This is a genomic window from Streptomyces sp. NPDC002851, from assembly GCF_053591935.1.
Genome location: NZ_JBSFUT010000046.1, coordinates 1 through 57,671, shown reverse-complemented (window position 1 = coordinate 57,671; position 57,671 = coordinate 1). Strand labels below are relative to the sequence as shown.

Genomic DNA, 57,671 nt, shown 5'->3' with positions numbered 1-57,671 from the left:
GCTCTTCGACGACGACTACGCACAGCTCAAGGCGAACGGACAGGACTACCAGCCCGTCATCTACCCGGGTTCGCCTGGTCCAACTGGAAGGAAGGCGCGCCGCGCAACGAAATCCCGCGAAAGGCCGGAGACTTCATGTGGCAGCAGGCCGTCGCCATCGCCAAGTGCGGCACAAACTCCGCCTTCATCGCCATGTTCGACGAGTACGACGAAACCACGGCCATCGCTCCGGCGGCGACCGACAAGTCGATGATCCCCGCCGACCAGTACTTCCTGACCCTCGACGCCGACGGCACCAAGGTGTCGTCGGACTTCTATCTGCGCCTCGCCGGCGCCGCGACCAAGATGATCAACGGCTCCGCCGAGATCAGCCCCACAGTCCCGATCCCGCCCATCCCTTGATCTCAGCTACTCCTGACGGGGCTGAGTGAGGCGGGTGGCGGGCTGAGGGGTCCGCCACCCGCCCAGGCCCAGCGACGGCAAGAGGCACACGAAAAGCCAAAGCCTCGACGGCCCGGCCGCACGTCGAGCAGCTCGGCTCGCCGATCTGCGGAAACCGCACCGGATCGGTGGTGAACAGCGAGACCTTGAATCCCCCTCACCGGAGTGGGGTACGAGTGCACACGCGCATCCACGGCGCCGGGCAGTACAAAGGCGTCACCCACGCCGAGGAACCGAGCCTCCGCCCGGGTCTCCAGATCACCGTTCCTGACCTCCCCATCACGCCGCCGATGATCGCGACCTGGCCTTGCTCGAAAGCTCCATCCAGCGCCTGCAGCACACCCGGGATCAAGGTGTCCGTGGCTTGCCGGGGCGTCTGCCGTCCATGACCTCACGTCCACCGGGTGCACATGCCCTGCGCACGCGTGCGGGGACCCACCATGTGTCTCGGTTCAGAGGAAGACGGCACGGCCAACCAGCTCACAGCCGGTCACCCACGCAATTCCTCCGCGCCGTGGACCGGCTCTCCCGCCAACACGGTCGCCACTACCTCGACCTCCCGGATGCGCTCGGGATCCACCTGGAACACATCCTCCGTCAGGACCACGAAGTCCGCGTACGTGCCCACGCGGAGCGCCCCCTTGTCGGCCTCCCCGCCCTCGGCGTACGCCGAGCCGTAAGTGTAGGCCCGCACCGCCTCCTCCACGGTCAACTCCTCGCCCGGGGCAAGAACCGAGCCAGAAGCGGTCCTCCGGTTCACCATGTCGTGAATACATTCCAGAACCGAGGCATCCGCAACGGGGGAGTCAGTGGACCCGGGCAGCACCATCCCCGCTCGCAGGAGCGACCGCATGCGGTAGCAGAGAGCGGCCCGCTCAGGCCCCAGCACCCGAGCCATGCCGTCCCCGAACTCTGAGATGAACCGGCCCTGCGGCACGGCCACCACGCCGAGCGCCGCGGCCCTTGCCACCTGGCTGTCGTCCGCCACCGCGAAGTGCTCGATGCGATGCCGAGCGTTCGGGCGCTCGTCCGCCCGCACGGCCGCCTCGATCGCGTCCAGCGCATGGTCGATCGCCGCGTCCCCGATCGCGTGCACCGCAAGGCTCCACCCCGCGCGGTGTGCCGCTACCACTTGTCGGCGCAGTTGGTCCGGCTCGATCCGCATGGTGCCCTGGTTGGCGGGCTCGCCGTGGTAGCAACGGTGCATCGCGGCGGACTTGCCGATCAGCGATCCGTCGGCGAACACCTTCACCGGGCCCATTCGCAACCGCCCGTCCCCGAAGCCGGTCCGCAGCCCCAGGTCCAGCCCGACCCACTCGTCCTCTTCGGCGAATCCCGCCAGGGGATGAAGTGTTGTCAGGTACGGCATGACCGTCGTCCGCGGTCCCAGCACACCCCGCTCCCTCGCCACCTGGTAGGCGTGCAGGTCAGCAGGTGAGTTCCCGAGGTTCTTCGGGTCGCCAAGACCAGGATCCGTGACGCTGGTGATCCCGTGCGCGAGGGCGTGCCGGGAAGCGAGATCCAGGTGGTGCACGATCCGCTCGGTCGAGAGTGGCCGCACCAGGTCGTGCGCCAGCGCCATCGCTGTCTCCTGGAGGAGCCCCTCCGCACGCCCGTCCGCGTCGCGGTTCACGATGCCGCCCCCGACGTCCGGTACGCCTTCCCGGCCGGGATGGCCGGCCCGTGCGAACACCTCTGTACTGGCTGTCAGCATGTGTCCGGAGACGTGTTCCAGCAGCACAGGGCGTCCGTCCGCCGCTCTGTCCAGCGCCTCCGCCGTCGGATGCGCTCCCAGAACGTTCTGGTCGTACCCGGCGCCCCGTACCCACGCACCGGGCGCGAGTGTGCGGGCGTGTGCGCGCACTGCCGCGTACAGCTTGTCCAGCGTGTCGACCCTGCCGGGGCGCAGGTCCAGTGTGGCCAACCGCTCACCGGTCGCGGAGAGATGGTGATGCGCGTCGTGGAATCCGGGCAGGACATGCGCTCCACGGAGGTCGACCACCCGCTCGGCAACCACCCCGTCGAGCTCCTCGTCCAGGCCGACGATCCGGCCTTGCACCACTCCGAGCCGTCGGGCGTGCGGCCGATCCGGGTCGAGCGTACGGATGTGGCCGTTGACGTAGACGGCGTCAATGCGCATCGTGCAGCTCCTTGTCCACGCGGGGGCCGGTTGGAACGGCTTCGCCCGCGGTCCTGCTGCGGCGCGCCAGTGCGGTGACCCCGGCGATGGTGGCAAGGATCAGGGCTGCGTAGAAGGCGGCGACGCCCCAGGGCGAGCCGCCGGTGCTGTCCAAGATCCACTGCGCGATCAGCGGGCTCGACCCGCCGATGACGCAGGCGCAGATGCCGTTGGCGAGGGCCGCTCCCGAGTAGCGGACGCGGGCGGGGAAGACGCCCGAGATGAAGCTGGCGAGGATCGCGTAGTAGGCGCAAACACCGATGGTGGTGACGGCCAGGGCCGCCGCGATCAGCACCACGCTGCGGGCCTGGATGGCGAGGAAGAGGGGCAACACCGCCAGGAGGTTCACCACGAGCCCCGAGACCATCACCCGCAGCGCCCCGTACCGCTCGGCGAGCGACGCGGCGAACGGCTGCCACACGAATTGCAGTACGGCCATGAGCAGCAGGATGTTCAGGATGTGCTGCCGGTCCAGGCCCAGGTCCTCGGTCGTCCAGGCCAGCAGGAAGGTGTTGTTGAAGAACGCCGCGGAGATGCCGATGATCGACGATGCCGCGCCGAGCAGCACCAGCGGGGACGAGCTGCGGAAGACCTCGACGACGGGAGCGCGTACCACCTCCTGGCGGGCCTTGGCGGCCTGGAAGTCCAGGGACTCCTCCAGGTTGCGCCGGATCAGTAGGCCCACGACGACGAGCACGGCGGAGAACAGGAACGGCACTCGCCAGCCCCACGCCTCGAACTGGGCGTCCGGGAGCAGGCCCACGAGCAGGAACATGACCGTCGCGAGGATCGACCCGGCCGGTGAACCCTGCTGCACCCAGGAGCCGGCTGTGATCCTCCGGTCCTTGCTGCTGTTCTCGGTGGCCATCAGGACGGCGCCGCTCCACTCGCCGCCCACCGCGAGGCCCTGGCAGGCGCGCAGGACGACCAGGAGGATCGGCGCCGCGATGCCGAGCGTGTCGTAGCCGGGCAGGACACCAATGAGCGTGGTGGAGACTCCCATCAGCAGCAGCGTCGCCACGAGGGTGTTCTTGCGTCCGAGGCGGTCGCCGAGGTGGCCGAACAGCACTCCGCCCAGCGGGCGGGTCAGGAAGCCGACCCAGAACGTCGCGAACGAGGCCAGGAGTGCCGTGCCCGGGGCGGCGGACGGGTAGAACGTGGGGCCGAGGACCAGTGCGGCCGCGGTGCCGAACAGGAAGAAGTCGTACCACTCGATCGCGGTACCGACGAACGCGCCTGTCATCGAGCGACGGCGGCGGCTGTCCGTGGCCACGGGGGTGGGCTGGTTCTGACTCATGCGTGCCTCACAAGGATAGGGGAGGTCGGTCAGCAGGCGCGGTGGATCAGCTTGAAGTTGGCGAACTCGTCCAGGCCCCAGCGGCCCAGCTCCCTTCCGGTGCCTGAGCGTTTGACGCCGCCGAAGGGCAGCTCGGGGGCGGTGCCCGGCGGTTCGTTGAGGTGCACCATGCCGACCTCCAGCTGCTCGGCGACCCGCCGGCACACCTCCGGGTCGTCGCACTGGACGACCGCGCCGAGCCCGTACGGGCTGTCGTTGGCCAGCTCCACGGCTGCGGCTTCGTCGGGCACCCGGTGGACGATCGCCACGGGGCCGAAGAGCTCCTCCCGCCAGGCCCGCATCTTCGGGGTGACGCCGGTCAGCACGGTGGGGGCGAACCAGGCCCCGGGCTGCTCCAGCGGCGCCCCGCCGGTCAGGGCCGTGGCGCCGAGGTCCAGCGCGTCCGTGACCTGGTCGGACAGCGTGTCGAGGGCGGCGCGGGAGGACAGCGGGCCGAGGAAAGTCGACGGGTCGGCGGGGTCACCGGGCTGGATGGCTGCCACAGCGGCCGTGAAGCGCTCGGTGAACTCCTCGTACAGCTCGTCCGTCACCACGATCCGCTTCGCCGCGTTGCAGGCCTGGCCGGCGTTCCCGAACCGGCCGGTGACCGCGTCGCGCACCGCACGCTCCAGGTCCACCGGGCCAAGCACCACGTACGGGTCGCAGCCGCCGAGTTCGAGGACAACCTTCTTCAGGTTCGCGCCCGCGATCTGTGCCACCGCCGCACCGGCCCGCTCGGACCCGGTCAGCGAGACTCCTCGCACCCGGTCGTCCGCGATCAGCCGCGCCACCTGCTGTTCGGTGGCCAGCACCATGGTGTACGCGCCGGGCTCGAACCCCGCGCCCGCGTGCAGCTCCTGGAGGGCCAGCGCGGAGGTGGGGCACTGCGGCGCGGGCTTGAGCAGCACCGTGTTGCCGAGGAGCAAGTTGGGTGCCGCGAACCTGGCTACCTGGTAGTAGGGGTAGTTCCACGGCATCACGCCGAGCAGCGGGCCCACGGGCTCCCGCCGTACGACGGCCCGGCCGCGGGCGGCGACCGGCTGGGGGGCGGCAAGCAGTTCCGCCGCGTGGTCGGCGTAGTAGCGGTAGATGGCCGCGCACAGGTCCACTTCGCCCAGGGCCTGCCATACGGGTTTGCCCATCTCGTGGGTGGCGATGGCTGCCAACGCCTCGCGCTGCCGGTCGAGTTGGTCCGCGACGTGGCGCAGTGCCGCGATCCGTTCGGACATCGGTGTCGCGCGGCCCCGCGTGTAGGCGCGGTACGCCGTGGCCACCGCGTGATCCAGCTCCTCCTCGCTCGCGGCGGCGCGGGCGGGTTCGGCAACGCCGGTGGCCGGGTCGACCACCTGGAAGGGCTGTTCCTGCCGTGCCTCGGTCATGGGTTTCTCCCTGTGCGTGCGGTGCGGCGGGTCGAGGCGTCGCTCACGGGACGAGGATGCGCGGGTCGACGACGAGGTGGAGGAGCGCGGGGCGGCGCGGGCCGTCCGCCCCGAGGACCGCGTCCAGGGCCCTGCGTACGGCGGCCGGCGCGTACGCGTCGTCGGTCACGGTCTCGGCGTACGCGCCGAAAGACCGGGCGAAGGCGGCGAAGTCCGGGTTGCTGAGCTGGGTTCCGGAAACCCGGCCCGGATAGTGCTGCTCCTGGTGGGAGCGGATGGTGCCGTACTGCCCGTTGTCCATGACGAGGACCAGCGGCGCGGCTCCGTACTGCACGGCGGTGGCCAGTTCCTGGCCGTTCATGAGGAACTCGCCGTCGCCCGCGACGGCCACGGCGAGCCGTTCCGGTGCGGCCAGCGAGGCAGCGACGGCGGCGGGCACGCTGTAGCCCATCGAGCCGTTGCGCATGCTGAGTTGGCTGGGGAAGACCGGGGTCGGAAAGTAGCGCTGGGCCCAGCCACAGTGGTTGCCGGCTCCGTAGGTGTGGACCGCGTCGCCCGGCAGCAGCGAGACCAGTTCCTCGACGACACGGGTCATGCGTACGGTGCGGGGTGCGGTCCGTGGCAGGTCCTGCTCGCCGTCGGGGAACGCGGCGAACGCCTCCTGCGCGGCCCGGCCGGACGCGGTCCACTCGGACCAGTCGGCGTGCACCAGGGCTTCCGGGGCGTCCAGCGCGTCCAGGGCCCGCGTGAAGGCGTCCGGGGCGGCGAGCAGGTGCCGGACCAGGCCGCCGCTGTGACCACGCAGATCCGGATCGGGCGAGGCCACGAAGGTGGTGGCGGTGGGTGACTGGCGCAGGGTGTACCCGTCCGTGGCCACGTCTCCGGGGACCGTGCCCACGCACAGCAGCAGGTCCGCGTCGGCGAGCATGCGCGCGACGGAGTCGTGGCGGCCGTGCCCCAGCTGTCCGATGTGGACCGGGGAGGTGCTGGGGACCCGGTCACTTGCCCGCCAGTCCTGGGCGACGGGAATGCGGTGGCGTTCCGCGAACGCGGTCAACCGGTGTGCCGCGGCGGGCGTCCAGCGGGGTCCCCCGGCGAGGATCAGCGGGCGGTGCGCGGACGTCAACGCGGCCCACAGCGCCTGGAGTTCCTCGCCAGCGACGCCGCCGTCGGAGACCGGCCGGGGCGGGGTGTCCTCATCCGGGCCCGGCCCGAGCAACATGTCCTCGGGCAGTCCCACCACGACGGGGCCTGGCCGTCCCGAGCGGGCGGCGAAGAATGCCTCGGCGACGACTTCCCCGGCCCGGTGCGGGGTCTCCAGGGTCAGCACCTTCTTGGCCTGGGTTCCGAACCATGCCTCGGGGGAGAACTCCTGGAACGCTTCACGACCCCGGTGCGCGGTCGGTATCAGGCCCACGAAGAGCACCATCGGCGTGGCATCCTGCCAAGCCGCGTGCACAGCGACCAGGGCGTTGGCGGCGCCGGGCCCACGGGTCACCATGGCGACGCCGGGTTCCCCGGTAAGCTTTCCGTGCGCCTCGGCCATGTACGCTGCGCCGCCCTCGTGACGGCAGACGACGGTGGCGATCTTCGCGTCGTGCAGGCCGTCCAGTACGTCGAGGTAGCTCTCGCCCGGCACCGCGAACACCCGCTCCACTCCGTGGAGGGCGAGCGCGTCGACGAGGGCGTGGCCAGCGCTGCGGTGCTGATGGCTGGACTGCGGCTGGGGTGCCACAGGCGTCTCCTTCCGAAAGGGACGAGGCACGCCGACAGCGCTCACGGCCGCAGAGGGCTGGAGGAAGAAGGGGGAGGGTGCCGCTGTCGGCGTACGTCGCCTTGGGTGCCGCTCGACCCTGAGGGCGGCGGGTTCAGCGTTGCTGCGTCTCAGTATCGAAGCGCAGCTCGGAGGGCGTCCAATGCCTGTTCCGCAGGGTCACCATGTTGCGGCGGCATACTGCTCGTCGGCCGGCCCGGCGGAGTTCAGGAGGGTCGGGATGACGGGGTGACGTGCCCGTTCTGGCCCCGCAGGAAGGACCGCAGCCGGAGGCCGAGTTCCGCGATCGTCTCAGCCGCGACGTGGTCGGGCAGCCAGGCCACGTGCAGCGGTACGGACAGCAGTGCCCCGTCCTCGTCAACCACGGGCAGCGGGCGCGCCTCGAAGCGAGGCAGTTCGGTGGTGATGGCCACGCCGTGCCCGGAGGCGGCAAGCGCCTGGATGGTGGGGCCGTCGTCACACTCGGTCATCCGGGCCGGGGACAGCCGCGAGCGGCCGAGCGCGGTGTCCAGGACGCCGCGGCTGACGCTGGAGCGCGAGTGCACCAGCAGGTGTTCCCCACACAGTTCGGTGAGCCCGACGCGCTGCTGCCCGCCTTCGGCCCAGCGGTGGCCGGGCGCCACGTACGCCTTGAGCGGGCTGTCGCCGAGGTCCACACTCGCCAGCCCTTCGGAACGCGGCGCGGGCGACACGATCAAGTCGGCATCCTGATGGAGCGTGATGTCCAGCTCGAAATGGCTCGCCGTGCGGGTCAGCAGCACGGGATCGGCCGTCGTCGTGGTCGCGATGAATGGTGCAACGAAACTGCGGACCGACGCGGAGGTGGCGGCCACGACCAACTGCGCCACTCGCCCGGACTTGAGGACGTCGACGGCCTCGCGCACGACCCGCGTCCTGGCAACCAGGTCACGCGCCAGCGGCACGAAGGAGCGGCCCGCCGCGGTCAGTTCGAGACGGTTCCCGTGCAGCTCGAAAAGCCGCATGCCCAAGTCCCGTTCCAGCGCCTTGAGCTGGCGGCTCAGTGCGGGTTGGGTCAGGTGCAGGGCGGCCGCGGCCGCGGTGACCGTTCCCAGGTCGACGACGGTGAGGAAGTGCACCATACGCCCGTAGTCCATCGGCGCATCCTAAGGTCTGGCCGGTACGGACCACCCCACGGTGAGGCCGGGGCCGGTCCGGCCGGCCTCACCGTGGGCCTGCGGTGCCGGCCCGTGCCGGCGGTGGTTCAGAGCTGGATCGCCTTCGTCTCAAGGAACTCCTCAAGGCCGAACCTTCCCAGCTCGCGGCCAATTCCGGAGTGCTTGTAGCCGCCGAACGGGGCGAGTGAGTTGAATCGTCCACCGTTGACGTCAACGGCCCCTGTACGTACGCGCCGGGCAAAGGCCAGTGCGCGGTCCTGGTCAGCCGACCACACGGCGCCGGACAGCCCGTACTCCGAGTTGTTTGCGATCTCCAGTGCGTGCCCCTCGTCCGAGTAGCGCAGTATGGAGAGCACAGGACCGAAGATCTCCTGCTGGGCCACGGTGGAATCAGGCGCCACGTCTGCCAGGATTGTGGGTGACACGTAGTGTCCCCGTTCCACGCTTTCGGGCTGATCACAGCCGCCAGCAACGATGCGGGCGCCTTCGTCGACACCCGTGCGAATGAAGCCGCGTACGCGGTCTCGCTGCGCTGCGGAAGCCATAGGGCCGAGCTTTGTCGAGGGGTCCAGTGGGTCTCCGGGCGTGTAGCTGCTGGCTGCAATGGATGCAGCGAGCTCGACGGCGTCGCTGTAGGAGTCCTCGTGCACGAGCATGCGCGTCCACGCAGTGCATGTCTGGCCTCCGTTGAGGAAGGCATTACCCACACCGGCCTTGACCGCAGTGGAGATATCAGCGTCTGGCAGCAGCACGTTGGCGGATTTTCCACCCAGTTCCAGCGTCACTCGGGTGATGTTCCGTGCAGCCAGTTCGGCAACGCGGGATCCTGCACCAACTGAGCCCGTGAATGACACTACGTCGATTCCCGAGTGGCCCGCGATCGCTTCGCCGACAGATGTCCCGTATCCGGGAACCAGGTTGACGACACCGGCGGGCACACCGGCCTCGTGCAGCACGTCGAACAGGAGGTAGGCCACCATGGGCGCTACTTCACTCGGTTTGAGGACGAGGGTGCAGCCTGCCGCCAGGGCTGGCGCCAGCTTGCTGGTGATCTGGTGGAGCGGGTAGTTCCACGGGGTGATGGCGCCAACGACTCCAGCGGCCTCACGGGTGACGATCGTGTTCCCTACGCGTTCGTCGAACTCGTAGGACTCCAGCAGCTCCGCGTAGCTGCCGATCACGGTCAGCGGGAGAGCTGCTTGGATCCGACTTGCGGTCCGGATGGGGCAGCCCATCTCGGCGGAGATCGTTTCCGCGATCTCCTGGGAACGCTTGGCGAGTCCTTCCTGGATCCGCCGCAGGAGGTCAGCCCGCTCGCTGGGCGAGGTCTGCGCCCAGGCAGGAAATGCTGTCTGGGCGGCAGCGACCGCCCGGTTCACGTCAGAGGCGGACCCGGCCGGAACGGTGGCCAGGACCTGCTCCGTCGCAGGGTTCTCGACCTCGATCACTTGCCCGGAATCCGACGGTACCCAGGCACCGCCGATGTAGAGATGCTGTCGGTCCTGCATGGGTTCTCCCCTTGGCTAGACATGTCACGAGAGGCAGGTTGAAGTTGATCCGACGGCCGGGGGACGCCGGCCGTACGGTGGACCACGTGCTGAGTGCGGGGACTCACCCCATTGGGTAAGTGAGCGCACAGTCACTTACGATGTTGGCGATGGCCACATCGATCACGCGCCTGTGCGGCACGGCCGCGCATCAAAGGAGTCAGAATGAAGTCGGCGAAGCGCTCGAGCACAGCGCACGCTGAGGTGCCCCAGGACTCGCGCCTTGAGGACGACTCGCCGAGGCTGTGGGCATTTGGCTTCGGGGAAGTCGCCCAGAGCATGCTCACCTCCGCTGTCCGGTGTTTCGCAGCGAAGGGCTTCCACGCCACGACGACGAGAGACATCACCGCGGGCGCCGAGTTGAGCCCTGCCGCGCTGTACGTCCACTTCGATTCGAAGGAGGACGTGCTCTACACGATCTCGCGCGTGGGACACAAGAGTGCCCTTGCAGCGGTGCAGGGTCCGGAGGAAGACGATCCTTCCGCCCATCTCCGGATGATCTTCTCCCGGTATGTGATCTGGCACGCCCGCCACCATGTAGCGGGGCGGGTCAACCAGAACGAGATGGCGGCCCTGACCCCGGAGCACTACGAGGAGATTCGGCACATTCGGCAGGAGACCACGGACGTGTTCCGCAAAGCGGTGACCCGCGGGGTTTCGGATGGCTCCTTCGTGGAGGTCGACGTGAACCGAGTTGTTCGCGCCATGAACTCCCTCGCGATCGACCTGGTTCGCTGGTACCGCCTCGACGGTTCGGAATCGCCCGAGCAGATCGGCGAGTTCTACGCCGACCTCGCACTGGGGATGGTCACCAACCCTGCCCTGGCGAAGACTTCGCGAAAAACCCGTCCCACTGCCTGACCGCCCGGCGGAGCGGCGGCTATAGGCCGAGGTCACGGCCGATCAGTTCCTTCATGATTTCGTTCGATCCGGCCCAGATCTTCGTCACGCGTGCATCCATCCAGGCGCGCGCGATCCGGTACTCACGCATGTACCCGTATCCGCCAAAGATCTGGACGCAAGCATCGATCACCTCGTTCTGCACTTGTGCCGTCCACCACTTGGCCTTGGCGGCCTGCACCGCATCCAGGCGCCCCTCAGCATGCTCCCCGAGGCACTGGTCGACGAAGGCCTGCGTGACCTCGACCTTGGTGGTCATTTCCGCCAGCACGAACTTGTTGTGCTGGAATGAACCAATGGGGCGGCCGAAGGCCTGACGCTCACGAGCGTAGGCAATCGTCTCCTCCAGGAGCGGGCGCACATGGGCGATGTTGCTGATGGCACCACTGATGCGCTCTTGCGGCAGCCGCTCCATCATGTACACGAAACCGCGCCCGACTTCTCCGAGCAAAGCTGAGTCGTCGAGTTCCAGGTCGTCGAAGAAGAGTTCAGCGGTGTCGGACTCGGGCTGTCCGACCTTGTCCAGCTTGCGCCCACGCCGGAAGCCGGGTTGCGCGGCGCCCACCAGGAACAGACTGATGCCCTTCGACCGCTCACCGGGGCCGGTGCGAGCGGCCACTATGACAAGGTCGGCGCCAGCGCCGTTGGTGATGAACGTCTTGGCCCCATTCAGGACCCACTTGTTGCCGACCCGCTTCGCGGTGGTCTTGAGCGACGCAAGATCAGTGCCGCCCGACGGTTCGGTCATCGCAATCGCACTGATCGTCTCGCCGCTGCAGAATGCCGGGAGCCAACGCTCGCGCTGCTCATCCGTACCGAGCTCCACCAGGTAGGGCGCGACAACGTCGTAGTGAATGCTGAAGCTCGAGGCTACAGCCGCACTGAGGCCGGCCAGCTCCTCGGTCAGCACGGCACTGAACCGGTAGTCCGGCGCTGCGCTTCCCCCGTACTCCTCGGGAACCCCCAGACCGAGGAAACCCTGGCTCCCAGCCTCTCGCCAGAGCTGCCTGGGCAGGCAGCGGTCCTCTGCGGCCTTCTGGTGGGCTGGTTCCAGGTGGCGGCGCACGAACGTTTGGACCGACTCTCGAAACGCCTCGTGATCGCCATCAAAGATGGTACGCATAGATACCTCCACTGACTAAGCGCATAGTCAGTCTCATCTTGACGTCAACGCGCTGTCAAGCGCGGTCAAGAGCCTCAGGTCCACGTCAAAAGCCCAATAGGCGGACGGAGGCGGTACACATGCTTGACATACCCAGAGCCGGAACTGACTATGCGCTTAGTAAGTCTTGACTGGAAGCGCCTGCCGCGACACGGCTCCGGGGGGCGACGGCTTCCCAGCCACACCCGTTTCAGACGAAGGGACTCCGAGGCACATGACAGTCGACCAAGCGCGAGCGGCGCTCCGACCCGCGGCCCTCCCGCCGACCACCGGTGCGGCCATGGCGCCCCTCCCCCAGCGAGAGGTGCGTGCTTCATGATCGAGCAGCGTCAGGACGGATCAGTACTCTGCGAACAGCGAGGCCCTGTCCTTCTCGTCACCTTCAATCGCCCGGAGGCCCTCAATTCCTTGACGGTCGGCATGGATGCCGAGTACCGCGAGATCCTGACCGCTGCTGCCGCTGACGCGGATGTGCGCGCCGTCGTGGTGACAGGCACCGGGCGGGCCTTCTGTGCGGGCGCCGACGTTTCGGCACTCGACGCACTCGTTGCCGAGCCAGACAAGGAGCACTTCGGCTCCTCTTTTCACGCTCCGCTTCTGCTGGACAAGCCCCTCATCGCTGCAGTCAACGGGGGCTGTGCTGGGCTGGGACTGGTCGAGGCGCTCTTCTGCGACGTTCGTTTCGTCGCAGAAGAGGCGAAACTTGTGACCTCATTCGCCCAGCGCGGCGTGGTCGCCGAGCATGGCCTGACGTTCCTGCTCTCGCGCATCGTGGGAGAGGGGCATGCACGAGACCTTCTGCTGTCCAGCCGGGTCATCCGGGGTACGGATGCGGCGCGGATCGGACTGGCCGCACGGGCAGTCCCCCGGGAGCTGGTGGTGGAGACCGCGGTGGAATATGCCACGGAGATGGCCCGCACATGCGCGCCAGGCTCTCTGTCTGTCATGAAGCAGCAGTTCCGCCGTGCATTTCTCCAGCAGTACGTGCATGAGGTGGAACAGGACCAGAGGCTCCTTGCCGAAGCCTTCAGGGGCCCGGACTTCGCCGAGGGGGTCGCCAGTTACCGCGAGAAGCGTGCCGTACAGTTCCGGGGCATCTCCCAGGTCCTGGAGCCGTCCGTCCACGATGGTGAAAGGAGCAACCCATGGGGGTGAGCTACACCCTTTCCTCGGTGCTCGAGCGCAACGCCCTCAACCCGCGCACGGCCGGCAAGAACGCCTTCACCCTGGGCACAGAGGCGCGCAGTTTCGCCGCGCTGCACGACAACAGCGCGCGCCTGGCCCACGCACTCCTGCAGCTGGGAGTGGCCAAGGGCGATCGCGTCGCGATTCTCATGGGGAACCGGATCGAATGGATTGAGTGTCTGTTCGCGGTCACCTCTATCGGTGCTGTGTGTCTGCCGGTCAATGTGCTGCTGACCGGCAATGATGTGAACGCGGTGCTCCGGCACGCCGCGCCACGGGTTCTCATCGTCGACGAGCACGCCCAGGCGGCGCTCTCGGTCATGACCTCAGCCCCGGAGACCGTCATTGCCGTCGGCGCGGTCAAGACGCCGACCGGGATCAAGCGGCACGACTACGACGACCTCTGTGCCCTTGGAACAGACAAGGCACCCCACATCCCTGTCTCGCCGACAGATCCCGCGATGATGTACTACACCTCCGGCACAACGGGCGTACCCAAGGCCGCGGTTCACACCCACCAAGGCATTCTGTGGAACACGCTGCACCAGGTATCTGATCTGGGATTGTCGACGAACGAGAAGTACCTCATCGTGCCCTCGTTCTCATGGAGCGCAGGACTGCACCACATCACCCTGGCGCAAATGTGGGCCGGCGGATGTTCCGAGATTCTCCCCACGGGTGGCCAGGCCCTGCAGCGGATCGTCGACACCGTGGAGCGGGCCGGGACCAGCCGGGCCTTCATCGCCCCTACGCTGCTGAAGCAGTTGCTCGGCTCGCCCCGGCTCCTGGACAGGCTCAGAACCAGCAGGCTGACCCGAGTGATGAGCGGTGCCGAGCCGCTGCCGGCCAGCGTGACAGACCCACTCCACGAAGCGCTGCCGTCATGTGCCATCACTCAGGCCTACGGCATGACCGAGATGCCGCTGATCGCAGCGTTCATCACCCCCTCCGAAGGCAGAACGCACCCCGGTCGGACGGGCCGGGCCAGCAGCATCACAACGCTTGGGGTGATGCGCCCCGACGGCACTGTCGGCTTCGAGGGAGACGGCGAGATCGTGCTGCGCTCACCTGCGACCACGGTCGGCTACTTGGACCGTCCCGAGGAGAACGAGACGGCCTTCAGGGACGGCTGGTTCCACACCGGCGACAGCGGTCACCTCGACGCCGACGGCTATCTCACAGTCACGGGTCGCACCAAAGACATGATCATCACCGGTGGGATCAACATCTACCCCAGCGAGATCGAAGAAGTCATCCACGAGTGCCCAGGCGTGGCCGAGGTCGCCGTCGTGGGGGTAGCCGACGACCGGTGGGGCGAACGGCCGGTGGCCGTCGTCGTCGCGCGTACGGCCGGTGCGGTCACCGAGCAAGAGGTGGCCGACCACTGCGCCACGGCCCTGTCGAAGTTCAAGCGCCCGAACCAGATCCTCATCAGCACCGATCCATTGCCCAAAACCATCACCGGGAAGATCCTCAAGCGCGAACTGCGGGAGTCGCTCAGCGGGAACGCTTCGTCTCCGGCTGCCCCCTCCCCCAGTACGCCGCCGCGCGAGAGCAAAGACAAGGGCTGAGCGGTTACTTCGGGCGCACGCGAACCGTCCCATGGCGTTTCACATGGACAGCTCAACCGAAGTTACTGAGCGCTTAGTAAATACCTGTGTCCACTGCTCATTTGCCCCAAGAAGGAGAACTGGCACGCATGAACGCCCCTCAGCCCCGAGTCGCCATCATCACTGGCGCAGCCCGCGGTCTCGGCGCAGCCACCGCCCTGCGGTTGTCGCAGGACGGTATGGCGGTAGCCGTTGTCGATCTGGAAGAGACCTCCGCCAAGAGCACAGCCGACGCAATCGTAGAAGCAGGCGGCATCGCACTGGCCGTCGGTGCGGACGTCGCTGACGCGGCCCAGGTCGAAGCTGCAGTGACCCGAGTCGCAGACGAACTCGGGAGCCCCACGGTGCTGGTCAACAACGCCGGAATCACCCGCGACAACCTGATCTTCAAGATGTCCGAGTCGGACTGGGACGCGGTGATGGCTGTGCACCTCAGGGGCTCGTTCCTGATGACCAGAGCGGTCCAGAAGCACATGGTCGAGGCGCACTACGGAAGAATCGTCAACCTCTCCTCGACCTCGGCGCTGGGGAACCGCGGCCAGGTCAACTACGCAGCGGCCAAGGCCGGCCTCCAGGGTTTCACCAAGTCCCTTGCCATCGAGCTGGGCAAGTTCGGCATCACCGCCAACTCGGTTGCACCGGGCTTCATCTCCACGGACATGAACAAGGCCGTGGCCGCGCGCCTCAACATCCCCTGGGACGAGTACGTCGCCTCGTGGGCCGAGGAGATTCCCGTACGACGGGCCGGCGTTCCGGAGGACGTCGCCAACACCGTGTCGTTCCTGGTAGCCGAAGGCGCCGGATTCGTGTCCGGCCAGGTCATCTACGTCGCCGGCGGGCCGACCACCTGAGCCCCAAGTCACGGCCCGCGCCAGGCCGCAACCTGCGGATTCGCTCCTGCGCCAACTGATCTGACCGTCCACAACCGAAGTGAGTACCCCATGCGCACCTTCCACGGAATCGATGAGCTGTCCAAGGCAGTTGGAGAACACCTCGGATACAGCGAGTGGCACACGATCACTCAGCACCAGATCGACCAGTTCGCCGAAGCCACTGGAGACCACCAGTGGATCCACGTGAACACCGAGCAGGCAGCGGGGGGACCCTTCGGCCAAACCATTGCGCACGGCTACCTGACGCTGTCCATGCTCCCGATGCTCGTCTGGGAGGTCTACGGCGTTGAAGGCGTGAACATGACTGTGAACTACGGAGTCAACAGGGTGCGTTTCCCCTCGCCAGTCCCCGTCGAATCACAGGTGCGCGCCGGCGTGGAGCTCGTCTCCCTCGACTGTTTCGAATCGCATGCACAGGCAGTCGTTCGCGTCACTGTCGAGCGCCGTGGGCAGAACAAGCCGGTCTGCGTGGCAGAGACCCTCTCTCGCTTCGTCGCCTAACGCGCGCCTTGCCTACCGCTCTCGGCACAGGCTTCCGACCCAGGCGTCTGACCTGACAGCCCAGCTCTCCCCGCATCCCCGCTCCCCCCGCATCCCCCGGAGTGTGCACAAAATGGACACGTCCCCCACCTCAGTCAGCAGCACCACACCAACCTCCACCAAGCACCGCCGCAAGGTGGCCACTGCCGCAGCGATGGCGTCGGCCGTCGAATGGTACGACTATTTCGTCTTCGGTATCGCGGCGGCTCTGGTCATGGGCCCCGCGTTCTATCCCTCCGGAAGCGAGGCCGCCGGGGTGCTCGCCGCATTCGCGACCTTCGCCGTCGGTTTCCTTGCCCGGCCGCTCGGCGGCGTGATCGCCGGACACCTCGGTGACCGGCGCGGACGCAAGCCGATGCTTGTGATGGCACTCACGACCATGGGACTGGCGACGACCGGCATCGGTCTGCTGCCAACGTACGAAACGATCGGGCTCGCCGCCCCGATCCTGCTGGTCCTGCTGCGGATCTGCCAAGGCCTCGCGGTCGGCGCCCAGTGGGGCGGCGCGATGCTGATGGCGACCGAGTTCGCCCCTGAGGGTAAGCGCGGGCTGTACGGCTCACTGGTGCAGCTCGGGGTGCCGATCGGAGTGGTGACCGCCAACTCCGTGTTCCTGCTGGTCGGCGCGGTCACCAGCGACGCGGCATTCGCGGGCTGGGGCTGGCGGTTGCCGTTCATGGTCGGGGTGCTGGTTCTGATCCTCGCCTGGTACATCCACACCCGGGTCGAGGAGACGCCCGAGTTCCAGGCCGCCGAGCGCAAACTGGCCGCCCAGGAGAAGCAGTCCGGACACTCGCCACTGCGCGAGGTCCTCCGTCACCACAAGGGGACGGTGCTGCTGGCGGCCGGTTCCTTCACGGTGAACACCGCGACATTTTACATCATCATCACCGGCGTCCTGGACTACGCCACCCGTGAACTGCACCTGGAGCGCACGGCGGTCCTGGGCGTCTCACTGATCGTCAGCTGCACCCAGCTCGCGCTGATCCCGGCCGCCGCCGCGCTGTCCGACCGGATCGGCCGGCTGCGGATCTACACCTTCGGCGCGGTCGGCATTCTGGTCTGGGCGTTCCCGATGTTCCTGATGATCGACACCGCCTCGCTGCTCTGGCTGGGCGTGAGCACCTTCATCGCCAGCTCCTTCCTGAGCATCATGTACGGGCCGCAGGCCGCGCTGTTCGCCGAGCTTTTCTCGGCCGAGATGCGCTACACGGGCGCCTCGCTGGGCTATCAGCTCTCCGCCGTGCTGGGTGGCGGTCTGGCACCGTTCGTCATGGTGCTGCTGCTGGAGGCCACCGGTACCGCACTGTCGGTGTCCGGCTACATCGTCGCCCTCGCGGTGGTCGCCCTGGCCTCGATCGCGGTCCTGGCCCGGCGCGCCCGGGCACTGGAGACAGCCACGCCCTAGTCCCCCTCACTTCTCCCAGACCGAGTTCCGTGCCACTGCGCCATCGGCTGGGAGCAGACATGCAAGGTTCTCGGCAGGAGTTGATCAAATGCGGGAAGCAGTCGTCGTCTCGACAGCGCGTACCCCCATCGGCAAGGCATATCGAGGCTCGTTCAACGACACACAGGGCCAGCACCTCGCCGCCCACGCCATCACGGCCGCACTCGAGCGGGCCGGGGTCATAGGTGACGAGGTTGAAGACCTCGTACTCGGTTGTGCCATGCCAGAAGGAACAACCGGGTACAACGTGGGACGGCAAGCAGCGCTGCGTGCGGGCCTTCCCTCGTCGGTTCCGGGAATGACGGTCGACCGGCAGTGCGCCTCGGGGCTCATGGCGATCGCCATCGCCGCCAAAGAGATCATCAGCGACGGCATGCAGATCGCCGTCGGCGGAGGTGTCGAATCGATCTCCCTGGTACAGAACAACGCCCGGAACACCCACCGCAGCCGCGACCCGTGGCTGCTGGCGCATGGACAGTCCGTGTACGTCTCGATGCTGGAAACGGCGGAGAACGTGGCCGAACGCTATGGCGTCAGTCGCCAGGACCAGGACCAGTTCGCCTTCGCCTCCCAGCAACGCACGGCGCGGGCCCAGGAACTGGGGCTGTTCGAGGCGGAGATAGTCCCCTTCACTGGCAGCCGTGTGGCGGGTGGGGCCTCCAGTGAAACCTTCACTCTCGCCGCGGATGAGGGAAACAGGCCCACAACCACCCTCGATGGCCTCGCTGGTCTCCGCCCGGTTCTCGAAGACCGCGTGAACCACACCGCCACGATCACGGCAGGTAATGCTTCGCAGCTTTCAGACGGCGCCGCGGCTTCCGTCCTGATGGAGGCGGGCGAGGCGTCCCGACGCGGCCTCGAACCGCTCGGCCTCTATCGAGGCATCGCCGTGGCCGGATGCGCGCCCGACGAAATGGGCATTGGTCCCGTGTTCGCTGTCCCCAAGTTGCTCAAGGAACACGGACTTTCCGTCGATGACATCGGGGTGTGGGAACTCAATGAGGCCTTCGCATCTCAGGTCCTGTACTGCCGCGACCGGCTCGGCATCGACCCGGACAAACTCAACGTCAACGGCGGCGGCATCGCAATCGGTCACCCCTACGGCATGAGTGGAGCCCGACTCGTTGGCCACGCGTTGCTGGAGGCGCGGCGGCGCCACGAGCGCTACGCCGTGGTCACGATGTGCGTAGGCGGGGGCATGGGGGCAGCAGGCCTTTTCGAGGTCTCCTAGCGCTCGTCTCAGCATTCCTCGCCTTGTTTTGATGAGAAACCACTATGGAGAGCTGGCGTGAGCTTGAGGATCGTTGTCACCGTGAAGTACGTGCCGGACGCCACCGGCGACCGGCATTTCGCTAATGACCTGACCGTCGACCGGGATGCCGTGGACGGGCTGCTGTCGGAGCTGGACGAATACGCGGTCGAGCAGGCGCTGCAGATCGCGGGGAACGCGGACGACGCGGAAGTCACCGTGCTGACGGTGGGTCCGGAGGACGCGAAGGACTCACTGCGCAAGGCCTTGTCGATGGGTGCGGGCAAGGCGATCCATGTCGAGGACGAGGACCTGCACGGCACCGACATCATCGGCACCTCGCTGGTGCTGGCGAAAGCAATCGAGAAGGCCGGCTTCGACCTGGTGGTCTCCGGTATGGCCTCCACCGACGGCACCGCCGGTGTGGTTCCGGCCCTGCTCGCGGAGCGTCTGGGGGTGCCGCAGGTGACGCTACTGTCCGAGGTGGCAGTTGTTGAGGGTGTGGTGACGGGCCGTCGGGACGGTGACACGGCCTCCGAGCGGTTGGAGGCTGCGCTGCCGGCGGTGGTGTCGGTGACCGACCAGTCGGGCGAGGCGCGCTACCCCTCGTTCAAGGGGATCATGGCGGCGAAGAAGAAGCCGGTGATCTCCTGGGACCTGTCGGATCTGGGCATCGCGGCCGAGGAAGTGGGCCTGGAGGGCGCCTGGACGGTCGTCGACTCCACGGCGGAGCGTCCGGTCCGCAGCGCGGGCACAGTCGTCAAGGACGAGGGCGAGGGCGGCAAGCAGCTCGCCGAGTTCCTCGCGGGCCAGAGGGTCATCTGACCCTCAGTCATCCCCCTCATTCGCCCCCAAGTCTTTGTCACCGCAGGAGAGAAGACGTTTCATGTCTGAAGTTCTCGTGTATGTCGCCCACGTGGACGGCGCCGTCCGCAAGCCCACCCTGGCGCTTCTCACCCTGGCCCGCCGCATCGGCAAGCCGGTCGCCGTGGCCCTCGGCGCCCATGCGGCCGACACCGCCGCCGTGCTCGCCGAGCACGGCGCGACCCGGGTGCTCACCAACGACGCCGCCGAGTTCGCCGACTACCTCGTCGTGCCCAAGGTCGACGCGCTGCAGGCTGCCCACGCCGCGGTCGGCCCGTCCGCCGTGCTCGTGCCCTCCTCCGCGGAGGGCAAGGAGATTGCCGCGCGCCTCGCGGTGCGCATCGGCTCCGGCATCATCACCGACGCCGTCGACCTTGAGGCCGGCGCCCAGGGCCCGGTCGCGACGCAGTCCGCGTTCGCCGCGTCCTTCACCACCAAGTCCCGCATCGCCAAGGGCATCCCGGTCATCACCGTCAAGCCCAACAGCGCCCCTATCGAAGCCGCCCCCGGCGCGGGCACGGTCGAGCCCCTCGCGGTCTCCTTCTCGGAGCAAGCCACCGGCACCAGGGTCACCGCGTGCACGCCGCGCGAGTCGACCGGCCGCCCCGAGCTGACCGAGGCCGCGATCGTCGTCTCCGGCGGCCGTGGCGTCAACGGCGCCGAGAACTTCCCAATCATCGAGGACCTGGCCGACTCCCTCGGCGCTGCCGTCGGCGCCTCCCGTGCTGCCGTCGACGCCGGCTGGTACCCCCACACCAATCAGGTCGGCCAGACTGGCAAATCGGTCTCTCCCCAGCTCTACATCGCCGCCGGTATCTCCGGCGCCATCCAGCACCGCGCCGGCATGCAGACCTCCAGGACGATCGTCGCCATCAACAAGGACGCCGAGGCCCCCATCTTCGACCTCGTCGACTACGGCATCGTCGGCGACCTCTTCGACGTCGTCCCGCAACTCACCGAAGACGTCAAGACCCGCAAGGGCTGACACCTACGAGACAGCGAGAGGCCCCGGGACCGATTCGGTCCCGGGGCCTCTCGATAGGTGCCTGCTGGTGCAACGCGAGGCTCCTCGGTTTCGTTTTCAGCCGAGGAGCCTCTTCGGCGTTTTGGCAGGAAGGCGGCAGCTGGGGCGCCCCCACCGTCGCGCGCCGAGTAGGGCCGTGGTCATCAGGCACCGCAGCGACAGCGGACCCCTTTCTGGGAAAGGGGTCCGCCGATGAGCTGAACTCAGCTGATGCGAGTTGACGTCAGGCTCGCTCTCACCTCATCGCGGCGGAGGACCATCGACCCAGATACGTCGGACTCTGCAGTGAGCAGGGGAACGACCTCGCGCCAGTCACCGACGATGCCGATGTCCCTGTGGGCGAAGATCTCTGCCTCAGTGTCAGAGTGGATCGCCAGGACATTCCCGGCTCGTCCCACGCCCGCCATGTGTAGCGGACTGCCCGACATTCCGGTCGCCACGTACAGACGTGGAGCGATGTTTCGTGCCGTTACGCCGACCTGTCGTGCGTGGGGCAGCCATGCGGCATCCGTCACGGCCCGCGGACTCGTCCTCCTTGGGCCTGCCCTGGTATCCGGCAGTGGGCGCGGGGAGCGCAGGACGATCTCGCCGCTGCCCTCGCCGGCGGTTGTGCCGTCCGGCCGCCGTACCGCGAGAGCCGCGATGCTGCTGGCCCGCCCCGCGCGCCCGGGGGAGCGCACGGCCCTCGGCGGGCGTGGTGAAGGCGGCGATGAGCGGCATCGCTGTCATGCCGTAGGCCTGCGTCACGGCGCAGCAGGCAGGGCCTCGTGCAGCGGGTCTGTCACACTCGCGGGCAGCGGTTCGGCGCCGCTCATCACGCGGGTCAGCCGACTGGCGCGCAGCCGTTCCAAGAGATGCGGCTCGGTGAAGAGTTGCCGGAGCAGGGTGGGTGCGATGAAGGCGCGGCCGATGCCCGCACGCTCCACGGCGTCCACGATCCGCTGCAGGGTCCGCCCGCCGGTCGGCAGGATCTCCGAGCAGCCCCGGGCCCACAGCTGGGCCAGCGTGATGTGGTGCAGTCCCGCGCTCCACAAGAACGACGGGACGACGAGGTACTTCTCGTCCGCCGACAGTTCCAGGTCGGCGATCTGATGGAGCGTGTTCCACAGGATGCCCTGGTGGGTGTGGACCACGGCCTTGGGGGAGCCGGTCATGCCCGAGGTGTAGTACGTCATCGCCGGGTCGGCCGGCGAGACCGCCACGAGCGGCGCCCCGGCGTCTTTGGCGGTTCCGCGCTCACCAGTACACGGCTCGTGGGCGGGAAGCGGGAGACGTTCACGCTCGCGGCCGACGAGGGGAACCGGCCTGCCACCACGGTCACCGCGGGGAACGCCTCACAGCTGTCCGACGGCGCTTCCGCATGCCTCCTGATGGAGGCGGGCGCCGCATCCCGCCGCGGACTACGACCCCTTGGCGTCTAGCGGGGCATCGCGGTGGCCGGCTGCGCCCCGGACGAGATGGGCGTCGGCCCCGTCCTGGCCGTGCCGAAGCTGCTGAAGCAGCATGGCGGCCTCACCATCGACGACATCGGGCTGTGAGAGCTCAACGAGGCGTTCGTGTCCCAGGGCGTGCACTGCCGTGACCAACTGGGCATCGCCCCGGACAAGTTCAACGTGAACGGCGGCGGCATGGGGGCCGCCGGACTCTTCGAGGTCTGCTGTGCGGGGAGCCGTACGCGGCGACCACGCGAAAGAGGTCCTGTGCAGCCATGCCGGCTGCACAGGACCTCTTCTCTTGCGCCTTTCGCCTGCTATCCCCGCTGCGGCATCGCGCGGGAGATCTCCTCCGTGAGCAGCGGGACCACCTCGCGCCAGTCCCCCACGATGCCGATGTCGCTGTGCGCGAACACCGCCGCCTCCGAGTCCACGTTGATCGCCAGTACGCTGCCGGCCCGGCCCACGCCCGCCATGTGCAGCGGGCTGCCGGACACACCAGTCGCCACGTACAGGCGCGGGGCGATTCCGCGTGCGGTGACGCCGAGCTGGCGCGCGTGCGGGAGCCAGGACGCGTCGGTGACCGCCCGGGTGGCGGCGATCTCCGCCCGGAGCACGGCCTGAAGGTCGTTGAGCCGACCGTAGTCGTCCGGGTGCACGCCCCGGCCGAGCCCGATCACGAACTCCGCGCGGTCCAGCGCCTCGTAGTCGTCCTCCTCCTCCCGGAACAGCCGCCGCACCCCGTCCTCCTCGCCGACCGAGAGGTGACGCACGGGCAGGGTTTCTCGTCCGGCGCGTGGGGTGCGTACTGGGAGGCAGCCCGTCCGTACGGTCAGGATCTGGGTCGAGGAGGCACTGTCGATCTCGGCGATGTGGTGCGTCCCGCAGGGCTTGTCGCCGACGATCAGTGGGCTGGACAGGCGGCCGTTCTCCAGGCCTGCGCCGACCGTCCGGAGCCCCACGACGTCGCTGACGAGGCCGCCGTCCCACAGCACGGCCAGTCGGGCGAGCAGCTCACGGCCCCAGGGAGAGGCCGGTCCGAGGATGGCCCAGGGGCGGCGCGCAGGGTACTCGGTCAGCGCGGCCGCGAGCGGCCCGGCGCAGAAGTGGTGGGCGGTGAGGAGTTCGTCGGCGCCCCAGCCGGCGACGTGGGCCCGGTGCTCGGCGGCCGCCAAGGCGACCACCTTGGCTCCCGCCCGGTCCGCCACGGCCGCCGCCTCGCCGAGCAGCGCCCGCGCGGCCCGCCCGTTCGCCTCGCCGACCGCGACGAGAACGGTCCGGTCGCCGGGCCGCGCGGCGGCCGACGGCACGACGGGGGCGGACGCCCGTTCGCCCCGCTGCTGCGGCAGCGCGCCGCGTTCGGCGAGGAGACGGACCGCCTCGGTCACGTTCCGGTCCAGGCTGCGGTGCCGCAACACCTGGCCCTCGCGGCTCCCGGAGGCGCTGCGGACCCGGCGCACGCGGGTGGGGCTCCGGTCGGGGCCCCACGGACCCTGCCCTAGGTGGTCGGCCGTGAGCACCCGGACCCTGCCGTGCCCCACCCATTTGTCGCGGGGCACTTTCGCGGGGCGGCAGGACCGCTCGGCCACGGACACCACGGCGGGCAGCCGGACGGACACGTCTTCTATGGCGCCGTCGAGCTGTAGCCGTGCCCGCAGCGTGCGCGGGGCCGCCCGGCCATCCTCCGGCAGATCGTCGGGGCCCAGGAAGACGGCCGGACCGGTGAAAGGCAGTCCGAGGAGCTGGGCGACCATGGGGCCGATGGCGCCGGTGTCGCCGTCGACCGAGCTGCGCCCCACGACGATCAGGTCCGCGGGCCCCTGCCGCCGGACTGCGGCGGCGAGGGCATGGGCGGTGACGAGGCAGTCCGCGCCGGCGAGTGCGCCGTCGCTGACGAGCGTGCCCGCGTCGGCACCCCAGGCGATCGACTCGCGCACCACGTCCGCGGCGTGCGGCGGCCCCATGGTGACGACAGTGCTGTGGCCGCCGGTGTCCTGCGCGAACCGCACCGCGTGCGCGATGGCCCGGCGACAGAAGGGGTTGATCTCGGTGGCCCACGGGTCACGGCGCAGGCGGCCGTCGTCGGTGAGCTCGCCGGTGGAGTCGTCCCGCGGCACCTGCTTGGCGAGCGCGACGGTACGCAGGCGCCAGGTGTGGAACCGGGACGTGGCTGGCTCGGTCATGACAGGCCGACACCCACCAGCAGGCCGACGCCGTACGTCACGGCCGCGGAGATGCCGCCCAGGACCAGCTGGCGCGTGCCGCCGAACCAGAGGGGTCGTGCCGTGAGGCGGGCGACGACGGCTCCGGTCAGGACCAGCGCGAGCGCGCTCAGGAAGAGGGTGATGAAAATACTTTCGGCGCCGAACACGAAGGGCAGAAGCGGTACGGCGGCGCCGATGGAGAAGGCGGTGAAGGACGAGGCGGCGGCGGTCCACGGCGAGGGCAGGTCGTCCGGGTCGATTCCGAGTTCCTCGCGGGTGTGGACGCGCCAGGCGACCTCGGGGTCGTTGGTCAGTTCCTCCGCGACCTGCGAGGCGAGCTCAGGGCGCAGTCCCTTGGCCTCGTAGATCGCGGTCAGCTCGGCCAGCTCGCCCTCAGGGTTGTGCTTCAACTCGCGCTGTTCCACCGCTATTTCGGCCTGGGCGAGTTCGGTCTGCGAGGACACGGAGGCGTATTCGCCAGAGGCCATCGAGCAGGCGCCCGCCACCAGGCCCGCGAGTCCGGTGAGGAGGACGGTGCCGCCGGTGGCGCCGCCGCCGACGACGCCTGCGACGAGGGAGAAGTTGGAGACCAGACCGTCCATCACGCCGAAGGTCGCGGGGCGGAGCCAGCCGCCGGTGACGTCGCGGTGCGCGTGGTGGATCTCGGGGGTGTGGGCCTGTGACAGGGACATGTTGGGGAGTTCTCCAGTGGTGCGGTGGTCGTTCTTGTGACGGTTGCTGTGCCAGGAGCTGAGGACGGGCGCTCGGGTGCGGCGGCGGTGCGGGTGACTGCCGGCCGCTGCGGGGTCAGACGATGTCCGCCCCGCTGGAGCGCTCTGGGTGATGGCAGGCGACGCGGTGGTCGCGTTCCTGCACGACCGGGGTCAGGAGGGGTGCCTCCTGGGCGCACCGGCTGGTGGCGGCCGGGCAGCGGGTGCGGAACCGGCAGCCGGACGGCGGGTCGATGGGGCTGGGTACGTCGCCTTCCAGGCGCACGGTTCCGCGCGAGCGCGGTTGCGCGGGGTCGGCTTCCGGGACCGCGGAGAGCAGGGCCCGGGTGTAGGGGTGGGCGGGGCGGTTGTAGACCTGCTCCACCGCGCCCTGCTCGACGATCCGGCCGAGGTACATGACGGCCACGCGATCGGCGAGATGTTCCACGACGGCCAGGTCGTGCGCGATGAACAGGCAGGCCAGGCCGAAGTCCCGTTGCAGGGACGAGATCAGGTTGACGATCTGCGCCTGCACGGAGACGTCCAGAGCCGACACCGGCTCGTCGCACACGAGCACATCGGGTCTTAGAGCGAGCGCACGGGCGATGCCAATTCGCTGCTTCTGCCCGCCCGAGAACTGATGCGGATAGCGACCGGCGTGTGCAGGGCTCAGGCCGACCGCCTTCAACAGGTCGTCGACGCGATGCAGTTGGTCCGTACGCGACCCTTCCCGATGGACGGCGAGGGGTTCGCGGATGAGCTGTGCGACGGTCATCCGCGGGTCGAGTGCGGTGGCCGGGTCCTGGAACACCAGCTGTACGTGCCGGCGCAGGTCACGCAGGCGTCGCCCCCGGGCCGTGTCGAGGCGCTGTCCCAGGACGGTGACCTCTCCGGAGGTGGGGCGGTCGAGTGCCGTGAGGAGACGGGCGAGAGTCGATTTTCCACAACCCGACTCTCCGACCAGGCCGAGTGTCTCGCCCCGTGCCACGTCCAGGTCGACGCCGTCGACGGCCTTGATCCGGGGGCTGTTGCGGCGGCCGAGCAGACCGCCGCCGACCGGGATGTGGCGTACGAGGGAACGCGCCCGCAGGGCCACATCACCGGCGTCGTCAGCCGCAACATCCTTCCGAACCTCTCCCGACTCCGGTTCCACTGCCTTGAGTTCAGACATCGGCGACACTTCCGTCCCTCGTCTCCGCTCGGCTGGCGTGGCAGGCGCAGAGACGGCCGCCTCCGATCGCGTAGAGGGGTGGGGGCTCGGCGCACTGTTCGCTCGCGTCCGGGCACCGGGGGCGCAAAGGGCAGCCCGTCGGCATGTGGGCCGGATCGGGAGGAGAGCCGCCGAGGACCGTGAGCGGCCGGCCACGCGTTCCCGGGCGCGGAACGGCCTGGAGCAGGGCGCGGGTATACGGGTGTCGGGGTGTTGCGTAGAGGTCGTCCGCGGGGGCCACTTCCGCGATGCGCCCCGCGTACATCACCGCTACCTCGTCCGCGACGCCAGCCACGACGCCCAGGTCGTGGCTGATGAGGACCAGAGCCATCCGTAGCTGTTGCTGCATGTCGGCGAGCAGGTCCATGATCTGCGCCTGGACCGTCACATCGAGAGCCGTGGTGGGCTCGTCCGCGATAAGCACGTCGGGGTCCAGCGCCAGGGCCATGGCGATCACCACGCGCTGGCGCATTCCTCCGGAGAACTGGTGCGGATAGTCGCGGGCCCGACGTTCGGCCGCGGGGATACGCACCCGGTCGAGCATGCGGACGGCCTGACGGCGCGCTTCGCTCCGCCCCGTGCCCCGGTGGGCGCGGTACATCTCGGCGATCTGCGCTCCCACGGGCACAGCCGGATTGAGCGCGGAAAGAGAATCCTGGAAGACCATGGCCAACCGCGGTCCCCTGAGCCGGCGTTGCTCGTCTGGCGGCAAGGTGAGCACGTCGGTGCCGTCCAGTCGTATCGCGCCGCTCGTGATCCGTGCGCGGGGCGGCAGGATGCCCATCACGGAGCGGGCGGTCAGGCTCTTGCCCGATCCCGATTCGCCGATGACGGCGAGGGTGCGTCCCCGTTCGAGACGCAAACTCACCTCTTCAACGGCCCGGAAGGAGGTGTGACCGGTGCCGAACTCGACGCTCAGCCCGTCGAGTTCGAGGATCGGCGGGGTGGAGGGCTCGGCATAGCTCAAGGTGCGATCGCGCTCCTGGCATATGGGTGTGGTCATCGTCGCTCCGGATCGAAGGCGTCCCTGAGGGCGTCGCCGAGCAGGACGAAGCACAGGACGGCAGCCGAGAGGAAGAGGGCGGGAAACACCAACAGGTGCAGGTGTTCGGCGAAGTACTGCTGTGCGGCGTTGAGTTGGATGCCCCACGAGATCCCCGGCGCTTTCAGTCCTACGCCGAGGAAGGTGAGACCCGACTCCGCGGTGATCACCGCGGCCACGTTCAGGCCGGCCAGCACGAGCACCGGCGTGAGCGAGTTCGGTACGACGTGCCGGACGAGGATGCGGACGGGGCCCGCTCCCACGCTGCGTGCGGCGTCGATGTAATCGAGGCTGCTCGTTTCGAGAACGGCGGCCCGCATGACTCGGGTGAGGATGGGCCAGGAGAACAGCGTCAGTACCACGGACACACTGACGACGCTGTGGACGGCGAAGGCCTGCAGCACCACGATCATTCCGATGAGGGTCGGGAACCCGAAGAACACGTCCATGACCCGGCTGATCAGCGCGTCCACCGGGCCGCCGAAGTAGCCGGCCAGCGAGCCGAGTACGACGGCCGTCGCGAGCGTCAGGACCGTGGTGAGCAGGCCGATGGTCAGTGAACTGCGTGCCCCATGGATGACGTTGCTGTAGAGGTCGCACCCCTGGATGTCGAAGCCGAAGGGATGTCCCGCCCGTGGGCCGAGGCCGTTGTTGTCGAGGGAGCACTGACGGGGGTCGCCGTGCCCGAACCAGCCGCTGAATGCCTCGGGGAACGCGGCGACAGCGCAGAGCAGGAGCACTCCGACCGCCGGGAGGAAGAACCGGGGGCGACTGAGGAGTTCCCGGAGCACCGGGGCCCGGCGGGGAGCGGCGGCGGTCGGCTCGGCCGCGGGTTCCTCCGGGAGAGACGGGGTGTGGGCGGCTTCGGCAGCGCTCTTCGGATCTGCCACTGTTCCGCCGGCCCTACGCAAGGCGGATCCTCGGGTTGAGGACACCGTAGAGGAGGTCGACGACCAGGTTCACCAGGAGGAAGGCCAGGACGAGAAGGGTGCTGATCCCGACGACCACGGGGCCGTTGTGGACCTGGACGCCTTGGAAGATCTGGTAGCCGAGTCCGGGCAGGTTGAAGATGCCCTCGATGAGGATCGTCCCGCTGATCAGGTAGCCGAGGTTCACGCCGAGCATGGAGACGACCGGCACGAGGGAGTTTCGCAGGACGTGGCCGAAGAGGATCCGGCGGCGTCGGAGTCCCTTGGCGACGGCGGTGTCGACGAACCCGGAACGCATCGTCTCCAGCACGCTCGCCCTGGTCAGCCTGGCGATCTGGGGCAGGCCGAAGAGGGCCAGGCACACGGCCGGCACCAGATAGCTGAGCGGCCAACCGTCGGTGACCCCGGAGACGGGGAGCCAGCCCAGCTTCACGCCGAGGACGATCTGTGCCACGTAGGCGGTGATGAAGTAGGGGACGCCGAGGATCAGCGTCGATCCGCCCAGCACGGCGAAGTCGGTCAGCTTGCCGGACCTGGCGGCCGCGAGGAGGCCGAGGCCTACGCCGACGATGCCCTCGATCACCCAGGTGGTCAGTGCGAGCTGAACGGTGACCGGCCAGCTCGCCGCGACCACGTCGGCCACCTTGTTGCCCGTGAGGTCGACGCCGAAGTCGCCGTGCAGCAGGCCGAGAAGATACGTGCCGTACTGGACGAGGAACGGGTCGTCCAGGTGGTGCTGTTCCTTGATGGCCTGGGCCATGGATTCGGTCACGACCGTACCGGGACCGGCGAGTGCCTGCACGGGGTCGCCCGGCAGCAGATAGACCGCGGCATATATCACGAACGTGGTTCCGAAGAGCACGGGGACGACCATCAGGACCCGGTGGATCAGATATCTACACATGGCGACACCTCCTTTCAGTTGCACCGCTCTTCGCAGCTGTCGTCACTTCACCGTCACCGTGGAAAGGTCGGCGTCCGCCAGATAGTCGATGGCGACATGGCCCACCCGGTCGGAATGGACGAGGCCGGTCTCCGGGTAATAGACCGGGGCCAAGGGAATGTCCCGCAGGGCGGTCCTTGCTGCGGTGCGCACGAGGTGCGGCGCCTTCTCCGGCGGAGCGCTGTTGACCTTGTCGAGCTGCGCGGCGAATTCCTTGCTGTCGTATCCCGTGACATTGGACGTGGACGTGCTGCTGAAGAGGGATTCGACCAGAGAGTAGGAACTCGGGTAACTCGCCCCGGTGTAGAGGAGGAAGGGCCCGCTGACCTTTTTGGCGCCCAGCGCGCTGTACATCTGGTCGAGCGGTTTCGCCTGGAGGTCGATGTTCTTGATCCCGAGGTTCTTCCGGATCTGGTCGAGGATCGCCTCCAGGACCGTCTGGGTCGTGGCGTCCTGCTTGGTCCACAGGGTCAGTGAGCCCTTCCAGCCTCCGGCTTGAGCGAGCAGTTTCCGGGCCTTCGCCGGGTCGTACGAGCAGTGGGCGCAGTCCGGCCGCCCGCCGCCGTCGAGGACTTCGGGGATCACGCCGTCGGCTGGTTCACCGAAGCCGTGCAGGAGTGCCTTCACGATCGCGCGGCGGTCGATCGCCAGGGAGAAGGCCTCCCTGACGCGGCGGTCCTGGAACCGCTCGTCCCACAGCGGGAATCCGAGGTAGACGACGGCGGGCGAGCCGTCGGTGACGAGCTGGTCCCGGTAGCTGCGGCTGGCGGTCGACAGGTCATTGCCGTTGACCGTTGCGATGTCGACGGCGCCGGCGCGGAAGCTGGTGAAGGCCGTGGCGTTGCTCTGGAAGGCCTTGACCGTGATGTTCTTCGCCTTGCCCGGTGTGCCCGCGTAGTCGTCGTAGCGCTTGAGCTGTATCTGCTGGGCACCGGCGCCGATTCCCGGCGGGGCGACCTTGTACGGGCCGTTGCCGATCGGGAGCTTGTCGAAGGCGGTGAAGTTCTTTGCCTTGAAGGCGGCCTTGGGCATGGGGGCGAAGGGGGTCGCGGCCAGCATGTCGGGAAACGTCGAGAGCGGCGTGGACAGAGTCACCTTCAGGGTGTGCTTCCCGGCGACCTGCACCCCGGAAAGCTTCTCGGCCTTCGGCTTCCCCTTGGCGGGGTTGAGTGCGTCGTAACCCTCGAAGTTCATGAACAGGTAGTTGAAGGGCATGGTGTTGGGCGCATACGCCGTCGCGTTCCAGGCGTCCGCGAAGGACTGGGCCGTGACCGGTTCGCCGTTGTGGAAGGTCCAGTCCTTGTTGAGCTCGATGGTCCAGTGCCGTTGGTCCTTCGTCTCGAAATTCCGGGCGACCGCGTTGACCACCTCGCCGGACTCGGTGTCCACCTTGGTCAGCGGTGTCCAGATCGCGGCCGCCACACCGCTGTCCCCTGCCCGGCCCGGCAGGAAGTGCCCCAGGTACGAGGTAGGCACGCCTACGGAGAAGGAATTGTCACCACCGGCGCCGACGGCCTGATCGCCGCTGCTGCACGAGGTCGAGGCCACCAATGCCGCGCACACAGCCACGACGGCTGCGGGGCGGCGCGCTGCCTTGCTGCCACGCCGTGTCGAGCGCATATTCATGTGCGAACTCCGTTCATCGAAGGGGAAGTTCCGCGAATGCGGGATTGTCGGCTTCCGCCGTGCGTTCGTTGTCGCCCAGCACACGCAGGGCGTTCTCACTCGTGAGGGCATTCAGTTCGTTCCTGCTCCACCCACGGTCGGCGAGCTCCCGCATCAGATCCGGGTAGCGGGATACGTCCTCCAGACCGTCGGGCATGCTGCCGACGCCGTCGAAGTCGCCGCCGATGCCTACGTGTTCGAGGCCGGCGACCTCGCGTACGCGCTCGATGTGGTCGGCCACATCGCGCAGGGAGGCGCGCGGCTGCGGATGCCGTTCTCCCCAGGAGGCCCAGAACTGCGCCGAGTCCGGGGTGCCCCAGGTGATGTCCGCCGCGCGGGCGGCCGCGAGCGCCTCGTCGTACCAGTCGGAGACAGCCTGGGAGACGAACGTCGGCACGAAGGTGACCATGCAGACGCCGCCATTCACGCGCAGCCTGGTCAGCACCTCGTCGGGCACGTTCCGCGGGTTGTCCACCAGCGAGCGGCTGGATGAATGGGTGAAGACGACGGGCAGTTCCGACGTGTCCAGCGCGGCGTTCATCGTGGTGACCGCCACGTGCGAGAGGTCGACCAGCATGCCGCACCGGTTCATCGCGCGCACGACGTCATGACCGAACGCGGTGAGTCCGCCCACGGCGGGGACGTCCGTGGCGGAGTCCGCCCAGTCGACGTTCTCGGCATGAGTGAGCGTGAGATAGCGGACACCCAGGCGACGCAGCTGGAACAGCTCCTCGATGGAGTTGTCGATGCAGTTCCCACCCTCGGCACCGAGGAGTGAGGCGATGAGCCCGGTGCCGAGGGCCGAGCGCGCCTCGTCGGCGGTGGTGGCAAACCGGAAGTGCTCGGGATAGCGCTCGCACATCCGGCGCACCAGGCGTATCTGTTCTCGGGTCTCGGCGACGGCCTGTGGGCCGCGGATCGTCCCCGGAACGTAGACCGACCAGAACTGGGCGCCCACTGAGCCCTCTCGGAGCCGTACGACATCGGTCTGGAGGCTTTCCTGACGCCGCAGAATGTCGATTCTGTCGAGGTCCCTACCGGCTCTTTCCCACAGCGCCCACGGAAGGTCGTTGTGCCCGTCGACGACGGGGAATTCATACGGGCTGCACGGGGGCGACGTATTCATGCGGATCATCCTGGCGACAGTCGCCGTACAACTCTTCGTTGAGTTCTACCTATTTCCCGGGGTTCCCTTGGTGCTCAGCACAGGGCGGCCGACCTACCTCGTCGAGTTGTGCGTCGGCGGCGACAGGAGAAGTCCTGTCGCCGCCGGAAGTTGCCGCTCGCAGTAACGAGGAAAGAACCTCAGTCGTCGACGCCGAGTACCTTCGCATGGCGTTCGCGAGCTCCGGATTGCGATGAAAGTCGTCGCCGCTGTCGAGTGCTCGCACGACCCGCAGGGCGACCTCACGGGGCTTCTCCTGACTTACCTTGGCTTTGCTCACCACACGGTCGGGAGTGAACCGGAATCCGGTGACGCCCGGCGCGATCCGATGGGCGTACTCCTGGACCCCGGACATGTCCCAGGGCTTGGGCCGTCCGGATTCGAAGTGGTCGACGGTGGCCTCAAGTACCTCGAACGCCTCCTCCGCGGCCAGGATTTCCGGTATTCCGTGCAGGTGCGCCACCAGGAAATTCCACGTGGGCACATAGGGTTCGGCCTCGTAGAAGCTGGGCGAGACATATCCGTTAGGTCCCTCGATGATCAACAGCGTGCCGTGCTCCCCGAGTTGATGCAGCTCTGCATCAGCTTCGCGAGATGGCCGACCACGGTGGCATCATCCCGCTCCGGATCGAGGATCAAGGGAAGGTGCGAGGCGACGAGGCCTGAATCGGGCGCCTCTGCCGTGACGTTGGCACGTGTGGCCAGGTCAGCGGGCGGCGCGAACCTGCACTCTTCGTTGAGCACGCTATCTCCTTCTCAAGCCACGTCCGTTTTCCGCGCCGAGGCGACCTCAAGAATCAGCTGACTCAGAAATGGGCGCGGAGGCTGTCAGGCCCCATCGCTCCGTTTCACGCGGATGGGGCGTTCTTGTCGTTGCTACCGAGGGCGATTCCGGAGTCTCCGTCCCGGACTGCGGAACCGCTTCCCTTCAAGATCCGGACACCGTGTCGAAGTCCAGGTGGTGGCTTACGGTGGGTGGGACAAGGGCCCGGATCGCCGGCGGCCAGGCATACGGCGTCCGGGCCAACTCGGCTCGCCGACTCAGCCGACCGGGCTGGGGGTCAGCGCAAAGCCAAAGAGGTCCTTGGGATCTTCCGGATCGGCGACGAGGTCGATCTCCTCACACAGCGAGGTGCCGCTCACGCTCTCACGCAGGTATCGCAGTGCGGAGTAGTCCTCGATGGCGAACCCCACGGAGTCGAAAATGGTGATGTGGTCATCGCCGGTCCGACCGGCGACCCCACCCGTCAAAACCTTCCACAGATGAGTCACCGGGAAGTCTTCAGGCATCGCCTGGATCTCTCCCTCGATGCGGGTCTGCGGCTCGAACTCAACGAAGACAGTCCCTCGGCGCAGGATCGCGGGGTCAAGTTCGGTCTTGCCCGGACAGTCACCGCCGATCGCATTGACGTGAACTCCCGGAGCGACGTCTGGGCTGGACAGGACCGTTGCAAGCGCCTTGTCCGCCGTGCAGGTTGTAATGATGTCGGCGCCGCGGACCGCTTCCGGGCCGGCGGTGCAGACCTGGATGTCGAATCCGAGTGGGGCCAGGTTGCGTACGAGCTTCTCCACGGCCCGAGGATCGGTGTCGTAGACCCTGAGGTCCTGGATGCCGAGAACCTCCCGGAAGGCAATCGCCTGGAACTCGGACTGGCTTCCGGCGCCGATCATCGCCATGACTGCCGAGTCCGGTCGGGCGAGGGCCCGCGCGGCCCTAGCCGACGTCGCGGCGGTTCGCAGCGCAGTGAGGACGGTCATCTCCGCGACGAATACGGGGTAGCCGTTGTGTACGTCGGCGAGGACGCCGAACGCGGTGACGGTCTGGTACCCGCGGGCCGGGTTGAACGGGTGTCCGTTGACGTACTTGAAGCTGTAGAGGTCCGGATCGGCGATCGGCATGAGTTCGATGACGCCGAACGGAGTGTGGCTCGCGACGCGCTCCGTCTTATCGAACGCCGGCCAACGGCGGAAGTCCTGCTCTATGGCGTCGACCAGGCCGGTCAGGATCGGGGCGATCCCCTGCTTGGAGATCCAGTGAACCATGTTTCGGACGCTGATGAATCCGGTCATCGGGCAATCACTCCTAGCATGGGTTCGAGGGATCGTTGATGGCGAGGCCGCCGAGGTCCCCAGTTGTTGTGTTGTCGGGGGTTTTCAGGTGGGTGGATGCGTCGTACGAGGTCACGACCGCATTCGGGCTGCGGGCAGCGAGCACGGGGAGCGTGCCGGGGCGGCGGCGCAGCGACTGAGGGCGGTTGCGGTCACCTGCCCGGCCTCGTCGTTGACGCGCGACACGAGGCCAACAAGCCGGGGCTCAGCCACCTCGCGTTCGGTCCGACTCCGGTAACGGGCCTACGAGCTAGCGTTGGTCCTTACTGCTGGGCAAGTGCCGACTGCTGTTCGCGCCGTCTGACGACTTGGTGTCCGATCGTGAGGATCGTGAACCATACCGCCCACACGTACAGCCCGAGCCTGGTGTCCGCCGAGGTGGCCATAAGGACGATCACGAAGGCGATCGAGGCCAGGGTGATCCAGTTGGTCACCGGCGCGCCGGGCATCCGGAAGTCGGTGGTCGGTAGGAGTCCGGCGCGCGCCTTGGACCGGTAGCGCAGGTGGGCGATGAGGATCACGGACCAGGTCCACAGCACGGCGCAGTCGCTGACCGAGGTGATGTAGACAAACGCCTTGTCCGGGGATACGGCGTTGACGATCACACCGATCCCCATGGCCAGAACGGACAGCAGCAGGGCAGGTAGAGGGAGTTGACGGTGACTCAGTCCCTTGAGCGATGGGACCGATCCGCACCAATACCTGTTCTCTTACCTTCAGTTGCTGCTGAAGACTGGGTCAATGCCCGTGCCGCACGGGCATTGACCCGATCCCTTCCCATTCACCGTCGCTTGGTGACCGCTATCCCATCTTCCACCGCGGCCAATTCCCTGTCGTCGTCGTTGGAGCGCAGCGACTGCTGGAAGCGTGCGAGTTCCCGCTTGACGAAGGGGGCGAGCAGATAGAGGCCGATGATGTTGAACAGCGAGAGCAGGAACAGCATCGCGTCGGTGAGCGCGAGCACGCTGCCGAAGCTCAGCACTGCGCCGATCACGATGAACGCGCAGAACATCAGCTGGAAGATGCGCTCGCTGGTCCTGCTCCTGCCGAACAGGTGGGTCCAGGCCTTCTGACCGTAGTAGGCCGCGGTGATCATGGTGGAGATGGCGAAGAGCACCACGGCGACGGTGAGGACGTACGGGAACCAGGGGAGTGCCGTCTCGAAGGCCGAGGAGGTGACCGTGACGCCGTCCGCGGTCGCGCCGTTCGACACGTACTCCGCCTTCGCCTCGTTCCAGACCTGGCTGTCGGCGATGACGATGGTCAGCGCGGTCATCGTGCAGATGACCACCGTGTCGATGAACGGCTCGAACAGTGCGACGAGGCCCTCGGTCGCCGGGTACTTCGTCTTCACGGCGGAGTGCGCGATCGGGGCCGTTCCCAGCCCTGCCTCATTGGAGAACGCGGCGCGGGTGAAGCCGACGATCAGCGCGCCGATCACGCCGCCGACCACGCCTTCGCCGGTGAAGGCCCCCTCAAAGATCGCGCCCACGGCCGACGGGACGGCGGTGATGTTGAACAGGATGACGATCGCGCACGCGCTGATGTACATGATGGCCATGGAGGGGACCAGACGGCTGGTCACCTTGCCGATCGACTTGATGCCGCCGATGATCACGGCGCCGACGATGACGGCGAGCACGATCCCCAGAATCAGTGCCGCCCCGTCGCCGGCGAGCGGACCGTCGTCGCCTCCGGTGATGTTGCGGATCTGGGTGACGGCCTGATTGGCCTGGAACATGTTGCCGCCGGGGATCCCGAAGGACAGGATCATGACGGCGGCGAGCGCGGCGAGGGTCTTGCCGATGGCCTTGCCGGTGGCTCCGGGCAGCTTCTCCGCGACGCCCTTGCTCAGGTACTGCATGGGGCCGCCGGACACGGAGCCGTCGGGGTGCCGGTCGCGGTAGCGGACACCGAGCGTGCACTCGACGAACTTGGTGCTCATACCGAGCAGGCCGCAGAGCACCATCCAGAAGGTGGCGCCCGCACCGCCGATGGTGACCGCCACACCCACACCGGCGATGTTGCCGAGCCCGACCGTTGCGGATAGGGCCGAGGTCAGTGCCTGGAAGTGGGTGATCTCGCCCGGGTCGTCAGGCTTGCTGTGCTTGCCACGGAGGACCTGGAAGGCCAGCTTGAGCCCGCGTACCTGGATGAAGCCGAAGTAGAGGGTGAAGACCGCACCGGCGACGACGAGCCAGGCCACAATCCAAGGGAAGTTGATCCCGAACAGCGACACCTCTCCGAAGACGAAGTCTCCGAGTCCGGTGGCAATCGGATCAAAGACCGAGTTGATCTTGTCTTCTATCTTCCCAAGGAGGTCCTGTTCCGCTCCCTGGGCTTGGAACTGGACATTCCCGAGTTCAGGCCGCAGTTCTTGTATCTGAGCCATCGCGATCTCCTTCTTCGAGGGCGGTCGCCGGGATCGGCCGAGCCGTCGGAAGGTCGTTGTGCCCGTCGACGACGGGAAATTCATACGGACTGCCCGGGGGCGACGTATTCATGCAGACCATCCTGGCGACAGTCGCCATACAACTCTTCGTTGAGTTCTACCTATTTCCCGGGGTTCCCTTGGTGCCCAGCACAGGGCCTTGCCTACCTCGTCGAGTTGTGCGTCGGCGGCGACAAGACAAGTCCTGTCGCCGCCGAAAGTTGCCGCTCGCAGCAACGAGGAAAAAACCTCAGTCGTCGACGCCGAGCACCTTTCGCATGGCCTCCGCCAGCGCCGGATTGCGATGGAAATCGTCACCGCTGTCGAGTGCTCGCACCACCCGCAGGGCGACCTCGCGGGGCTTCTCCTGACTTACCTTGGCTTTGCTCACCACACGGTCGGGAGTGAACCGGAATCCGGTGACGCCCGGCGCGATCCGATGGGCGTACTCCTGGACCCCGGACATGTCCCAGGGCTTGGGCCGTCCGGATTCGAAGTGGTCGACGGTGGCCTCAAGTACCTCGAACGCCTCCTCCGCGGCCAGGATTTCCGGTAGTCCGTGCAGGTGCGCCACCAGGAAATTCCACGTGGGCACATAGGGCTCGGCCTCGTAGAAGCTGGGCGAGACATATCCGTTAGGTCCCTCGATGATCAACAGCGTGCCATGCTGCCCGAGTTGATGCAGCTCCGCATCAGCCTTCGCGAGATGGCCGACCACGGTGGCATCATCCCGCTCCGGATCGAGGATCAAGGGAAGGTGCGAGGCGACCAGGCCTGAATCGGGCACGTGACTTATCAGGGTCGCCCAGCCGTGCGCGCGGATCAGGCTGCGCACGTGCGCGATGTCGTTCATCGCATAGCGGGTTTGTTCCAGCACGGGAATCTCCTCTGAAATGATTTGTGCAACCAGTTATAAAATGAAATGTGGAGTGAGTTCCGAGATGAGTGAGATCTGTCGTCATACGCCGAGCCGACGCAGCCGCAGCCGCAGCCACGTCACGAGTCGGGTCTCGGCGTCGTTCAGGTCGAGCCCGAACAGCTCGTGGATGCGTTTGATGCGGTAGCGCAGCGTGTTTTCGTGTATCGACAGGACGGCGGCGGCTTTCGCGGCCTCTCCAAAGGCGTCGAAGTAGGCGAGGAGCGACTCGGCGTAGGTGGTCGCGTGCCGCTGGTCGTACTCCAGGACCTCCTGGAGCGGATCCGAGGGCAGGTCCAACGCACCGGCTCCGCGTTCCCGCAGCTCCAGCAGGACGACCCGGCTGTGCACCTGCTCGATCGTCGCCACCCCGGTCTGTTCGGCGTCGTCCGCCAGCGCTTCGAGCACGCGGTCGGCGATGCGGCGGCAGGCTCCGACGCCGCCGAGCCGCAGCGCGGGGCCGGCCACACCGACGTGGACGGGCAGCGACATCGTCCGGTGCACGGCGTGCGCTACGTCATTGGCAAACCTGGTCAGCCGCGTCACCGGTAGCCCTCCTCCCTCGGGAGCCGGTACGAGGGCGTAGACCGTGTCACCCGAGGTGGCGCACACCGCCCGCGGATGGAGCGCCTCGCAGTACCGGGTGATGAGGTCGACGACCCGCTCGTGGTCGAGGCCGCGCAGCTGCGCGTGGGCGCCCGCAGGCCCGATGGCCAGTACCGTCGTCGAGGTCTCGGGCGGGCAGTCGAGCTGTTCAGCGGCGACCTGTTCCGAGATCCGGTCCTCCAGGAGCGCTGTGAGCGCAACTGCCCTGTTCCACTGTCCGGCCCGCCGGACACCGCGGGCCCGGACGAGGTGCATCGCCGAGACCTTCGCAGCCTCTTCGAGTGCCTGCTCGGCTCCCGTTTCGAGCGGCGGGACCCCGTCGAGCACCCACACCAGACCGAGCACGGCGCCGCCCGCGCGGACAGCGACGGCCAGGCGGTCACAGCGGCCGGGCTCCGTCGAGTGCAGCCGCACCACACCCCGGCTCTGCCGTACCCGTTCGTACTCCGAGGCGCCGCCGGAGCGGTACGGGGGCTGCCGGTGCAGGATGCTCAGTCGGCGGGCCTCGTCGGTCTCCTGGTGCGCGAGGCTGGAGTGGGCCAGTACCCGGCCGCGGGGATCCTCGACGATGGTGGCTCCGCCCACGCAACAGGCGATCGCGTTGGCAAGCTCGAAGAGATCACCCGTGGGGACCGCGGTGTACGCCGGGGCCCCGGCCAGGGCCGAGGCCCCGACGGCCGAGGTGATCAGCGCGTCGAGGTACCGCCAGGGGACGTCGTCGGCGGTGATCAACAGACAGATCCTTGCCGCGTTCGCCGTTTCGACGGCCGGGGAGATGTCCTGGCCCCGGGCCTTCAGGACGAGGGCCCGATAGCCGCGTGCGCCCGCCTGCCGAATAGCGTCCAGGGTCGCGAGACTGGTAGGTGAGCCGCCCACGGCGAGCAGAACGCCGCCAGGCTGCTCGGGGACGCGCTCGCCGACGTCGTGAATGACCGGCTCCGTGACCTGCCCCTCCGCTCCGGGCGGCGCACACGCCACATGGAGCAGCTGGGGCCCCACCAGTTCGAGGAGGGCGGCGAGGCTCGTGTCGTGCGCCGCGGGGACGTCGGCGTGGAGCGCTGTCGTGGAAGGAGAGTTGCCCATCGTTTGCTGTGCCATGGTCGACCGCCTGTGTTCTGGACCTGTGGTGCGCAGGGCTGTGGCTGGGGAGTCCGGTCAGGGTGTCCACGTGTGGTCGTCGAACAGTCCGACCCGCCGCTCGTGGTCGTAGCGGTAGATGCGGCGCCCTCGGCCGTACGCGCTCTCCACGCGCTGCATGACGTCCAGTGGGTCTCCGGTCCATACGCACAGGTCCGCGTCCTTGCCCGGTTCGATGGAGCCGATACGGTCGTCCACCCCCAGCACCGCTGCCGGGTTGATGGTGAGGGCCTCCAGAGCGGTCGTCGGGTCGAGCCCCTCCTTAACAGCCAACGTCGCCTGGTGGACGAGGAATTGGATGGGGACAACGCTGTGGTCAGTGGCAATGGAGATGCGGACTCCGGCCGCCGCGAGCAGGCCGGCGGTCCTCAGCGAACGGTTCCGCAGTTCGGTCTTGGCCCTGCCGACGATCAGCGGGCCGAGGACGACGGGTATCTGCCGGGCGGCGAGCACGTCGGCGAGTCCGGCCGCTTCCGTACCGTGGTCGATGACGAGGCGGTAGCCGAATTCCTCGGCCAGGCGCAGGGCGGTGGCGATGTCGTCGGCCCGGTGGACGTGCTGGCGCCAGGGGATCTCGCCACGTAGCACGAGCCCGATGGCCTCCATGTCGAGGTCGGCCGACTGGTCACCGGCCTTGTTCCGGTCGTAGTCGCGGGCGCGGGCCAGGGCCTGCCGGATCACGGCGGCGACGCCCATGCGGGTGCTGGGCATCCTGCCCTGTGCGCCGTAGTGCTTCTTGGGGTTCTCGCCCAGTGCCGACTTCAGTCCGCAAGGTTGCCGCAGCACCCGGTCCTCGACGGCTCCGCCGTACGTACGCAGGGCCACGCTCTGCCCGCCGATCGGGTTGCACGAGCCGGGGTTCACTCCGGCGCCGAGGACGCCGCCCGCGACGGCGTCGCGGAAGGCGAGGTCGGCGTGGTTGATGCCGTCGAGCGCGCGCAGTCGCGCCGTGACCGGCTCGACCCCTTCGTCGTGGTCGTCCCCGGCCCAGCCCTCACCGTCCTCGAGGGTGCCGAGATGGGTGTGGGCGTCGACGAATCCGGGCAGCACCCACCGGCCGCTCACGTCGACGGTCTCGGTGCCGTCCGGGACCGGCTGGCTCGCGTCGCCGACGGCTTCGATGCGGCCGTCGGCGATGAGGACCGTTCCCCGCTCGATGGGCCTGCCGGTGATCGGGACTACATGGCCGCCGACGAGGGCGGTCCGGTGCGAGGTCATCGTGGGCACACTTCCTTCTGCTGGAATCAGCGTCAGTGGGTGGAGGGGTCGGCCGTGGACGGAGCTTCGTCGGCGGCGGTTCCGTCGAGCAGTGGTGTCGCAGGAGCGATACGGACCGCCACCGCCAGGACGACGACGGCGAGCGCGGCGTGCGCGAGAAGCGCGGGCACGGTTCCCAACACGCCCAGGTTTCCGGCCTGTTCGTCGACGGCGGGGTACGTGCCGAGGTAGGCGATCACCGTGATCCCCACGTAGCCAGAGGAGGATCCACCAGCCGTAGCGAAGGTCGACGGGAGGCCGCGGGCCCGTGGTGCGTGCGCGGGCCAGGGCGAACAACGCGAAGCCGACGAGGATGACCAGCATGATCTTCCAGGTGACTTCCCAGCCGGTCCAGTAAATGATCAGGTTGCACACCCACAGCGCGAGGAAGGCCACCGTTTTCGGCGCCCGCAGCTTGAATGGCCTTGGCATGTGCGGCAGTTGCTTGCGCATCGCGAGGAGTACGACGGGTCCGGAACCGAAAGAGATCAGCGTCGCCGCGACCTGGAAGCCGATCAGCTTCTGCCAGCCGGGGAAGAGCAGGAAGAACACGCAGCCGACGACGAACGCGAGCACGAGTCCGACCCAGGGCACGCCGGTGCGGCTGAGCTTCGTAAGGGAGGCGGGCGCGTTGGCGTTGCGGCCCATCGCGTACGACATACGGGCGGTGGTACCGACGTAGATCATGCCGGTGTCGCCCGGGGACACGATCGCGTCGAGGTAGAGGAGTTGGGCGAGCCAGGCCATCCCGAGCGCCGAGGCTACGGCGGCGAGCGGGCCGAACTGTGCGACGGCTTCGCCTGCGGAGCCAAGGTGCGCGCCGGCCGTGCTCCAGCCTCCGGGGGTGAGGACGGACGTGGGGATCGCTCCGATGAAGGCGATCTGCAAGGCGATGTAGAGCACGCCGGTGATGAGGAGAGAGCCGATGACCGTCAGGGGTACGTTCCGCTGGGAGTTCCGGCTCTCTCCCGCGAGCCCGATGGCCTGTTGGAACCCGCCGTAGGCGACCGCGATGCCGCCACCAGTGATGGCTCCGAAGATGCCGCTGAGGCCGGTCGGGGCGAAGCCGCCGTGGTCGGTGAAGTGGTCTGTGTTGAAGGACGCGGCGAAGAGCGCGACGATCAGGACGACGATGACGCCGATCTTCCACCAGACCAGGACGTTGTTGACCCGCGCGAAGAACCGCACACCGAGCGCGTTGACGACCACGAACACGGCCATGAGCCCGATGGAGACGGCGAGTCCCGCACCGGTGAGGACGGGCACGCCGTCCTCTATGCGCTCCAGCCACGGAAGGTAGCTGGTGGCGTACTGGACGGTCGCGAGCACCTCGATAGGCGCCGTCGCTGCGACGCCCAGCCAGTTCGCCCAGCCGAGGTTGAAACTCGCGAACGAGCCGACGGAGTAGTGCGGGTAGCGGGCGATGCCACCGCTGTGCGGGAACATCGTGCCGACCTCGGCGTAGGTCAGGGCGATCATCACCGTCATGACCATGCCGATGATCCAGGAGAGGATTGCGGCGGGTCCGGCAATCTGCGCGGCCGCGAGCACCCCGAAGAGCCAGCCTGATCCGATGATCGACCCCAGCGAGACGAACATCAGCCCCGGGCCCGACTTCGCGCCGCAACCGCCTGCCACGGCCGCCCTGCTCAACGGCGGCGGGTGCCTCAGCCAAGTCTTCACTCCTCACGGCATCACTCCTTGCGCTCGGGCCCGGCCAGTTCGCCGTGCACGGTCTCGCCGTCGAGGACGGTCGCGAGGATGTCGATGCCGCTGATCTCGTGGGTCGGCACGGCCCTCGGGTCGCGTGCGAGGACCACGAGGTCGGCGCGCTTGCCGGGCGTTACGCTGCCCAGGAGATGCTCGAGCCGACATGCGTACGCGGCGTCTCGGGTGTACGCGGCCAGCGCCTCCTCGACGGTGATCCGTTCGGCAGGCCCGACAGGAGCCCCCGAGTGGGAGAGGCGTTCGACCATGAACTGCACCGCGCGCAGCGGCGCCCCGTCCGCAACTGGCCGGTCCGAGCTGCCGGCGATGCGGATGCCGTGGTCAAGGAAGGATCGGCCCCGGTACATCCACTCGGCACGTTCGACGCCCATGATGCGGGAGTAGTCGTCGCCGTAGGCATGGAGGAACGTCGGCTGCAGGACGGCGATCACATGCAGTGCGGCTAGCCTCGGCAGCTGGTCGGGGCGGACGATGCCGCAGTGTTCGATGCGGTGACGGGCGTCGGGGTCCGGGTGCTCGCGCTGTGCCTGCTCCAGGGCGTCCAGGGCCACGTCGATCGCACGGTCGCCGATGGCGTGCAGGGCGAGTTGCCAGCCGGAGGCGTGGGCCGCGCAGATCGTCTCGGTGACGGTCTTGGTGTCGTGCGTCAACAGGCCCCGGTCGGTGGTTCCCTCGTAGGGCCGACTGAGGGCGGCGGTGCGTGCCATCATGCCGCCGTCCAGCCACAGCTTCATCGCTCCGATCGACATCCGGGCGTCGCCCAGTCCGGTACGCACCCCGAGATCGAGGCCGAAGCGCGCGTCACCCTCGGGGTGTGCGGGCAGGGGGCGCAACTGGTCGGCGACCACCATGAGTTGGGTCCGCAGCGGCAGCCCGTCGGCGTGCGCCTTCTGGTAGTCGCCGATGGCGGTCAGGCTGGTTCCTGTGACCGCGCCGCCCACTCCGGCCTCGGCACAGGTCGTCACCCCCTCAGCGGCGCAAATGCTGGCCGCCGTCTGCAGCGCCTTGTCGAGTACGGCAGGTTCGTAGGGGGTTCGCAGTGCGCTGACGAGCTGCGTCGCTTCCTCCAGGAGCAGGCCCGTGGGCTGCCCAGCCGCGTCGAGCTGGACGCCTTCGAGGCCGGAGTGTGCCTCGGACGGGAAGCGCTCGATCACCTCACTGCTGACCACCGCGGCGTGCCCGCTGACATGAAGCAGGTGCACCAGCCGGCCGTCGGACACCCTGTCGAGGTCAGCGCGTGTCAGGTGACGGCCCAGCGTTCGCTGGTCGTAGCCGACGGCCTCCACCCAGCCGCCGACGGGTGTCCTCGCAACCTCGGCGGCCAGGGTGTCCAGGACGGCGTCGAGATCTGCACACCGCCCGACGTCGACGGCGCGGGCGGAGAGTCCGGTCCAGGCGAGATGGGAGTGGGCGTCGATAAAACCCGGCAGGACAGTGGCGCCAGCGAGGTCGACGACGCGTCGAGCAGGGAGGTGCTCGACCTGCGCGTCGAGGCCGACGATCTGCCCGTTCCAGATTCCGATGGCATGGGCGAAGGGATGTTCCGGATCCATGGTGATCACCAAAGCGCGGGTGACCAAGGTGTCGAGCAGCATGACTGAGCATCCGTTCTAGAACACTTGGCTTAGTGTTACTGAACACTAGAATCAGCCACCCGAACACGCAAGAGGGCTGCCGTTAAACTCGGATTTCGCCACCGTGCACTGGCGCGATGCGTGCCGTACTAGTACACTCACGCGAGTGGATCTTGGAATGCTCATCGAAGGCCAGACATCACGTGAGATCGTGGACAGCGTCGAAAGAGCCGTTCAGGAGGGGCTCGCGACGCCTGGCGACGTCCTGCCATCGGTAAGATCGCTGGCCGGAACCTTGGGCATCAGCCCGGCCACAGTGGCCGCCGCCTATCGCGACCTGCGCACTCGCGGCGTCCTGACGAGCGCCGTGGGCAAGAACACCAGGATCAGCCCCCGGCCACCCCTCGCGAGCAGGGTCACTGCACCGCCGCCCGAGGGTGCTGTGGACCTGAGCGACGGGAATCCCGACCCGCGTCTACTCCCCTCGCTGACCGAGGTCGCACACCGTCTCGACATGGGGCACTACCGATACGGCGACGCCACCATGATCCCCGGCATCGCAGAGCTGGGCCTGCGCCTGTTCAGCGAGTTCAAGCCGGGCACGGACCAGCTCTGCCTGACCAGTGGCGCCATAGACGGCGTAGAACGAGTACTCGCCGCGTGGCTCAAGCCCGGGGACAAGGTCGCGGTCGAGGATCCCTGCTACACCGCCACACTCGACCTGGTCCGCTCATCCGGTCTCATCCCTGTACCTGTCGCTGTAGACGAGTACGGCCCGATCCCCACAGCTCTGAGCAAGGCGCTGTCCGAACGCCCTGCCGCCTTCATCCTCACTCCACGCGCGCAGAATCCCACCGGAGCAGCCGTCGACGCTGCACGGGCCGAGGAGCTGACCACGGTTCTCAACGCCCACCCGCAGGTCTCCGTCATCGAGAACGACCACGCCGGTCCGGTCGCAGGCCAGCCCTACCACTCCATCACGGGCGGTCGGCGGCGCTGGATGGTCGTCCGGTCCGTGAGTAAGTCGCTCGGTCCTGACCTACGGCTGGCGTTTCTCGTCGGCGACCGGATGACCGTCAGCCGAGTCGAAGGGCGCCAACGGCTGGGCGCCGGCTGGGTCAGCCATGTTCTGCAGCACATGGTTCTGCAGATGTCGGCCGACACGGCCATCCAGGAACTGGTGAAGGAGGCCGAGCGAACCTATCGGCGGCGCCGCGAGGACTTCATCGCCGAGCTCGCGTCTCGCGGCGTATCTGCGACCGGACGTTCGGGGTTGAACGTACTGATTCCAGTATCTGAGGAGGCATCCACCTTGCGACGCCTACAGCAGCGTGGGTGGGTTCTTCGCGCTGGAGAACCGCACCGCCTGGCCAGCCTTCCCTTCATCCGCGTCACGATCTCCACACTGGATCAGCCACAAGCCGCGGAACTCGCCCAGGACATCGCTGAGACACTGCAGCCCGAACGCCGCAGCTACTTGGCCTAGATCCTCGACCCACTCCATTCCGGTCTGGGGTCTGCTATGCTCTACGGCTCCAACCGGTGACATCAAGGCCCGGTTTGCCGCTAGTTCCTGCCAAACCGGGCCAGATTGCCGGGCGTTGAGGCACTAGCACCTCAACCGGCTGTACCTTTCCATGAAATGACGGTTCCCATCTTGGCTGTCAGCACGTAGGCGCACCGGCCCTGCCAGGATCATGGTGTGCACCATGCTTCCCCAGAACCATGACAACTGCCCCATCGTGCACGGTACTCCCACCACTACCGCTAGCCAGGGGCTCACAGGTGGCCAGACCACGGAACTGCTCTGGGCGCCGATCCAGAGTTCGAGGTCGACCTGTGCGTGAAGCCAATGCGCAGGGGCTGTTGCCTGTCAACGCGGCCTTGGTCGGGGCACTGATCATCCTGCTTCTGACAGCTGCCGCCGTCGCCGCTGTTCTTCGGTTGTCTCCGGATGGCTCCTACAGAAGAGGACGCGAGATCGCCCTGGCCGGCGCACGGGCAACGGCGCAACTTGCCATGGTGTCACTCCTACTTGGGTGGGTCCTGCACACCCCCCCGGCTCTCTTGGGGTTCATCTTGCTCATGTTCGGCGTCGCCATCCGTACTGCCGGGCGCCGCATCACCCCCAACCCCACCTGGTGGTGGGCTGCCCTCCCGATCGCGACTCCGGTAGTTCCGGTTGTCGCCGGCCTGGTGCTGGGAGGCCTTGTTCCTGTGGATGGAATCGCCCTCATTCCGGTGACCGGCATCCTCATCGGCGGTGCGCTGACCGCAGCAGTAACCTCCGGGCGCCAGGCACTCGACGAACTGGGCACGAGACATGGTGAGTTCGAGGCCTACCTTGCCCTCGGTCTCGAGCAGCGGAACGCTCGGCTTGAGGTGGTCCGCCCAGTGGCATCGGAGGCTCTCGTGCCCGGCCTTGACCAGACCCGCACCGTGGGGCTCGTGACCCTTCCCGGAGCCTTCGTAGGGATGCTGCTGGGTGGGGCCTCACCCTTCACCGCCGGTGCTGTGCAGCTGTTCGTCCTCGTTGCCCTGATGGCCGTTCAAGCGCTGTCAGTCGCCATCACCGTCGAGTTGGTAGCCCGAAGTTGGCTCAACCGCTCAGCCACCGACGGTCCTCAAGAGATCTCTTGAACAGGTCCGAGAGAGTGGGGAGCGCGCCCGGGCACGCCAGGCCCGCAGGAATTTCCAGCGGGCCTGTTCGACAGTCCTTCGTAGAAGCGCCGACCGACGCGCGCGTGCCATCCGAGTTTGGGCAACCAGCCCCGGAACTGTTCCACGGCAGCCCCGGGAGCTGAGTGAGCTCGCCGTGGACGGGTATCGCTCACACACCAACCCGGGCCGAGGCGCGAGCAAGCCGCGGCGCTGCGCCCGGTCGGACCAACCTGACGCACATGGCAACCCCTCCGCGCCTTCGGGGGGCTCTACGAGACCAGTACGATCTTGCGCCCCTCGAGCCCGCCGCGCTCAAGTCGCTCGTGTGCCATGCGCGCCTGATCGAGTGGCATCGTCTCGATGCGAATCCGGTCGATGAGAGAGGTGGTGAGCAGGGATGACAGCCGCGGCGAGTCGGCCTCCACGACGACCTCTTTGACCGCGACGCCGCGCTGCGGCTTGTTCTCGTCGAAGACGTGGATCGAGACGAAGGTACCCCCGTCCTTCACCGCGCCGATCATCCCGGGACCGGCAACCGCAGCGTTGAAGACCGCGTCCATCCCACCCGGCACCGCCACGCGGGCCGCCGCGGCCATCTCCTCCGACGTACCGCGCGGCACAACGCCCGCGTACCCCTGACCGGCGAGGGACTCGTCGTGCACCGAACCGGTGACGTAGACGCGGGCCCCTCGCGCTACGGCTGCCGCCGCCGCGCTCATCCCCACAGGGCCGCCAGCACCCACCACCAGGACGTTTGCCCCTTGAAGCGGTCCCATCCGATCGGTGGCCTGCGCGCCGGTCAGACCGTTCATCGCAAACACGACGGCGCGCAGCGGGTCGATGTCTGACGGGAGCGGGGTCACCCACTCCGGTGCGACGGTAATGACCTCCGCGTAGGTACCACGACCGACCTCCGAGCCGAGCCACGGGACGAAGCCCGTCACCGTGGAACCGGCAGGAAGGTCCGGGGTCGGATCGAGGAGCGTGCCCACGAAGTCCCAGCCCGGCACCGCGGGGAAGGCAAGGCCCAGGCTGTGCAGCCGCTCTCTGGGGTGGCCACGGCGGAGCTCCGGATCGCTGACGTTCGCGGTACGGGCTCGGACACGCACCCGGACTCGCTCCGGGACCGGCAGCGGTTCCGGCCGCTCCCGCACCTGCAGAACTTCAGGCGGGCCGAAACGGTCGAACTCGACGCTCAACATGGTGCTATCTCCTGTGCCGTATGGGTTCTCGAGCCGACGAGGCCGCTGCCGGGAGCGTCGCGGGGCAACGCCAGCATTTCTCGCTGCTCTCTTAACGGCGATAACGTAGACCTTGACACCCGTGTCAAGGTCAAGCGCGCAGTGCACACCCAGGAGCACACTGATGAAGATCGGTGAACTGGCACAGATCTCCGGTTCCTCACCCCGACAGATCCGCCACTACGAGGCGGCCGGACTCCTGCCTTCCAGGCGTCTGCCGAACGGGTACCGCGACTTCCGGGAGAGCGACGCCCGCCGAGTGCGGAACATCAGGACCTTGCTCGACTACGGCCTGACACTCGCCGAGATCACCTCGACCGTACGGGCGGTCTGCGACGCGGAGACCTACGAGGCATTGGAGGAGAGCGAGTGCACCCAGGCGATCGAGGCCCTGGACGGCCGCATCGCCTTGCTCCAGCAGCTCCACGACCGCACCGCCCGGCAGTTGGAGGCGCTGCGCGCCCTGCGCGGTGGGTTTGACGACGGGGATTAATAGCCCACGTCGCTCTCAACTTTCGATGGCACGGACTCAGGTTCGTTGTCACAGGTCAGGCTGTCGTGTGTCTGCGTAGATCTGCCATCCGCGGGACTGCGCCAGAGCGAGGCGCGCGACCCATCCCGTCGGCTGTTCGGTGAGCGCGCCGAGAACCGCCGCCGAGCACCCCGCCCGACTCTGGCAACCTGACCGATCACGTCTGAAAGGTTCAGGTTCACCGCGAAGTTCCGTGCCCGGTGCTCTACCGCTTCCTGGTGGTCGGCCAGGGACATTCGGATGCCAGTCGTTGAGGATGATGACGAGGTCGCGTCGCCGCCGGGAGCGCGTCGGGAGCCGACAAGGACGTACTCCACTGGCGTCGGGCTGTTCGCTCAGCTCGTACGGCATGAGCTTGGCACCGTCGGCCAGAGCATGCAGCACTCGTACATGCGGGAGTGCCGATTCGCTGTCTGGCTTTGGGGACAGGCCCTCGGGAAGGGTTACCGGAGTTCCCCTCTCCGGAACAGTTGCATCGAGGTCAGCGAGGACGCCCTTCACGAACTACTCCCAGGAGCTTGCCAGTTCTGGGGCGACGCGGGAGAGCACGCGGCCGAAGGAGTCCCCCAGTCGTACCGTCGCACGCTTCCGCTTTCCTGTCCCGGTCAAGTCACCGAGGTCGAGTACAGGGCGACGACTGTCCGGGTTCCATCCGTACTCATCGCAGCCGCCGTCCTCCGCACGCACGACGAGAATGTCTTCTGGCCGTAGCGCGGACGGGGTGACCGGGACGGCTACCAGTTCGTCACTGCCGTACCCAAAGCGGAACGCAACGCGGCCGTTGCCGTCGTTGGCAGGTGAATCGGAATGAGTTTCTCGGCCTGTATCGAGGTCGCTGATGTCGTCGCCCCGCGCGTCCGCCACGGTCCCCGAACTCAGCGTCGCGAGCCAGCGCCGGGCCGAATGGAGTGGCAGTTCGATGGCCTCTTCGGCGGTGGGGGGGTAGTGCAGCCAGGCATGCGGCTGCCTCTCCCGGCCGGTCCAGGTCAAGTCCTTCGCGCCAGACGACGGTCACGTTGTCCGAACAAGCGGAGAAGGCCCCTGTGGGGCCGCTGCCAACTCGCGGACCTGGCCGATCAGCTCGTGGGTGCGGGCGATGAGCGTCTCGTCCAACGGGATCTCAACGCGCGTGCGGGAGCACGCGAAGTAGAGGATGCCCGAATCGCATGAGTATCCGGCTTCGCGGAGCAGGAGACATTGAGCACTGACCTGGACTCGCTCGGGCTCGTATGCACCTTCGGGAAGGTCGGGGGCCTTGCCCTTCTTGTAGTCGACGAGGCGAACGGTGTTGCCGTCGGCTGACTCGACCAAGTCGATGGTGGCGATCAGGCTGAGGCGCTCGGAAGAGAGCTGTACGGAGCGGGCGACCTGCGGCCTCTCGTCGTCGCCGATCGCAACGAAGCCAGGAAGCCTTCTCACCCTGCCGACATCACGCCCACAACGTCAGTAGTCGGATGTTTCTATGCGAGCTGGAACTCGCCGCCAACCCACACCCGGTTGCCCAATGGTTCAAGTTCCCCCTCGGACACGCACCAAATCCCCACGGTCTCTCTGAGACCGTGGGGATTTGTCGTTGTGCGGGGCGTGCTGGCCGCCCGGCTCCTGCTGGCGGGCTTGGACTGGGCCTGTGGCCAGCAGCGAGGGCCATCGATGCCGTCGGCAGTCCTGTGCCTGGACAGCAAGGCCCCCCCGCTCTGCGCCTGGCCTGCTGAAGGCGGCAGAGCCCGGCCAACGCGTGGACGATGCTCGGCTGTGCGGCCTGGCCCGCTGCTTGCACCGGCACGGTCGAACCGATCACTGCTCCCGGAGCCCGCTCTTGCTGCTGGTCTCCTTCTCCCGCGACGCGGCGACCCCTGTGGACAACGCCCGCACCGTGCGCAAGAACCTGGGCACCACCTCGATGATCATCCGGCAGGGCACCGGACACGGGGCCTACGCATCCGGCTCGGCCTGCACGGACCGGCTGGTCGACGACTACCTCGTCGACGGCACGCTCCCGGCGACGAACGCACTGTGCCCCACCTGAGTCGCAACCACCTCACCGGGCCGCGTAGCGCAGACCCGGCTCGACCCGGAGACGGGGCGGTCGCGTCGGTGTCACCCGGATGGGCGGCACTGTTGTCCTGCTGTGGGACGTGTGCCCCCGTGAGGGAGTGGCCAGGTAGGTGCCGCCCACAGACGTTGTGGTGGGTCTGTTGGCCGATGGCGGTAGGGCGCGGTTCGAGTTGCCGCCCCACTTCCAGGGCCCTTGAAGTGGGGGTATGTCGATAGAGCATGCCATGTGGTGCCGGGTCCGACACAGCACCGCGGTGGCCGGTGCCCTGCTGGCCACGGTCACGTCCATGGGCTTGAGTGCCTGCGGCGGCGGCACCGATGCGGCAGGGCCCTCGCCGAACGCGGCGTCGTCGTTGGCGCCGCTTGAGGCTCCCGACGCCGCGGGCCTGAAGAGGTTTCACGACCAACGGCCGGAGTGGGAGGCGTGTCCCGGGCGGGTCGGCTTCGAGTGCGCCACCATCCAGGTCCCCCTCGACTACGCACGCCCTGACGGCGACACCATGCGCATCGCGCTCAATCGGGCCAAGGCCGAACAGTCCGAGGGGCGCATCGGATCGCTGGTGTTGCTTCCCGGCGGCCCCGGCTTGTCGGGCATGGACTGGCTGTTCGACAAGACGCCCGAGTACAAGCTGCGCAAACGATTCGACCTGGTCTCCTACGATCCGCGCGGCACCGGACGCAGTGACCCGATCCGGTGCCTGGGCGACAAGGACCTGGACGCCTTCTACGCCACCGACTTCGCCCCCACCACCGCCGAGGGACGCGACAAGGCGGCGCGGGCGGGACAGCGATACGCCCAGTCCTGCAAGACCAACTCCGCTCGGCTGCTCTCCTTTGTGGGCACGGAGAACAACGCCCGTGACGTCGATGTCATCCGTGCCGTGCTCGGCGAGCCGAAGCTCAACGCCATGGCCGTCTCCTACGGAACCCGAGTCGCCCAGTTCTACGCCGCCCAGTTCCCAGGCAAGGTGGGCCGGTTGGTCATGGACTCGATCGACAACCCCGCCGGGCCCGGCAACAACCCGGACCAGCCCGAGGACAACGCGCCGCCGGCCGGCGAGGACCCGCTGGAGGAGACCCTGCGCCAGATGGTCGATGCCTGCGTCACCTCCGGTGACTGCGCACTCGGCGGTGACCGTGCGGCGGCCATGAAGAGGGTGGAGAGTTTGCTGGCGGATGTGGGCGCCAAGCCGTTGCCGGTGTCCGACGGCCGCACAGTCGGCCCCACCCTGGCCACGCTGGCGATGATCGCTGCCTCGTACTCCACCGACATGTGGCCCGACCTCATGGCCGCCTGGAACCAGGCCCTGCGCGAGGGCCGCGGCGACAAACTGGCCGCACTCGCCGACGACTTCACCAAACGCAAGAACGGAAAGTACGCGCCCGCGCAGGCGGCGAAGACCGCCATCGACTCCCTGGCCGGCCATCCGGCCGACTACGTCGACGGGGCCAAGCACCCACGCAAGGCCATCGAGACCCTGGATGTTGCCGTTACGGAGGCGGTGAAGAACTCGCCGCACTTCGGGCAGGTGTGGACCTACATCACCAGCCCCAGCGCGTTCTTCTGGCCGGTACCCCCCACCTGGAAACCCGGCCCGATCAAGCCCGACGGTATCCCGCCCGTACTGCTGTTGAACAACACGGGCGATTCGGCCACCACACTCGCCGACGCCAAGGCGGTGGCCAAGAACCTCCCCCGATCCGTCCTGCTTGCCAACAAGGCCGACGACCACAACGTGTTCGGCAAGAACCCCTGCATCGACCGCGCCGTCGAAGCCTTCCTCCACAACGGCACCGTGCCCAAATCCGACCAGTGCTCCTGATCAAGGGTGACTCTCAGAACCCAGGTGAGGCACACGGAAGGCGCAGGACCAGCCGAGCTCCGCCGAAGCCGGGGCCGGGGTCGGGGTCTTCGGCGGTGAGGGTGCCGTCGTGGGCGATCGCGGTGGAGCGGGCGATGGCAAGGCCGAGGCTGGTGCCGCCGCTGTCGCGCTCGCCGGCGTCGTCGAGGCGAACGAAGGAGTCGAAGACCCGCTCGCGATCCGCCTCGGGAATGCCTGCTCCGTCGTCGCTCACCTCCACCACGACCTGCTCGCCCTCGGTCGTCACAGTGAGGCGGACGGTGTTGTGGGCGTGGCGGCGGGCGTTGTCGACGAGGTTGGTCATCAGCCGCTCGAGCTGGGAGCGGGCGCCGTTGACGATGGCGGGTTCGTGCGCGTGGACCTGCACCACCGGGCCGTCAACGCCGGCGATACGCCGGGCCTGTGCGTGGGCAACGTCGGCAAGATCGAGCTCGCGGCGGGTGGTGGGGATGTGGGCGTCCAGGCGGGCCAACAGGAGCAAGTCGTCGACCAGATGCTGGAGTTGCTCGGCTTCTTCGAGGGCTTCGCCGGCGACGCGGGGCCAGTTCGCCCGTTCTGGGCGGGCCGTGGCGACTTCGAGTCGGGCGCGCAGGGTGGCGAGCGGGCTGCGCAGTTCGTGAGCGACATCCCCCGTGAAGGTCCGCAGCCTGGTCACCGCTCTGTCGAGACGCTCCAGGGTGGTGTTCATGGTGGTGGCCAGGCGGGAGATCTCGTCATGGGAGGCGGGCACGGGCAGGCGGCAGTGCAGGTCTGTGGCGGTGATCTCGGCTGCTTCGCGGCGTACGGCCCCCACTGGGACGAGGGCTTTACCGACCGCGTACCAGGTCAACAGGGCGGCGAGGAGCAGGATCAGCAGCACCCCGGGGATCAGCAGGGCCAGCAGGCGGGCCAGGGTCTCATGGGTGGAGGTGAGGTTGATCTGTGAGGAGATGCGGTAGCGGCCTTCCCCACTGGTCTCCATGACGGACTCGCCCCGTGAGGCATTCGGCGTGGGTGCGGACGTGGGTGCTCCGGAGGCTTCGGGGACGGGAATGGCAGGCTCGCCTTGGGTGACCTTGCCGTTGGAGCGGATCGAGTAGTCGCCGTCGCGGGCCTGCACCGCGTCCAGCAACTCCACGGCGGTTGTGACCTATTGGCGGGCGGTGTCCTCGGCATCCTGGCGCAGGTCCGCGTACACCACGCTCACCAGCACCACCGAGCCGATGGCGAGTGCGGCGGCGAGGACCAGGGTGACGGCGGCGGTGGTGCGGCCAAGTACGGTGCGCGGGCGCAGCCGGAACCTAGCCGCCTTCAGGGTCGAGGCGGTAGCCGGCGCCGCGGACGGTGCGGATGCTCTTGCATCCGAACGGTGTGTCGATCTTCTTGCGCAGCGCACTGACGTACACCTCCACGATGTTCAAATCGCCGTCGTAGTGCTCGTCCCAGGCGCGCTCGAGGATGTCGGTCTTGGTGACCACCTGACCGGCCCGCTCGGCCAGGCAGACCAGAACCGCGAACTCCTTGGCGGTCAGGGAGACTTGCTGCCCGTCGCGCCAGCAGCGCAGCCCGACCGGTTCGATCCGCAGATCGCCCAGCTCCCACACGGTGGTCGTGGTCGGCCGCCCGGAGCGCCGGATGAGGGCCTTGAGGCGGGCAGCGAGCACCACGAAGGAGAACGGCTTGGTCAGATAGTCGTCGGCCCCCGTCTCCAGGCCGTCGGCCTCGTCGTACTCCCCGTCCTTCGCGGTCAGCATCAGGATCGGGGTGCGATCGCCCGCGGCCCGCAGCCTCGCGCACACGTCGTAGCCGTGCAGACCCGGCAGCATCACATCCAACGTGATCACGTCGTACGTGCCTGCCCTGGCCAGGCGCAGACCCTCGCGGCCGTCACGAGCCCAGTGGACATCGAAACCCTCGGCGGCCAGGCCGTCCCGCAGGACCTCGGCCAGGCGTTCGTCGTCCTCCACTACCAGTACACGTATGCGGGCAATCCTGCCCCAACCACAGCGCATGCCCCTGAAGCGGCATTCAGGTCTTCAGGTCCACTTCAGGTCCTCAGGAGCGCCTCAGCTTCTCAGCGTGGCCTCAGCCCCTGCCCGACAGAGTGATCGTCATGGCCACCGCGCTCCGAGCGGTGGCGACACGGAAAGGACGGACTTCGCATGAAGACCACCAAAACCGCCAGGCGTCTCGTCATCGTCGGCGCCACCACCCTGCTCGGCATCGGCGCCGCGATCGGCACCGCCAACGCGACCGGCGGCGACTCCGGCAAGGCGGCGACCAAGGCGGAAGAGGTCCAGGGCGAGCCCAGCCTGCCGCCCGGTACGGTCATCCAGAGCGATGGCACGGTGTCCACCGTGGTCGACCCCGACGACGGCGACGAGTGGGTGGAAGCCGGCACTCCGGCCCAGGAAGACAAGGGCGCCAAGAAGTAGACGGACCCATGTGGAGACGGTGGGGCAACCGATCGGTTGCCCCACCGTCTCCACATCCCCGCACGGGCCCCCATCCCACTTCGGCGGGGTCGTGGGCATCAGTGAAGGACCCTCGACTCAGCCCGGGCCACGACAAGTCCTCGCGTGCGACAGCGCGCCCGCATCTAAGCGGTCACGCATGTCGGACACCCATACACGGCCTATCGCCGCATAATGCGCAGCATGCCTCGAAGTGGTTCACGACGGATCCTGCCCCGGGCGGCCGGCCAGTTCACGCCGCGCGTGGTGCGCATCTATACCGAGAGCTGGGTCACCAAGACCACCCTCGCCGTCTTCCTGTGCACGTTCCTGTACACCCTGCGCGTCCAGAAGGAATACGCCTCCGGGAACGACACCAACGACCCCGTCGTGCCCTACATCGGCGCCTCCCTCGCCATGGGCTTCTTGGTCGCCAGCCTGGTCCTGTTCGTCTTCTACGTGAACTCCACCGTGCGCCTGATGCGCGTCACCCACGTCATGGACCGCGTCACCCACGAGAGCCTGCGCACCATTGCCACCAGCGCACACCCCCAGTACGCAGACGAGACGCCTGAACACGCCGAGCCCGCCACGCCCGAACTCCACACCTCTGACCTGGCGAACGCGACACCCATCCCCCACACCGGCAACCCCGGCGTCCTCCAAGCCGTCCACACCCAGCGGATCGTGCGCCAGGCCCGACAACAAGGCCGCATCCTGCACCTGGTGCCGAAGGTCGGCGACTACATCTGCCCCGGGGAAGCGCTGTTCCTCGCCTGCACCGGCCCCGCCCTCACGCCCCGTGAGCAACGCTCGCTGGTCGACATCGGCGTCGAGCGCACCACCGAACAAGACCTCGGCTTCGGGCTGCGCCAACTCGCAGACATCGCCGTCCACGCCCTCTCACCGGCCGTCAACGACCCCACCACCGCACTCCAAGCGCTCGACCACATCCAAGTTTTGCTCACCGAACTCGCCCAGCGCCCCTCGGCGTCATCGAGCACCGTGATGTCACCGGCACGCCCCGCCTGATCGAACCCGCCCCCGACTGGGACGGCCTCCTCGAACTCGCCCTCACCGAAATCCGCGACTACGGCGTCGACTCCACCCAAGTCACCCGCCGCATGCTTGCCCTCCTCGACAGCCTCGAACGCTTCACCCCCACCGAACGCCATCCCGCCGTAGCCGCCCAACGCGCCCTGCTCACCGACGCCGTCACCGAAACCCCACTCCCCCACGCCCGCCGAGAATTCGCGCTCCAACCCGACCGCCAAGGCATCAGTTGACCGCTCGACGCATCCGACTGGCCGTAAGGGGGCGATGAGTTGCGCCGTACTGCGCGCTTACTGCTCGAACCAAGTGTCTTCCATCGCCACGACGGCATCCTCGGTTCGCTGCACACGACCGAGGCCATCAGGCCGCGCCGGTTGGTGGGCGAAACAGCCTTGAGCGCAAGACGCGCAAGCGCGTCCCACACCAAGGCGGTCGAACACCGAAACTCATACGCCCGACTCCGCGAAGGTCACTGGGCCTCCCTTCCCGCCGCGCGACCCATCGCCTCAAGTAGCGAACTCGCCGTCACCAGAAGGAACGATGACGGCGCCCACACCATGAGAGTCACCCGCAGTTGACCCGCCCCATCCCAGCCGTACTCAACGGCCGGGGACCCTCGCCGACCGCTCTGCGCCGTCAGGGGCGCCGGGGGCGGGGCCCTGCGATTCCGTCATGAGGATGACGTCATGCGTCGGCTCCCGTCGTCGAGTCCAGGAGGCGGGCGGGATTGAGGATGAGGGCGTGGCGTGCGATATCCCGATCGAGTTCGGGGGTGATGGGCCCCGCGTACGGGCGGTCGGTGCCGTTGATGATCAGGTCGATGCCGACGGCGCGTACGACCGTGCCCACGGCCTGCTCTCCGTAGGAGGAGAGCTCGTAGAAGGCGTTGGGGTCGGCCTCCATGCTGCCTCCACCGCGGGCGGCGAACCGCTCGCCGTGCAGCGGGGCCAGGCCCGCGAGAGCGGTGAAACACACGCGCAGCTGCGGGTGGCGGGCGCGGCCGAAGGCGCGGAGGCCGAACCAGGCCGCGTGCATCTGGTGGACATAGGGAACCAGGGCCGGCCACCAGTCAGGTTGCTCCTGCTCGGTGGGCTGGGCAGCTCCCGGGTGGATGAAGAGGGGTTTGTCGAGCCGGGCCGTGAGGTCCAGAAGGGGCGCGCAGTATTCCCAGCCCTCTGCGTCGAGCAGGGCCGTGGCGGGGAGCTGTAGACCTACGCAGCCGCGGCGTAGCTGTTGTTCGACGGATTTGAGGTCGGGTTCGGGCGCCGACAGGCAGGGAGAGGCCCAGGTGGCGAAGGGCGCCGGGAGAGCGAGTGCTCCATCGTGGAAGGCGTCCAGGAGCGTGGCGGCCTCGTCGGGCGGCAGGTATTCGATGCCGAGGGGGCTGGAGAGGGAGACCACGGCGAGGCCGAGGCCGTCGTTGCGGGCAAGCTCTGTGCGGGCCTCGACGTCGTGGTCGGCAGGGTTGACGTCATACGGCGGTTCGCCGCGGAGGTGGAGCGTCCAGCCGTCGAGGCGTGGCGGGGCGGTGCGGGCGCGCAGCAGCTCGATGAACTCGGGGGGGCCAGATGTGCTGGTGAACGTCGGTGGGCACCTTGCCTCTGCCGGTGCTGGAGGCGTAGGACGCCTGCGGGGTGAGGTTGCCGTACATGTCGTCGCTTCCGGTTGAGGCGATGCCGTTGCCGCACGACGTGAGGGCGGGGACAGAGGCAGCGGCGAGCAGTCCGCCGAGGGCGGTCCTGCGCGAGAGGCGCGAGGGAGGTGAGCTGGACATGTTGCTCCTTGGGGTCCGTGTGCACGGGGACAAAGGAGGTGCGAGGGATACCGGAGGGATCAGCACACAGTGACGGGACAGTGGGATGAGCCGACCAGGACGGTGGGGCCACCAGCGGTGTGGAGCGGTGCCTTCCAGCCACGCGCGGGTGTCAGACGTCGGCCAGCAGTGCGGAGGCCGCCTCAACGTCCGCGATCGGGTTGCGGTCGGCGACGGACGGGGCGAGCAGCCGTGCCGCGCAGGCCGCCCCGGAGTGATGGGCGGCCGGGATCCATTCCGCTCGGGCAACGGCGCGTGAACCGAGCGGCGTTTTCAGGCGGTTGGGCGACCGACTCC

50 protein-coding genes and 1 pseudogene are annotated in these 57,671 nt (G+C 68.0%); 18 read left to right on the top strand and 33 right to left on the bottom strand.

The window, feature by feature from the left end; genetic code table 11:
- Positions 1-135: 135 nt before the first annotated feature.
- Positions 136-402 carry a hypothetical protein gene (locus ACWD10_RS33785; RefSeq protein WP_451097490.1) on the top strand — a complete coding sequence of 89 codons (267 nt, stop codon included), beginning with the start codon at positions 136-138 and terminating at the stop codon, positions 400-402.
- A 529-nt stretch (positions 403-931) separates the two neighbouring features.
- Here ACWD10_RS33785 and ACWD10_RS33780 read toward each other — a convergent pair.
- The 6 genes from ACWD10_RS33780 to ACWD10_RS33755 all read right to left on the bottom strand — a co-directional run bounded on the left by ACWD10_RS33780 (position 932) and on the right by ACWD10_RS33755 (position 9,753).
- Positions 932-2,581: an amidohydrolase gene (locus ACWD10_RS33780; protein WP_451097489.1), complete on the bottom strand. Its 1,650-nt coding sequence runs from the start codon at positions 2,579-2,581 to the stop codon at positions 932-934.
- Positions 2,571-3,917 carry an MFS transporter gene (locus ACWD10_RS33775; RefSeq protein ID WP_451097488.1) on the bottom strand — a complete coding sequence of 449 codons (1,347 nt, stop codon included), beginning with the start codon at positions 3,915-3,917 and terminating at the stop codon, positions 2,571-2,573. The genes ACWD10_RS33780 and ACWD10_RS33775 overlap by 11 nt, the downstream gene beginning before the upstream one ends.
- Positions 3,918-3,946: 29 nt before the next feature.
- Positions 3,947-5,335, bottom strand: a complete 1,389-nt coding sequence (locus tag ACWD10_RS33770) for an NAD-dependent succinate-semialdehyde dehydrogenase (protein WP_451097487.1) — start codon at positions 5,333-5,335, stop codon at positions 3,947-3,949.
- Between the two features lie 43 nt (positions 5,336-5,378).
- Entirely contained in the window at positions 5,379-7,070 is a 1,692-nt protein-coding gene (locus tag ACWD10_RS33765; protein WP_451097486.1) for a thiamine pyrophosphate-dependent enzyme, read from the bottom strand.
- 245 nt (positions 7,071-7,315) lie between these two features.
- A complete protein-coding gene (locus tag ACWD10_RS33760) occupies positions 7,316-8,224 on the bottom strand; it encodes a LysR family transcriptional regulator (RefSeq protein ID WP_451097485.1) in 909 nt (302 codons plus the stop codon).
- Positions 8,225-8,331: 107 nt separating this feature from the next.
- A complete protein-coding gene (locus ACWD10_RS33755) occupies positions 8,332-9,753 on the bottom strand; it encodes an aldehyde dehydrogenase family protein (protein ID WP_451097484.1) in 1,422 nt (473 codons plus the stop codon).
- Between the two features lie 204 nt (positions 9,754-9,957).
- On the opposite strand from ACWD10_RS33755, the gene ACWD10_RS33750 reads away from it, so the two are divergent.
- On the top strand, positions 9,958-10,653 hold the full coding sequence (locus tag ACWD10_RS33750; RefSeq protein ID WP_451097483.1) for a TetR/AcrR family transcriptional regulator: 696 nt from the start codon (positions 9,958-9,960) through the stop codon (positions 10,651-10,653).
- Positions 10,654-10,672: 19 nt separating this feature from the next.
- Here the strand turns inward: ACWD10_RS33750 and ACWD10_RS33745 are convergent, their stop codons facing one another.
- Positions 10,673-11,815, bottom strand: coding sequence for an acyl-CoA dehydrogenase family protein (locus ACWD10_RS33745; protein ID WP_451097482.1), 1,143 nt, complete (start codon positions 11,813-11,815; stop codon positions 10,673-10,675).
- A gap of 354 nt (positions 11,816-12,169) precedes the next feature.
- Here ACWD10_RS33745 and ACWD10_RS33740 point away from each other — a divergent pair, with 354 nt between their 5' ends.
- From ACWD10_RS33740 to ACWD10_RS33705, 8 genes are all read left to right on the top strand, one after another.
- Positions 12,170-13,009 carry an enoyl-CoA hydratase-related protein gene (locus tag ACWD10_RS33740; RefSeq protein WP_451097481.1) on the top strand — a complete coding sequence of 280 codons (840 nt, stop codon included), beginning with the start codon at positions 12,170-12,172 and terminating at the stop codon, positions 13,007-13,009.
- Positions 13,000-14,610: a class I adenylate-forming enzyme family protein gene (locus ACWD10_RS33735; RefSeq protein WP_451097480.1), complete on the top strand. Its 1,611-nt coding sequence runs from the start codon at positions 13,000-13,002 to the stop codon at positions 14,608-14,610. Before ACWD10_RS33740 ends, ACWD10_RS33735 begins: the two co-directional genes overlap by 10 nt.
- A 128-nt stretch (positions 14,611-14,738) precedes the next feature.
- Complete coding sequence (fabG, locus tag ACWD10_RS33730; protein WP_451097479.1) at positions 14,739-15,500, top strand: 3-oxoacyl-ACP reductase FabG; 762 nt, start codon at positions 14,739-14,741, stop codon at positions 15,498-15,500.
- A 90-nt stretch (positions 15,501-15,590) separates the two neighbouring features.
- Positions 15,591-16,043 carry a MaoC family dehydratase gene (locus ACWD10_RS33725; protein ID WP_451097478.1) on the top strand — a complete coding sequence of 151 codons (453 nt, stop codon included), beginning with the start codon at positions 15,591-15,593 and terminating at the stop codon, positions 16,041-16,043.
- 112 nt (positions 16,044-16,155) lie between these two features.
- Positions 16,156-17,490 carry an MFS transporter gene (locus ACWD10_RS33720; protein WP_451097477.1) on the top strand — a complete coding sequence of 445 codons (1,335 nt, stop codon included), beginning with the start codon at positions 16,156-16,158 and terminating at the stop codon, positions 17,488-17,490.
- Positions 17,491-17,578: 88 nt separating this feature from the next.
- On the top strand, positions 17,579-18,760 hold the full coding sequence (locus tag ACWD10_RS33715; protein ID WP_451097476.1) for an acetyl-CoA C-acyltransferase: 1,182 nt from the start codon (positions 17,579-17,581) through the stop codon (positions 18,758-18,760).
- Between the two features lie 57 nt (positions 18,761-18,817).
- Positions 18,818-19,603, top strand: coding sequence for an electron transfer flavoprotein subunit beta/FixA family protein (locus tag ACWD10_RS33710; protein WP_451097475.1), 786 nt, complete (start codon positions 18,818-18,820; stop codon positions 19,601-19,603).
- A 61-nt stretch (positions 19,604-19,664) separates the two neighbouring features.
- The gene (locus ACWD10_RS33705; RefSeq protein WP_451097474.1) at positions 19,665-20,627 is read left to right on the top strand and encodes an electron transfer flavoprotein subunit alpha/FixB family protein; all 963 of its coding nucleotides are present in this window, start codon (positions 19,665-19,667) and stop codon (positions 20,625-20,627) included.
- Between the two features lie 242 nt (positions 20,628-20,869).
- On the opposite strand, the gene ACWD10_RS33700 is transcribed toward ACWD10_RS33705, so the two are convergent.
- The 19 genes from ACWD10_RS33700 to ACWD10_RS33610 form a co-directional block, all read right to left on the bottom strand.
- The gene (locus tag ACWD10_RS33700) at positions 20,870-21,181 is read right to left on the bottom strand and encodes an FAD-binding protein (RefSeq protein ID WP_451097473.1); all 312 of its coding nucleotides are present in this window, start codon (positions 21,179-21,181) and stop codon (positions 20,870-20,872) included.
- Positions 21,182-21,409: 228 nt separating this feature from the next.
- Complete coding sequence (locus tag ACWD10_RS33695) at positions 21,410-21,868, bottom strand: AMP-binding protein (protein WP_451097472.1); 459 nt, start codon at positions 21,866-21,868, stop codon at positions 21,410-21,412.
- A 548-nt stretch (positions 21,869-22,416) separates the two neighbouring features.
- Entirely contained in the window at positions 22,417-24,282 is a 1,866-nt protein-coding gene (locus ACWD10_RS33690) for an FAD-binding protein (protein WP_451097471.1), read from the bottom strand.
- Entirely contained in the window at positions 24,279-24,995 is a 717-nt protein-coding gene (locus ACWD10_RS33685; protein ID WP_451097470.1) for a VIT1/CCC1 transporter family protein, read from the bottom strand. Before ACWD10_RS33685 ends, ACWD10_RS33690 begins: the two co-directional genes overlap by 4 nt.
- Positions 24,996-25,110: 115 nt before the next feature.
- Entirely contained in the window at positions 25,111-26,184 is a 1,074-nt protein-coding gene (locus tag ACWD10_RS33680) for an ABC transporter ATP-binding protein (RefSeq protein ID WP_451097469.1), read from the bottom strand.
- The gene (locus ACWD10_RS33675; RefSeq protein ID WP_451097468.1) at positions 26,177-27,226 is read right to left on the bottom strand and encodes an ABC transporter ATP-binding protein; all 1,050 of its coding nucleotides are present in this window, start codon (positions 27,224-27,226) and stop codon (positions 26,177-26,179) included. Before ACWD10_RS33675 ends, ACWD10_RS33680 begins: the two co-directional genes overlap by 8 nt.
- Positions 27,223-28,155 (bottom strand): ABC transporter permease, encoded by a 933-nt coding sequence (locus ACWD10_RS33670; RefSeq protein WP_451097467.1) that lies wholly within the window; start codon positions 28,153-28,155, stop codon positions 27,223-27,225. The genes ACWD10_RS33675 and ACWD10_RS33670 overlap by 4 nt, the downstream gene beginning before the upstream one ends.
- A gap of 13 nt (positions 28,156-28,168) precedes the next feature.
- Positions 28,169-29,098 (bottom strand): ABC transporter permease, encoded by a 930-nt coding sequence (locus tag ACWD10_RS33665; protein WP_451097466.1) that lies wholly within the window; start codon positions 29,096-29,098, stop codon positions 28,169-28,171.
- Between the two features lie 42 nt (positions 29,099-29,140).
- Positions 29,141-30,613: a peptide ABC transporter substrate-binding protein gene (locus ACWD10_RS33660; protein ID WP_451097465.1), complete on the bottom strand. Its 1,473-nt coding sequence runs from the start codon at positions 30,611-30,613 to the stop codon at positions 29,141-29,143.
- A 163-nt stretch (positions 30,614-30,776) separates the two neighbouring features.
- Positions 30,777-31,928 carry a dipeptidase gene (locus ACWD10_RS33655; RefSeq protein ID WP_451097464.1) on the bottom strand — a complete coding sequence of 384 codons (1,152 nt, stop codon included), beginning with the start codon at positions 31,926-31,928 and terminating at the stop codon, positions 30,777-30,779.
- 49 nt (positions 31,929-31,977) lie between these two features.
- Entirely contained in the window at positions 31,978-32,511 is a 534-nt protein-coding gene (locus ACWD10_RS33650) for an FMN-binding negative transcriptional regulator (RefSeq protein ID WP_451097463.1), read from the bottom strand.
- Entirely contained in the window at positions 32,508-32,711 is a 204-nt protein-coding gene (locus tag ACWD10_RS33645) for a hypothetical protein (RefSeq protein WP_451097462.1), read from the bottom strand. The genes ACWD10_RS33650 and ACWD10_RS33645 overlap by 4 nt, the downstream gene beginning before the upstream one ends.
- 297 nt (positions 32,712-33,008) lie before the next feature.
- Positions 33,009-34,037 (bottom strand): ornithine cyclodeaminase, encoded by a 1,029-nt coding sequence (locus ACWD10_RS33640; RefSeq protein ID WP_451097461.1) that lies wholly within the window; start codon positions 34,035-34,037, stop codon positions 33,009-33,011.
- Between the two features lie 302 nt (positions 34,038-34,339).
- Positions 34,340-34,744, bottom strand: coding sequence for a hypothetical protein (locus ACWD10_RS33635; protein WP_451097494.1), 405 nt, complete (start codon positions 34,742-34,744; stop codon positions 34,340-34,342).
- A 113-nt stretch (positions 34,745-34,857) separates the two neighbouring features.
- Positions 34,858-36,468, bottom strand: coding sequence for an alanine/glycine:cation symporter family protein (locus ACWD10_RS33630; RefSeq protein WP_451097460.1), 1,611 nt, complete (start codon positions 36,466-36,468; stop codon positions 34,858-34,860).
- A gap of 289 nt (positions 36,469-36,757) precedes the next feature.
- Positions 36,758-37,384, bottom strand: a complete 627-nt coding sequence (locus ACWD10_RS33625; protein ID WP_451097459.1) for an FMN-binding negative transcriptional regulator — start codon at positions 37,382-37,384, stop codon at positions 36,758-36,760.
- An 81-nt stretch (positions 37,385-37,465) separates the two neighbouring features.
- Positions 37,466-39,127, bottom strand: a complete 1,662-nt coding sequence (locus ACWD10_RS33620; RefSeq protein WP_451097458.1) for a PucR family transcriptional regulator — start codon at positions 39,125-39,127, stop codon at positions 37,466-37,468.
- A 57-nt stretch (positions 39,128-39,184) separates the two neighbouring features.
- Positions 39,185-42,061, bottom strand: a complete 2,877-nt coding sequence (locus ACWD10_RS33615; RefSeq protein WP_451097457.1) for an amino acid permease — start codon at positions 42,059-42,061, stop codon at positions 39,185-39,187.
- 56 nt (positions 42,062-42,117) lie between these two features.
- On the bottom strand, positions 42,118-43,746 hold the full coding sequence (locus ACWD10_RS33610; RefSeq protein WP_451097456.1) for an amidohydrolase: 1,629 nt from the start codon (positions 43,744-43,746) through the stop codon (positions 42,118-42,120).
- Between the two features lie 145 nt (positions 43,747-43,891).
- Here ACWD10_RS33610 and ACWD10_RS33605 point away from each other — a divergent pair, with 145 nt between their 5' ends.
- Both ACWD10_RS33605 and ACWD10_RS33600 read left to right on the top strand, forming a co-directional pair.
- Positions 43,892-45,211 (top strand): aminotransferase class I/II-fold pyridoxal phosphate-dependent enzyme, encoded by a 1,320-nt coding sequence (locus ACWD10_RS33605; RefSeq protein WP_451097455.1) that lies wholly within the window; start codon positions 43,892-43,894, stop codon positions 45,209-45,211.
- Positions 45,212-45,564: 353 nt separating this feature from the next.
- A complete protein-coding gene (locus ACWD10_RS33600; RefSeq protein WP_451097454.1) occupies positions 45,565-46,365 on the top strand; it encodes an ABC transporter permease in 801 nt (266 codons plus the stop codon).
- 290 nt (positions 46,366-46,655) lie between these two features.
- On the opposite strand, the gene ACWD10_RS33595 is transcribed toward ACWD10_RS33600, so the two are convergent.
- A complete protein-coding gene (locus ACWD10_RS33595; protein WP_451097453.1) occupies positions 46,656-47,588 on the bottom strand; it encodes an alcohol dehydrogenase catalytic domain-containing protein in 933 nt (310 codons plus the stop codon).
- Positions 47,589-47,751: 163 nt separating this feature from the next.
- On the opposite strand from ACWD10_RS33595, the gene ACWD10_RS33590 reads away from it, so the two are divergent.
- Positions 47,752-48,120 (top strand): MerR family transcriptional regulator, encoded by a 369-nt coding sequence (locus ACWD10_RS33590; RefSeq protein WP_451097452.1) that lies wholly within the window; start codon positions 47,752-47,754, stop codon positions 48,118-48,120.
- A 543-nt stretch (positions 48,121-48,663) separates the two neighbouring features.
- Here the strand turns inward: ACWD10_RS33590 and ACWD10_RS33585 are convergent.
- Together ACWD10_RS33585 and ACWD10_RS33580 are read right to left on the bottom strand one after the other, a co-directional pair.
- On the bottom strand, positions 48,664-49,149 hold the full coding sequence (locus ACWD10_RS33585; RefSeq protein WP_451097451.1) for a hypothetical protein: 486 nt from the start codon (positions 49,147-49,149) through the stop codon (positions 48,664-48,666).
- Positions 49,150-49,170: 21 nt separating this feature from the next.
- Positions 49,171-49,578, bottom strand: a complete 408-nt coding sequence (locus ACWD10_RS33580) for a CRISPR-associated protein Cas4 (protein WP_451097450.1) — start codon at positions 49,576-49,578, stop codon at positions 49,171-49,173.
- Positions 49,579-49,975: 397 nt separating this feature from the next.
- Here ACWD10_RS33580 and ACWD10_RS33575 point away from each other — a divergent pair, with 397 nt between their 5' ends.
- Together ACWD10_RS33575 and ACWD10_RS33570 are read left to right on the top strand one after the other, a co-directional pair.
- Positions 49,976-50,185: an alpha/beta hydrolase gene (locus tag ACWD10_RS33575; RefSeq protein ID WP_451097449.1), complete on the top strand. Its 210-nt coding sequence runs from the start codon at positions 49,976-49,978 to the stop codon at positions 50,183-50,185.
- A gap of 235 nt (positions 50,186-50,420) precedes the next feature.
- A complete protein-coding gene (locus tag ACWD10_RS33570) occupies positions 50,421-52,037 on the top strand; it encodes an alpha/beta hydrolase (protein ID WP_451097448.1) in 1,617 nt (538 codons plus the stop codon).
- Between the two features lie 13 nt (positions 52,038-52,050).
- On the opposite strand, the gene ACWD10_RS33565 is transcribed toward ACWD10_RS33570, so the two are convergent.
- Entirely contained in the window at positions 52,051-53,193 is a 1,143-nt protein-coding gene (locus ACWD10_RS33565) for a sensor histidine kinase (RefSeq protein ID WP_451097447.1), read from the bottom strand.
- A 163-nt stretch (positions 53,194-53,356) separates the two neighbouring features.
- Positions 53,357-54,037 carry a response regulator transcription factor gene (locus tag ACWD10_RS33560; protein WP_451097493.1) on the bottom strand — a complete coding sequence of 227 codons (681 nt, stop codon included), beginning with the start codon at positions 54,035-54,037 and terminating at the stop codon, positions 53,357-53,359.
- Positions 54,038-54,217: 180 nt separating this feature from the next.
- On the opposite strand from ACWD10_RS33560, the gene ACWD10_RS33555 reads away from it, so the two are divergent.
- The 3 genes and pseudogenes from ACWD10_RS33555 (at position 54,218) to ACWD10_RS33545 (ending at position 55,794) form a co-directional block, all read left to right on the top strand.
- The gene (locus ACWD10_RS33555; RefSeq protein WP_451097446.1) at positions 54,218-54,490 is read left to right on the top strand and encodes a hypothetical protein; all 273 of its coding nucleotides are present in this window, start codon (positions 54,218-54,220) and stop codon (positions 54,488-54,490) included.
- A gap of 213 nt (positions 54,491-54,703) precedes the next feature.
- Positions 54,704-55,590 (top strand): annotated as a pseudogene (locus ACWD10_RS33550) (DUF2254 domain-containing protein); the annotation flags it as partial.
- 42 nt (positions 55,591-55,632) lie between these two features.
- On the top strand, positions 55,633-55,794 hold the full coding sequence (locus ACWD10_RS33545; RefSeq protein WP_451097496.1) for a hypothetical protein: 162 nt from the start codon (positions 55,633-55,635) through the stop codon (positions 55,792-55,794).
- 451 nt (positions 55,795-56,245) lie between these two features.
- On the opposite strand, the gene ACWD10_RS33540 is transcribed toward ACWD10_RS33545, so the two are convergent.
- Positions 56,246-56,962, bottom strand: a complete 717-nt coding sequence (locus ACWD10_RS33540; protein WP_451097445.1) for an amidohydrolase — start codon at positions 56,960-56,962, stop codon at positions 56,246-56,248.
- 524 nt (positions 56,963-57,486) lie between these two features.
- The coding region (locus ACWD10_RS33535) for a hypothetical protein (protein WP_451097444.1) at positions 57,487-57,671 on the bottom strand (185 nt) is incomplete at its 5' end.

What these genes read in the sequence shown, in the direction of transcription:
- ACWD10_RS33760 (WP_451097485.1), bottom strand. Translation starts at nt 8,224, where the DNA reads ATGGACTACGGGCGTATGGTGCACTTCCTCACCGTCGTCGACCTGGGA.
- ACWD10_RS33755 (WP_451097484.1), bottom strand. Translation starts at nt 9,753, where the DNA reads ATGCAGGACCGACAGCATCTCTACATCGGCGGTGCCTGGGTACCGTCG.
- ACWD10_RS33595 (WP_451097453.1), bottom strand. Translation starts at nt 47,588, where the DNA reads ATGTTGAGCGTCGAGTTCGACCGTTTCGGCCCGCCTGAAGTTCTGCAG.
- ACWD10_RS33685 (WP_451097470.1), bottom strand. Translation starts at nt 24,995, where the DNA reads ATGTCCCTGTCACAGGCCCACACCCCCGAGATCCACCACGCGCACCGC.
- ACWD10_RS33750 (WP_451097483.1), top strand. Translation starts at nt 9,958, where the DNA reads ATGAAGTCGGCGAAGCGCTCGAGCACAGCGCACGCTGAGGTGCCCCAG.
- ACWD10_RS33640 (WP_451097461.1), bottom strand. Translation starts at nt 34,037, where the DNA reads ATGACCGGATTCATCAGCGTCCGAAACATGGTTCACTGGATCTCCAAG.
- ACWD10_RS33690 (WP_451097471.1), bottom strand. Translation starts at nt 24,282, where the DNA reads ATGACCGAGCCAGCCACGTCCCGGTTCCACACCTGGCGCCTGCGTACC.
- ACWD10_RS33590 (WP_451097452.1), top strand. Translation starts at nt 47,752, where the DNA reads ATGAAGATCGGTGAACTGGCACAGATCTCCGGTTCCTCACCCCGACAG.
- ACWD10_RS33555 (WP_451097446.1), top strand. Translation starts at nt 54,218, where the DNA reads ATGAAGACCACCAAAACCGCCAGGCGTCTCGTCATCGTCGGCGCCACC.
- ACWD10_RS33785 (WP_451097490.1), top strand. Translation starts at nt 136, where the DNA reads ATGTGGCAGCAGGCCGTCGCCATCGCCAAGTGCGGCACAAACTCCGCC.
- ACWD10_RS33570 (WP_451097448.1), top strand. Translation starts at nt 50,421, where the DNA reads ATGTCGATAGAGCATGCCATGTGGTGCCGGGTCCGACACAGCACCGCG.
- ACWD10_RS33735 (WP_451097480.1), top strand. Translation starts at nt 13,000, where the DNA reads ATGGGGGTGAGCTACACCCTTTCCTCGGTGCTCGAGCGCAACGCCCTC.
- ACWD10_RS33715 (WP_451097476.1), top strand. Translation starts at nt 17,579, where the DNA reads ATGCGGGAAGCAGTCGTCGTCTCGACAGCGCGTACCCCCATCGGCAAG.
- ACWD10_RS33780 (WP_451097489.1), bottom strand. Translation starts at nt 2,581, where the DNA reads ATGCGCATTGACGCCGTCTACGTCAACGGCCACATCCGTACGCTCGAC.
- ACWD10_RS33770 (WP_451097487.1), bottom strand. Translation starts at nt 5,335, where the DNA reads ATGACCGAGGCACGGCAGGAACAGCCCTTCCAGGTGGTCGACCCGGCC.
- ACWD10_RS33545 (WP_451097496.1), top strand. Translation starts at nt 55,633, where the DNA reads ATGCTTGCCCTCCTCGACAGCCTCGAACGCTTCACCCCCACCGAACGC.
- ACWD10_RS33610 (WP_451097456.1), bottom strand. Translation starts at nt 43,746, where the DNA reads ATGCTGCTCGACACCTTGGTCACCCGCGCTTTGGTGATCACCATGGAT.
- ACWD10_RS33680 (WP_451097469.1), bottom strand. Translation starts at nt 26,184, where the DNA reads ATGTCTGAACTCAAGGCAGTGGAACCGGAGTCGGGAGAGGTTCGGAAG.
- ACWD10_RS33725 (WP_451097478.1), top strand. Translation starts at nt 15,591, where the DNA reads ATGCGCACCTTCCACGGAATCGATGAGCTGTCCAAGGCAGTTGGAGAA.
- ACWD10_RS33705 (WP_451097474.1), top strand. Translation starts at nt 19,665, where the DNA reads ATGTCTGAAGTTCTCGTGTATGTCGCCCACGTGGACGGCGCCGTCCGC.
- ACWD10_RS33740 (WP_451097481.1), top strand. Translation starts at nt 12,170, where the DNA reads ATGATCGAGCAGCGTCAGGACGGATCAGTACTCTGCGAACAGCGAGGC.
- ACWD10_RS33655 (WP_451097464.1), bottom strand. Translation starts at nt 31,928, where the DNA reads ATGAATACGTCGCCCCCGTGCAGCCCGTATGAATTCCCCGTCGTCGAC.
- ACWD10_RS33775 (WP_451097488.1), bottom strand. Translation starts at nt 3,917, where the DNA reads ATGAGTCAGAACCAGCCCACCCCCGTGGCCACGGACAGCCGCCGCCGT.
- ACWD10_RS33620 (WP_451097458.1), bottom strand. Translation starts at nt 39,127, where the DNA reads ATGGCACAGCAAACGATGGGCAACTCTCCTTCCACGACAGCGCTCCAC.
- fabG (WP_451097479.1), top strand. Translation starts at nt 14,739, where the DNA reads ATGAACGCCCCTCAGCCCCGAGTCGCCATCATCACTGGCGCAGCCCGC.
- ACWD10_RS33720 (WP_451097477.1), top strand. Translation starts at nt 16,156, where the DNA reads ATGGACACGTCCCCCACCTCAGTCAGCAGCACCACACCAACCTCCACC.
- ACWD10_RS33630 (WP_451097460.1), bottom strand. Translation starts at nt 36,468, where the DNA reads ATGGCTCAGATACAAGAACTGCGGCCTGAACTCGGGAATGTCCAGTTC.
- ACWD10_RS33665 (WP_451097466.1), bottom strand. Translation starts at nt 29,098, where the DNA reads ATGTGTAGATATCTGATCCACCGGGTCCTGATGGTCGTCCCCGTGCTC.
- ACWD10_RS33675 (WP_451097468.1), bottom strand. Translation starts at nt 27,226, where the DNA reads ATGACCACACCCATATGCCAGGAGCGCGATCGCACCTTGAGCTATGCC.
- ACWD10_RS33745 (WP_451097482.1), bottom strand. Translation starts at nt 11,815, where the DNA reads ATGCGTACCATCTTTGATGGCGATCACGAGGCGTTTCGAGAGTCGGTC.